At 73.0% G+C, this 53,818-nt stretch carries 48 protein-coding genes (1 of these 48 only partly in view); 16 read left to right on the top strand and 32 right to left on the bottom strand.

Features of this window, described 5'->3' with window-relative positions:
* The 3 genes in view from AC3EUV_RS22250 to AC3EUV_RS22260 are tightly spaced (at most 1 nt apart) and all read right to left on the bottom strand, a layout consistent with a single transcriptional unit that may run on beyond the window.
* Window positions 1-930, bottom strand: the start of a protein-coding gene (locus tag AC3EUV_RS22250) for a xanthine dehydrogenase family protein molybdopterin-binding subunit (RefSeq protein WP_435603694.1). Its footprint begins 1,320 nt before the window's first position; only the first 930 of its 2,250 coding nucleotides appear in the window; it begins with the start codon at window positions 928-930; the stop codon falls past the left edge of the window.
* Complete coding sequence (locus AC3EUV_RS22255) at window positions 927-1,925, bottom strand: FAD binding domain-containing protein (protein WP_435603695.1); 999 nt, start codon at window positions 1,923-1,925, stop codon at window positions 927-929. Before AC3EUV_RS22255 ends, AC3EUV_RS22250 begins: the two co-directional genes overlap by 4 nt.
* Window position 1,926: 1 nt before the next feature.
* Window positions 1,927-2,463 carry a (2Fe-2S)-binding protein gene (locus AC3EUV_RS22260; protein ID WP_432142405.1) on the bottom strand — a complete coding sequence of 179 codons (537 nt, stop codon included), beginning with the start codon at window positions 2,461-2,463 and terminating at the stop codon, window positions 1,927-1,929.
* A gap of 157 nt (window positions 2,464-2,620) precedes the next feature.
* Here AC3EUV_RS22260 and AC3EUV_RS22265 point away from each other — a divergent pair, with 157 nt between their 5' ends.
* The 3 genes from AC3EUV_RS22265 to AC3EUV_RS22275 all read left to right on the top strand — a co-directional run bounded on the left by AC3EUV_RS22265 (window position 2,621) and on the right by AC3EUV_RS22275 (window position 5,209).
* Complete coding sequence (locus AC3EUV_RS22265) at window positions 2,621-3,079, top strand: RrF2 family transcriptional regulator (RefSeq protein WP_432142406.1); 459 nt, start codon at window positions 2,621-2,623, stop codon at window positions 3,077-3,079.
* A gap of 223 nt (window positions 3,080-3,302) precedes the next feature.
* The gene (locus AC3EUV_RS22270; RefSeq protein WP_435603721.1) at window positions 3,303-4,523 is read left to right on the top strand and encodes an acyl-CoA dehydrogenase family protein; all 1,221 of its coding nucleotides are present in this window, start codon (window positions 3,303-3,305) and stop codon (window positions 4,521-4,523) included.
* 161 nt (window positions 4,524-4,684) lie between these two features.
* Window positions 4,685-5,209, top strand: coding sequence for a hypothetical protein (locus AC3EUV_RS22275; protein WP_435603696.1), 525 nt, complete (start codon window positions 4,685-4,687; stop codon window positions 5,207-5,209).
* A 34-nt stretch (window positions 5,210-5,243) separates the two neighbouring features.
* Here AC3EUV_RS22275 and tgmB read toward each other — a convergent pair whose 3' ends face one another.
* The 10 genes from tgmB to AC3EUV_RS22325 all read right to left on the bottom strand — a co-directional run bounded on the left by tgmB (window position 5,244) and on the right by AC3EUV_RS22325 (window position 14,371).
* Complete coding sequence (tgmB, locus tag AC3EUV_RS22280) at window positions 5,244-6,167, bottom strand: ATP-grasp ribosomal peptide maturase (RefSeq protein WP_432142408.1); 924 nt, start codon at window positions 6,165-6,167, stop codon at window positions 5,244-5,246.
* Between the two features lie 4 nt (window positions 6,168-6,171).
* Window positions 6,172-6,363: a putative ATP-grasp-modified RiPP gene (gene tgmA / locus AC3EUV_RS22285; protein WP_387241061.1), complete on the bottom strand. Its 192-nt coding sequence runs from the start codon at window positions 6,361-6,363 to the stop codon at window positions 6,172-6,174.
* A gap of 274 nt (window positions 6,364-6,637) precedes the next feature.
* Window positions 6,638-7,348 (bottom strand): alpha/beta fold hydrolase, encoded by a 711-nt coding sequence (locus AC3EUV_RS22290; RefSeq protein ID WP_435603697.1) that lies wholly within the window; start codon window positions 7,346-7,348, stop codon window positions 6,638-6,640.
* Window positions 7,345-8,172: a DUF1295 domain-containing protein gene (locus AC3EUV_RS22295; RefSeq protein ID WP_435603698.1), complete on the bottom strand. Its 828-nt coding sequence runs from the start codon at window positions 8,170-8,172 to the stop codon at window positions 7,345-7,347. Before AC3EUV_RS22295 ends, AC3EUV_RS22290 begins: the two co-directional genes overlap by 4 nt.
* A complete protein-coding gene (locus AC3EUV_RS22300) occupies window positions 8,169-9,464 on the bottom strand; it encodes a class I SAM-dependent methyltransferase (RefSeq protein ID WP_432142411.1) in 1,296 nt (431 codons plus the stop codon). The genes AC3EUV_RS22295 and AC3EUV_RS22300 overlap by 4 nt, the downstream gene beginning before the upstream one ends.
* Window positions 9,461-10,780: a class I SAM-dependent methyltransferase gene (locus AC3EUV_RS22305; protein WP_435603699.1), complete on the bottom strand. Its 1,320-nt coding sequence runs from the start codon at window positions 10,778-10,780 to the stop codon at window positions 9,461-9,463. The genes AC3EUV_RS22300 and AC3EUV_RS22305 overlap by 4 nt, the downstream gene beginning before the upstream one ends.
* Window positions 10,777-11,550 carry a DUF1365 domain-containing protein gene (locus tag AC3EUV_RS22310; RefSeq protein ID WP_432142413.1) on the bottom strand — a complete coding sequence of 258 codons (774 nt, stop codon included), beginning with the start codon at window positions 11,548-11,550 and terminating at the stop codon, window positions 10,777-10,779. Before AC3EUV_RS22310 ends, AC3EUV_RS22305 begins: the two co-directional genes overlap by 4 nt.
* Window positions 11,547-12,818 carry an NAD(P)/FAD-dependent oxidoreductase gene (locus AC3EUV_RS22315; protein WP_435603700.1) on the bottom strand — a complete coding sequence of 424 codons (1,272 nt, stop codon included), beginning with the start codon at window positions 12,816-12,818 and terminating at the stop codon, window positions 11,547-11,549. Before AC3EUV_RS22315 ends, AC3EUV_RS22310 begins: the two co-directional genes overlap by 4 nt.
* Window positions 12,819-13,034: 216 nt before the next feature.
* Entirely contained in the window at window positions 13,035-13,787 is a 753-nt protein-coding gene (locus AC3EUV_RS22320; protein WP_432142415.1) for an anti-sigma factor, read from the bottom strand.
* The gene (locus AC3EUV_RS22325) at window positions 13,784-14,371 is read right to left on the bottom strand and encodes a sigma-70 family RNA polymerase sigma factor (RefSeq protein WP_432142416.1); all 588 of its coding nucleotides are present in this window, start codon (window positions 14,369-14,371) and stop codon (window positions 13,784-13,786) included. Before AC3EUV_RS22325 ends, AC3EUV_RS22320 begins: the two co-directional genes overlap by 4 nt.
* A gap of 214 nt (window positions 14,372-14,585) precedes the next feature.
* On the opposite strand from AC3EUV_RS22325, the gene AC3EUV_RS22330 reads away from it, so the two are divergent.
* The 3 genes from AC3EUV_RS22330 to AC3EUV_RS22340 are packed head-to-tail and all read left to right on the top strand — an operon-like array spanning window position 14,586 to window position 18,102.
* Window positions 14,586-15,776 carry a lycopene cyclase family protein gene (locus AC3EUV_RS22330; protein WP_435603701.1) on the top strand — a complete coding sequence of 397 codons (1,191 nt, stop codon included), beginning with the start codon at window positions 14,586-14,588 and terminating at the stop codon, window positions 15,774-15,776.
* A gap of 38 nt (window positions 15,777-15,814) precedes the next feature.
* Window positions 15,815-16,543 carry a class I SAM-dependent methyltransferase gene (locus AC3EUV_RS22335; protein WP_435603702.1) on the top strand — a complete coding sequence of 243 codons (729 nt, stop codon included), beginning with the start codon at window positions 15,815-15,817 and terminating at the stop codon, window positions 16,541-16,543.
* The gene (locus tag AC3EUV_RS22340) at window positions 16,540-18,102 is read left to right on the top strand and encodes an FAD-dependent oxidoreductase (RefSeq protein ID WP_435603703.1); all 1,563 of its coding nucleotides are present in this window, start codon (window positions 16,540-16,542) and stop codon (window positions 18,100-18,102) included. Before AC3EUV_RS22335 ends, AC3EUV_RS22340 begins: the two co-directional genes overlap by 4 nt.
* Before the next feature lie 99 nt (window positions 18,103-18,201).
* On the opposite strand, the gene AC3EUV_RS22345 is transcribed toward AC3EUV_RS22340, so the two are convergent.
* From AC3EUV_RS22345 to AC3EUV_RS22415, 15 genes are all read right to left on the bottom strand, one after another.
* Window positions 18,202-19,215, bottom strand: coding sequence for a DUF5914 domain-containing protein (locus AC3EUV_RS22345; RefSeq protein WP_432142420.1), 1,014 nt, complete (start codon window positions 19,213-19,215; stop codon window positions 18,202-18,204).
* Window positions 19,212-20,201 (bottom strand): phytoene/squalene synthase family protein, encoded by a 990-nt coding sequence (locus AC3EUV_RS22350; RefSeq protein WP_432142421.1) that lies wholly within the window; start codon window positions 20,199-20,201, stop codon window positions 19,212-19,214. Before AC3EUV_RS22350 ends, AC3EUV_RS22345 begins: the two co-directional genes overlap by 4 nt.
* Complete coding sequence (gene crtI, locus AC3EUV_RS22355) at window positions 20,198-21,733, bottom strand: phytoene desaturase family protein (RefSeq protein ID WP_432142422.1); 1,536 nt, start codon at window positions 21,731-21,733, stop codon at window positions 20,198-20,200. Before crtI ends, AC3EUV_RS22350 begins: the two co-directional genes overlap by 4 nt.
* A complete protein-coding gene (locus AC3EUV_RS22360) occupies window positions 21,730-23,025 on the bottom strand; it encodes a polyprenyl synthetase family protein (RefSeq protein ID WP_432142423.1) in 1,296 nt (431 codons plus the stop codon). Before AC3EUV_RS22360 ends, crtI begins: the two co-directional genes overlap by 4 nt.
* A 124-nt stretch (window positions 23,026-23,149) precedes the next feature.
* On the bottom strand, window positions 23,150-24,379 hold the full coding sequence (locus AC3EUV_RS22365; protein WP_435603704.1) for a beta-ketoacyl-[acyl-carrier-protein] synthase family protein: 1,230 nt from the start codon (window positions 24,377-24,379) through the stop codon (window positions 23,150-23,152).
* A complete protein-coding gene (locus tag AC3EUV_RS22370; RefSeq protein ID WP_432142425.1) occupies window positions 24,379-24,642 on the bottom strand; it encodes an acyl carrier protein in 264 nt (87 codons plus the stop codon). The genes AC3EUV_RS22365 and AC3EUV_RS22370 overlap by 1 nt, the downstream gene beginning before the upstream one ends.
* Window positions 24,643-24,923: 281 nt before the next feature.
* The gene (locus AC3EUV_RS22375; RefSeq protein WP_432142426.1) at window positions 24,924-26,534 is read right to left on the bottom strand and encodes an MFS transporter; all 1,611 of its coding nucleotides are present in this window, start codon (window positions 26,532-26,534) and stop codon (window positions 24,924-24,926) included.
* Window positions 26,531-27,313, bottom strand: coding sequence for a thioesterase II family protein (locus tag AC3EUV_RS22380; protein WP_432142427.1), 783 nt, complete (start codon window positions 27,311-27,313; stop codon window positions 26,531-26,533). The genes AC3EUV_RS22375 and AC3EUV_RS22380 overlap by 4 nt, the downstream gene beginning before the upstream one ends.
* Before the next feature lie 301 nt (window positions 27,314-27,614).
* Complete coding sequence (locus tag AC3EUV_RS22385; RefSeq protein ID WP_432142428.1) at window positions 27,615-28,244, bottom strand: dihydrofolate reductase family protein; 630 nt, start codon at window positions 28,242-28,244, stop codon at window positions 27,615-27,617.
* Window positions 28,245-28,388: 144 nt separating this feature from the next.
* Entirely contained in the window at window positions 28,389-29,792 is a 1,404-nt protein-coding gene (locus AC3EUV_RS22390; RefSeq protein WP_435603705.1) for an MFS transporter, read from the bottom strand.
* Between the two features lie 210 nt (window positions 29,793-30,002).
* Window positions 30,003-32,597 carry a non-ribosomal peptide synthetase gene (locus tag AC3EUV_RS22395; protein ID WP_435603706.1) on the bottom strand — a complete coding sequence of 865 codons (2,595 nt, stop codon included), beginning with the start codon at window positions 32,595-32,597 and terminating at the stop codon, window positions 30,003-30,005.
* Complete coding sequence (locus AC3EUV_RS22400; protein ID WP_435603707.1) at window positions 32,597-34,072, bottom strand: MFS transporter; 1,476 nt, start codon at window positions 34,070-34,072, stop codon at window positions 32,597-32,599. Before AC3EUV_RS22400 ends, AC3EUV_RS22395 begins: the two co-directional genes overlap by 1 nt.
* A 282-nt stretch (window positions 34,073-34,354) precedes the next feature.
* A complete protein-coding gene (locus AC3EUV_RS22405) occupies window positions 34,355-35,110 on the bottom strand; it encodes a 4'-phosphopantetheinyl transferase family protein (RefSeq protein ID WP_435603708.1) in 756 nt (251 codons plus the stop codon).
* 33 nt (window positions 35,111-35,143) lie between these two features.
* Window positions 35,144-36,175: a hypothetical protein gene (locus tag AC3EUV_RS22410; protein WP_432142433.1), complete on the bottom strand. Its 1,032-nt coding sequence runs from the start codon at window positions 36,173-36,175 to the stop codon at window positions 35,144-35,146.
* 190 nt (window positions 36,176-36,365) lie between these two features.
* Complete coding sequence (locus AC3EUV_RS22415) at window positions 36,366-37,016, bottom strand: hypothetical protein (RefSeq protein WP_432142434.1); 651 nt, start codon at window positions 37,014-37,016, stop codon at window positions 36,366-36,368.
* A 350-nt stretch (window positions 37,017-37,366) separates the two neighbouring features.
* Between AC3EUV_RS22415 and AC3EUV_RS22420 the strand changes: the two genes are divergently transcribed.
* The 6 genes from AC3EUV_RS22420 (at window position 37,367) to AC3EUV_RS22445 (ending at window position 43,529) form a co-directional block, all read left to right on the top strand.
* A complete protein-coding gene (locus AC3EUV_RS22420; protein ID WP_435603709.1) occupies window positions 37,367-38,335 on the top strand; it encodes an alpha/beta hydrolase in 969 nt (322 codons plus the stop codon).
* Window positions 38,328-39,488, top strand: coding sequence for an acyltransferase family protein (locus tag AC3EUV_RS22425; protein WP_435603710.1), 1,161 nt, complete (start codon window positions 38,328-38,330; stop codon window positions 39,486-39,488). The genes AC3EUV_RS22420 and AC3EUV_RS22425 overlap by 8 nt, the downstream gene beginning before the upstream one ends.
* Before the next feature lie 124 nt (window positions 39,489-39,612).
* Entirely contained in the window at window positions 39,613-40,860 is a 1,248-nt protein-coding gene (locus AC3EUV_RS22430) for a sensor histidine kinase (protein ID WP_432142454.1), read from the top strand.
* Window positions 40,857-41,528: a response regulator gene (locus tag AC3EUV_RS22435; RefSeq protein WP_432142437.1), complete on the top strand. Its 672-nt coding sequence runs from the start codon at window positions 40,857-40,859 to the stop codon at window positions 41,526-41,528. Before AC3EUV_RS22430 ends, AC3EUV_RS22435 begins: the two co-directional genes overlap by 4 nt.
* A 237-nt stretch (window positions 41,529-41,765) precedes the next feature.
* Window positions 41,766-42,353: a hypothetical protein gene (locus tag AC3EUV_RS22440; RefSeq protein WP_435603711.1), complete on the top strand. Its 588-nt coding sequence runs from the start codon at window positions 41,766-41,768 to the stop codon at window positions 42,351-42,353.
* A gap of 219 nt (window positions 42,354-42,572) precedes the next feature.
* On the top strand, window positions 42,573-43,529 hold the full coding sequence (locus tag AC3EUV_RS22445) for an NAD-dependent epimerase/dehydratase family protein (RefSeq protein ID WP_435603712.1): 957 nt from the start codon (window positions 42,573-42,575) through the stop codon (window positions 43,527-43,529).
* Window positions 43,530-43,608: 79 nt separating this feature from the next.
* Here the strand turns inward: AC3EUV_RS22445 and AC3EUV_RS22450 are convergent, their stop codons facing one another.
* On the bottom strand, window positions 43,609-44,145 hold the full coding sequence (locus AC3EUV_RS22450) for a DUF4232 domain-containing protein (protein WP_432142440.1): 537 nt from the start codon (window positions 44,143-44,145) through the stop codon (window positions 43,609-43,611).
* A 470-nt stretch (window positions 44,146-44,615) separates the two neighbouring features.
* Here AC3EUV_RS22450 and AC3EUV_RS22455 point away from each other — a divergent pair, with 470 nt between their 5' ends.
* Entirely contained in the window at window positions 44,616-46,802 is a 2,187-nt protein-coding gene (locus AC3EUV_RS22455) for an FUSC family protein (RefSeq protein WP_435603713.1), read from the top strand.
* Window positions 46,803-46,848: 46 nt separating this feature from the next.
* On the opposite strand, the gene AC3EUV_RS22460 is transcribed toward AC3EUV_RS22455, so the two are convergent.
* Window positions 46,849-47,820 (bottom strand): NAD-dependent epimerase/dehydratase family protein, encoded by a 972-nt coding sequence (locus AC3EUV_RS22460; RefSeq protein WP_435603714.1) that lies wholly within the window; start codon window positions 47,818-47,820, stop codon window positions 46,849-46,851.
* A gap of 91 nt (window positions 47,821-47,911) precedes the next feature.
* On the opposite strand from AC3EUV_RS22460, the gene AC3EUV_RS22465 reads away from it, so the two are divergent.
* Together AC3EUV_RS22465 and AC3EUV_RS22470 are read left to right on the top strand one after the other, a co-directional pair.
* Complete coding sequence (locus AC3EUV_RS22465; protein ID WP_432142442.1) at window positions 47,912-49,135, top strand: GDSL-type esterase/lipase family protein; 1,224 nt, start codon at window positions 47,912-47,914, stop codon at window positions 49,133-49,135.
* 194 nt (window positions 49,136-49,329) lie between these two features.
* Complete coding sequence (locus tag AC3EUV_RS22470) at window positions 49,330-50,418, top strand: RICIN domain-containing protein (RefSeq protein ID WP_435603715.1); 1,089 nt, start codon at window positions 49,330-49,332, stop codon at window positions 50,416-50,418.
* A 118-nt stretch (window positions 50,419-50,536) separates the two neighbouring features.
* Here the strand turns inward: AC3EUV_RS22470 and AC3EUV_RS22475 are convergent, their stop codons facing one another.
* Both AC3EUV_RS22475 and AC3EUV_RS22480 read right to left on the bottom strand, forming a co-directional pair.
* Window positions 50,537-51,262, bottom strand: coding sequence for a ribonuclease H family protein (locus AC3EUV_RS22475; protein WP_435603716.1), 726 nt, complete (start codon window positions 51,260-51,262; stop codon window positions 50,537-50,539).
* Window positions 51,263-51,315: 53 nt separating this feature from the next.
* Window positions 51,316-51,993 (bottom strand): AIM24 family protein, encoded by a 678-nt coding sequence (locus tag AC3EUV_RS22480; RefSeq protein ID WP_435603717.1) that lies wholly within the window; start codon window positions 51,991-51,993, stop codon window positions 51,316-51,318.
* Between the two features lie 448 nt (window positions 51,994-52,441).
* Between AC3EUV_RS22480 and AC3EUV_RS22485 the strand changes: the two genes are divergently transcribed.
* Entirely contained in the window at window positions 52,442-53,779 is a 1,338-nt protein-coding gene (locus AC3EUV_RS22485; RefSeq protein ID WP_435603722.1) for a sugar transferase, read from the top strand.
* The last annotated feature ends 39 nt before the right edge of the window (window positions 53,780-53,818 follow it).

Genomic DNA, 53,818 nt, shown 5'->3' on the forward strand with positions numbered 1-53,818 from the left:
GCGCAGGGCGGTGATCCGGCCGTCGTCGGTCGCCCCGAGTTCGATGCGCTGTTCCTGCTCCTCGCGGTGGCCGCAGGAGGTGAACATCTGCTCGCGGGTGAGCGCCAGTTTGACGGGCCGGCCCACCTCCCGCGCGGCCAGGGCCGCCAGGGTGACATGCGGCCAGATCATGGCCTTGCAGCCGAATCCCCCGCCGACGAACGACGCCCGGACCCGCACCTTCGACGGCGGGATGCCCAGCAGTGCGGCCACGGTGCTCTGGGTCGCCACGATGCCCTGGGTGGCGTCGTAGAGGGTGAGCCGGTCGCCGTCCCAGACGGCTGTGGTGGCCGACGGCTCGATGGGGTTGTGGTGGTTGGCCGCGAAGTGGAAGGTGGCATCGAGGCGTTGGGCCGCGGCCTTGAAGCCGGCCTCGACATCGCCGCGCACGCTGCGCGCGGGAACGAATCCGGCGAAGATCGCCTCGGGTTCATAGGCCTGGTCCCGGCCCTCGTCCAGGGTGGTGACGGAGGGACGCCGGTCGTAGTCGACATGGAGCTGCCGGGCCGCGAAGTGGGCGCGTTCGAGCGAGTCCGCGATCACCACGGCGACGGGCTGGCCGAAGTAGTGGACGACCTCGTCCTGGAGCGGGAAGAAGCTCTCCCCCGGGGCGGCATGGCCGGCCAGGGACGGCAGCAGATGGGGCCGGCCGGCGATGTTCGGCAGGTTCTGGTGGGTCAGCACGGCGAGCACACCGTCGGCGCGCTCCGCGGCGTCCGTACGGATTCCGGTGATCCGCCCGCTGGCCGTACGGGCGCCGACCAGCGCGGCGTACGCGGTGTTGGGCAGGGTGATCTCCGCCGAGTAGCGGCCGCGTCCGGTGACTTTGGCAGGACCGTCGACGCGGTCGACGGGCCGGCCGATGGCTTCGAGGGTGGCGCCGGTCGTCATGCCGTCCCGCCTCCGGTCGTGGCAACGGTGCGCAGGGCGCGGACGAGGGTCCGCCGGGCGAGTTCCGCCTTGAACGCGTTCATCGGCCGGGTGGTGGCGGGGGCCAGTTCGGCGGTCGCGGCCCGGGTGAACGCGGCGTCGTCGGCGCGCTCTCCCAGGAGGACGTCCTCGGCCCGGCGGGCGCGCCACGGCTTGGTGGCCACCCCGCCGAGGGCGAGCCGGACCTCGCGGACCACTCCGTCCTCCAGGGTGAGCGCCACCGCTGCCGAGGCGAGGGCGAACTCGTAGGACTCGCGGTCCCGCACCTTCAGATACAGCGATCCGCGGGCCATGGGGAGCGCGGGCACCTCGATCGCGGTGATGAGTTCGCCGGGCGTGAGCGGATGTTCGCGCTCGGGCGTATCGCCGGGCAGCAGGAAGAAGTCGTCGACGGGGAGGGTGCGGGCGCCGTCCATGCCTTCCAGGTGCACCACGGCGTCCAGGGCGACGAGGGCGACCGCCAGGTCGGAGGGGTGGGTGGCGATGCAGTGCTCGCTCGTGCCGAGGATCGCATGACCGCGGTGGACGCCCTCCAGCGCGGAACAGCCGCTGCCCGGAACGCGCTTGTTGCAGGCCGATTCGGGGTCGCGGTAGTAGGCGCACCGCACCCGCTGCATCAGATTCCCGCCCATGGAGGCCATGTGCCGCAACTGGGCGGAGGCCCCGAGAAGCAGTGCCTGGGACAGCATCGGGAAGCGCTCCACGACCGCGCGGTCCTCGGCGACCTCGCTCATCCGGGCCAGCGCGCCGATGAGCAGTCCGCCGTCGGCCCGCTCCTCGACGCCGGTCAGCGGCAGCCGGTTGATGTCGACCAGACGATGCGGCCGCAGCACATCCAGCCGCAGCAGATCGAGTTCCGTGGTGCCGCCCGCGAGGAAGGAACTGCCGGGGTCACTCGTCACCGCCTCGACGGCACTGTGCACATCCGTCGCACGGGTGTAGCTGATGGCACGCACATCACTGTCCTGTCTTCCGGTCCCGCACCTCGCGGATGGCTGCGCGGATAGGGGGATACGCCGCGCAGCGGCAGATGTTGCCGCTCATCCACTCGGCGATCTCCGCGTCGGTCCCGGCATGTCCTTCGTTCAGCAGCGCGACGGCCGACATGATCTGTCCCGGCGTGCAGTAGCCGCACTGGAAGGCGTCGTGTTCCAGGAAGGCGCGTTGCATCGGGTGCAGCTCATCGCCCTCGGCGAGACCCTCGATGGTGGTCACTTCCCGGCCTTCGCAGCTGATGGCCAGGGTCAGACAGGACAGCACCCGGCGCCCGTCGAGCCAGACCGTGCACGCACCGCAGGTTCCCTGGTCACAGCCCTTCTTGGAGCCGGTGAGGGCCATCTGCTCGCGCAGCGCGTCCAGCAGGCTCACCCGTGGTTCCAGATGCAGGATCCGGGAGACGCCGTTGACGTCGAGGGCCACCTTCACGCCGCCCGGCCCTCGCGTCTCCAGGATGGCGGGCTGGGTGACGGGTGTCGGCGCGCCTTTGTCTGCCACGACACTCACCTCGGAGTCGATGCCGTGAGTCCATGCCGTATGTCGAGCCTCCGTCCGGTCGTCCGGGCTCGCAACCGGACGGCGCAGGTGTTACGGGCGCCGAACGGGCGCGCACCCGGCGGATCCGCACCGGGCCCCCTGCGGGATAATGCGGAGCATGCGGATCTCAGCCAGAGCGGACTATGCCGTGCGGGCCGCGCTGCAACTCGCTGACGCCGGGGACGCGGGGCCGCTCAAGGCGGAGGCCATCGCCCAGGCCCAGGACATTCCGCACAAGTTCCTCGAAGGCATCCTGAACGATATGCGCCGGGGCGGGCTGGTGCAGAGCCGGCGCGGCGGCAACGGCGGCTACCGGCTGGCCAAGCCCGCCGAGGAGATCAGCATCGCGGATGTCATCCGGGTCGTGGACGGACCGCTGGTGTCGGTACGCGGAGTCCGCCCGCCAGAGCTGTCCTACACCGGGCCCGCCCGCTCCCTGCTGCCCCTGTGGATCGCGCTGCGGGCGAACGTCCGCGAGATCCTCGACGGGGTGACACTGGCCGATGTCGCCGCCGCGGCGCTGCCGCCGCAGGTGGCGGAGCTGACCGAGAATCCCGAGTCCTGGACGAATCCTTAGGGCCGGTCGTCGCAAGGTGTGCCCGGAGCGAGGCGCGTCCGGGGCGAGGCGCCTGCGGAGCGAGGCGCGTCCGGGGCGCCCTCCCGGCCCATGTCCCGCATACCAAGACGCGCTTGTCCATCCCTTGAACGCCCCTTGATCCGTCCGCGGCCCGGAAGCAATCTTTTCCCTACCAATCCAGTGGGAAAACTAGGGAAGCCAGGAGGTGGGCGTGCGCGCACCGATGCGTACCGACGACGGGATCTGGCTGCGCGTCACCCGGGAGGTCGCCGATGACCTCGCGTTCGACGCCCTGGTCCGCGACCGGGCCGGCAAGCCCCCGTTCGATGAACTCGCCCGGCTGCGCGAGGCGGGCCTGCCGGCGCTGCTGACGCCCCCCGGCCCCGCCGGGCGGGGCACCGACTGGCGCACCGCCTGCGCCGTCATCCGGGAGATCGCGGCAGCGGACGGTTCGATCGGCGAACTTCTGGGCCGCCACTGTGTGTTGTCGTGGAGCGCCCGGTTCTTCGGCACTCCGGAACGGGCCGAGGAGCTCGAACTCCGGGCGAGCGCGGAGCAGTGGCTCTGGGGCGGTGGCATCGACCTCCCGGACACGGAGCCGGTGACCGAGCCCGAGCTCGCCCTCACCCCGGCCGAGGGCGGATACCTCCTCCATGGATGCCGGTCGTTCGCCGCGGGCGTGGCCGTCGCCGACCGGCTGGTGCTCGGCGCGGTGCGCACCGATACGGGCGAGTCCCTCGTGGTGTGCGTCGACCCTGCCCACCCCGGTGTGACGGCCGCCCCCGAGCACGACCGCCTCGGCCAGCGGCTCACCGCGGCCGGCCGGATCAGCTTCGACGGCGTCCCGGTCCCCGCGGACCAGGTGCTCGGCGCCGTCCCGCGCGATGAGCACGCCCTCGCGCCGTTCGCCACGCTCGCGCCGCTGGCGCTCCGGCTCGCCCTCGTCCACGTCGGTCTGGGCATCGCCGAAGGAGCGCTGGCGGAGGCACGGGACATCACCCGGGCCGGACCGCGCGGCCGGCCGGCCGACGGGCGGGACGGGGGCGGGTACGCGGAGCGGCCGGACGCGGACCCCTATCTCCTCCTCGCGTACGGGGAATTGGTGACCGACACCCACACCGCCGCGGCCGTGGTCGAGTCGGCGTCGGAGGCCCTGGCGCGGGGCCTCCTCGCGGGCCCGGAGCTCGGGGTCGACCAGCGCGCCGATATCGCGGTGCTGGTCGCCGCCGCCGAGGCCGTCACCAGCCGCTCCGCGATGCGTCTCACCACCCGCGTCCTGGAGCTCACCCAGGGCGCCGACTCCGCCGCCGACCCGCTGGGTTTCGACAGGTTCTGGCGCAACGCCCGCGTACTGACGGCGCAGGCTTCCCCCACCCGGCGGCTCCGCGACATCGGTGACCACTACCTGAACGGGACGCATCCGCCGCTGACGCTGCACTCCTGACCGTGGCTCATGGGGCACGGCGGTGCGGTGACACGGCGCGCCGCGCGGAGGTAATCGCCGGTGCCGTCGGCGCAGCTTCGGACGGATCGGCGCCGGGGGCTGCTACATCTCGGGTGTTGATCCCGGAGTGGGGAAGCCCGTCGGTCCTGTGAGGTGGCGCCTTGTCAGAAAGCCGCAGCGTACCCGTGCAGCCGCCGCCGCTCAGACGAGAGGAGCCGCTCCAGCGGCTGCTGTTCGGCGGGGTGTACGGCTCGGTGCTCGCCAGCGCTCTGGTGGCCGCGCTGGGCCATGAGGGCAAGCCGCCGGACCCGGGCTACGACACGCTGTGGGTGGCGCTGACGGCCGTGGCGTCGGCCGCGGCACACGGCTACGCGCACTCGATCGCGCACCGGACGAGCGACGACAAGCACGTCACCCCGAGCGCGGTGCGTTCGGTGCTGATGGAGTGGCCGCTGGTGGCCGCGATGGCGCCCACCATGTTCGCGCTGTTCGGTGCCTACGCGGAATGGTGGGGCGAGGAGGGCGCGGTCGATGTCGCGCTGACCATCAATACGGTGGCGCTGTTCGGCTGGGGGGTATGGGCGGCCCGGGTGGCGGGCCGGCGCTGGGCGGCGTCCTTTCGGGCGGGTGGGGTGGACATGCTGATCGGTCTGCTCATCGTGATGGCGAACACGCTGATCCACTAGGGCGGCGGCGTACGGGCGGGCCGCCGCTGCGGCCTCAGGGTTCCACGGCGAGCCAGGCGGCGATGGCCTGGGCGATGGGCTGGTCGGTCTCCAACTGGATGAAGCCGAACTGGCCGCCCTGGTTGCATTCCAGGAACCACCAGACGCCGTCCGGGTCCTCGGCGAAATCAAAAGCACCGTAGGCGAGTTGGGCGGCACTCATATACGCATTCACGGCCCGGTGGACGGCGTCGGGCACCTCGACGGGCTCCCAGGTGCCCTGGTGGGCGAAGCGGCTGTCGACTTCCTCCGGATCGGCTTTCTTACGGGCGGCGAAGAGATGCTCACCGACACATGTCAGCCGGATATCCGCCTCCTTGGGGATGTGCTGCTGGAGCAGGGTCGGCCCGGCCGCCACCCCGGAGAAGTCGGTGTCCGGGCTGATACGGGTGGTGGGCAGCACCATCGGCGGGTCACCAGGGTGCTTTCCGCTCACCGATTTCACCACCAGGTCAGGGTGGGCGGCGGCGAACTGCCGGGCCATCGCCGGGAACGTGGTGAGCAGCGTGGCGGGCACGAGGAAGCCGCTCCGGTGGGCGAGCCGGAGCTGCCAGGGCTTGTAGCGCGCCTGCGCGGCCGCGACCGGGTGGTTCATCCAGCGTGCCTCGGTGCTGGTCAGCATGCCGTAGAGCGCCTGCTCGGCCTCGGCCGTGATCCAGGCGGACTGTTCCGCGGTGCGGGCACCGGGGACACCGGGCCGGCGCACCCATACCGAACGCAGGCTGCCCAGGCTCACCATGCGTTCGCCGGATTTGAGATATCCGTGGAAGTCGCCCTCCGCGTACTCCGCCGACAGGGCGACCCTGCCGGGCAGGTCGGCGGGGTCGAGGCGGACGAGCGGGACACCGAGGTCCTGCAACGTCGCCACCACGATGTCCGCCGTCAGATCTTCCTCGCAGGTCAGGACCAGGACGGTCATGGGCTCAGTCGTCGAAGTGGGTCTTGGAACCGGCGGTGGAGGCGGTGGTGCCGGTCGCCAGCAGCACCGCCCGGCTGGACGTGGCCGGGCGCCCGTCCGGGAGGACGTTGAGTTGCCGTGTGGCGTCGTAGCTGTACGGCGTACTGGTCGATGACTTCGCCGCCGGACGGGCGTAGCTCAACGCAAACGGTCGCATTCCATCTCCTCAAAGACCGGTTTCCGAGCCCCTGGCGCGGGGCAGGGGTGGAAAGCCCCTTCTTATGACTCTGCACGGAAGACGCGACAATCTGGTCAGTTAGTTGCCTCTTTTGCTCGTTTCCAGCGTTCCACTTGACTGAAAAGCGGTGAGCACGTACGCACTGTCTCCGTCATGTGTCACCGAGTAGGCAAGAGAGCGCAAAAAAGCGTCAGGCCCCGCCCGAGCGGGCGAGGCTGACCAGCCGTCAAAGACGGGGTACCCGTTCGGGGCGCTACTCCGGGTGCACCCCGCCGAACGCGTGGTGCACAGGAGTGCCGTCCAGAAGGGCGGCGACGAGGTCCACGGTCAGCCGGTGCCAGTGAGACGCGTCACGCAGCATGGTGTGTCCGCCGCGTGGCATGGCGACCGTGTGGGCACGGGCCCCCGCCTGCCGGGCGCGGTCGGCGAGGAGCCAGGAGCCCTCGGCGTCGGTGACCCGGTCGGCCGCGTCGTGCAGCAGCACCACGGTCCGGTCCCGCAGATGGGAGACGGGTTCGCCGGGCGGGCACCACGGGGCGAGGGCGACGACCCCGCGGACCGCCGGATGGCCGCCGGTGAGCAGGGCGGCCCGGCCGCCCATGGAGTGGCCGACGAGCACGACCGGGAGGTCCGCGCCGCGCGGGGCCAGCTCGTCGAGGGCCTGCCGGGCGTCCCGGGCGGCGTCCGCCCGCGGTCCGTTCCACCCCCGGCAGCGGTACCGCACGGATGCGAGAAGCACCTCGCGCCCGCGCAGCGCCCGGGACACCGCCGAGCCGAAGGGCCGCATCCGCAGCGCCGGGAGGTTGAACCGCGGCGGCGGGCCGAGACCGTCGGCCCGCCCTCCGTGCAGGAGGAGCACCGCCGCCCGCGGGGTGTCCGGGCCGCGGTGGATCACCAGCGGCCGGTGCGGGACTCCCCGTGCGCCGCTGCCGGGGGCGGTGGGCCGGGCCGGTCCTGTCGTCATGGGCGGGGGTCCTCCGGGTGGGGGTGCCGACGGGGTGGCAGCGGTACAAATCCGCTGGTGCGGGCACGGTACTCGGCGTAGCCGGGGCGATCGGACAGCTGGTTCTCCAGCAGCCGTTTACCACTGCCGTACGTCAGCAGCAAGGACATCACCAGTGGGGAGACCACGGCCAGCGCGGCGGTCTGCCCGTTGCCGCACGCGAGCAGGAAGAGTCCCCACCACACCAGGAAGTCACCGAAGTAGTTGGGGTGCCGGGTCCAGCTCCACAGTCCGCGGTCCATGACCCGGCCGCGGTTCGCCGGATCGGCCTTGAAGCGGGCGAGCTGGAAGTCCCCGATGCTCTCGCAGACGAAGCCGGCCGCCCACAGCAGTCCGCCGGCGACGGCGCTCGCGCCCAGCGGCACCGGTACGTACTGCGCCACCTGCACCGGCAGCGAGATCAGCCACACCAGGGCGGCCTGGAGCAGGTAGACCACGCGCAGGGCGTAGGCGTCGCGGCTGCCGGGGGCCCGGGCGAGCAGGCGGTCATAGCGGGGGTCCTCGCCGTGCCCACGGCCGCGCCGGGCGATATGGGCGGACAGCCGCAGCCCCCACAGGACCGTGGCCCCGGTGACCAGGAGCCGCCGGCCGTCGTCACCGTGGCCGGCGGACATCCCGTAGCCGGCCAGGGCCACCGCGGCGAACGACGCTCCCCAGGCGATGTCCACCAGCCGGTGCACGCCCTTGATTCTGGCGACGGCGAACGTGAGGAGCATGACGGCGCCCGCCGTCCCGGCCGCCACCGCGAGGTTGGCGGCGAACGCCGCCCAGGGGAAGCCGGTCACCGCCGGACTCCCCCCACGGACCAGCCCTCCGGTGTCGGCGGCATCGCTGCCTCTCCTCCCGGTGTGGGACGTACGGCGAGGATCTGGTCGACGCCCATCCGGCGCTCGGTGAACGCGAGTCCGCTGCCGGCCAGATACAGCCGCCACACCCGGGCGGTCGGTTCGCCCGCGAGCGCCACGAACTCCGCCCAGCGGGTCTCCAGGGTGCGGTACCAGGCGGCGATGGTCCATGCGTAGTGTTCCCGCAGCGCTTCGACGGACCGCACCTCCAGGCCGCCGGCCTCCAGCAGACCGACGGTCTCGCCCAGCGGGCGCATATGCATGTCGGGGGCGATATAGGACTCGATGAAGGCACCGCCTCCGGGCGCGGTGGAGCCCCGTGACATCTGCTGGATCAGCGCCCGCCCCTGGGGCCGCAGCAGCGCGTGCAGCCGGGCGGCGAACGCCGGGTACTGGGCGTCGCCGACATGCTCGCCCATCTCGACGGCGCACACCGCGTCATAGCCGCCGCCCCTGATCTGCCGGTAGTGCCGCAGTTCGACCTCGACCAGATCGCCCAGGCCCTGCTCCGCGATCCGGTCGGCGACAAAGGCATGCTGCTCGCCGGAGAGGGTCACCGCGGTGACCCGGGTCCGGAACTCCCGTGCCGCGTACAGCGACAGACTCCCCCAGCCGCAGCCGATGTCCAGGAGGCGGGCGCCCGGCCCCAGGCCCAGCTTGCGGCAGATCAGTGCCAGCTTGTCCCGCTGGGCGTCGGCGAGCCCGTAGGACGGGTCGTCGGGGCGGGTCCAGTAGCCGCAGGAGTAGGCCATGGACGCGTCCAGCAGCAGCGCATACCAGTCGTTGGACAGGTCGTAGTGGTGGCTGATGGCGGCCCGGTCGCGGGCGCTGCTGTGCAGGGTTCCCCGCAACCGGGCCCGCGGGGCACCGGGCGCGGGCGGGCGCGGGCCCAATGCGCCGAGCCGCAGTGCGCCGAGGGCGATGCCGGTCAGCCGGCGCGGGCCGGGTAGGGCGGTGGCCGGGCCGGCCGCGCGCAGCGACCGCCAGGCTCTGCTCAGCCCGTCGGCGAGATCGCCGTCGATGTCGAGATCGCCCGCGATGTAGCCCTGGGCCAGGCCGAGTTCACCGGGCTGCCACAGCAGGCGGCGCAGTGCGCGGCGCGAGCGCAGGATCACCACCGGTGCGTCCGGCGGGCCGGCCTCGCTGCCGTCCCAGGCCCGCAGCCGCACCGGAAGGCCCCCCGCGAACCGGTCGGCGAGCAGTGCGGCGAGACGGTCCGCCACCCGCGTCACCGAGGGCCCCCGTCCCCTGCCGTCGTGGCGGCCCGGGTGAGGAGCAGCTGGCGGACGTCCAGGTAGCCGGCCCGGAACCCGGCCTCGGAGTAGGCCAGATAGAACTCCCACATCCGGCGGAACACCAGGTCGAAGCCCAACGCGTCGACGTCGGCAGCCCGTTGGGTGAAGCGCTCGCGCCACAGCCGCAGCGTCTCGGCGTAGTGGCCGCCGTAGCCGTCGTTCTCCCGCACCCGCAGGCCGGCGGCTGCCGTGTGCTGCGCGATGGCCTCGACGGAGGGGATGAGGCCGCCGGGGAAGATGTATTTGTGGATCCAGGTGTAGGTCGTGCGGGTGGCGCGCATCCGTGCGTGCGGCATGGTGATCGCCTGGAGGGCGATCCGGCCGCCCGGAAGCAGCAGGCGTGCGAGGGTCTCGAAGTAGACGGGCCAGAAGTCCTCGCCGACCGCCTCGATCATCTCCACGCTCACCACGGCGTCGTAACGGCCGCTCACCCGCCGGTAGTCACACAGCTCGACCGCGACCCGGTCCGCGTGGCCGGCCTGCGCGATACGCGCGCGGGCGAGGTCGCGCTGCTCCTGCGACAGGGTCACCGAGACGACGCGGGCGCCCCGGGCGGCGGCGCGCAGGGCCAGTTCTCCCCAGCCGGTGCCGATTTCCAGCAGCCGGGTGCCGTAGCCGACGCCCGCCAGGTCCAGCAGCCGGTCGATCTTGCGGTGCTGGGCGGCGGCCAGGTCGCCCCATCCGGCGGGACGCTTCCGGAAGACGGCCGAGGAGTACGTCATGGTCGGGTCCAGGAAGAGCGCGAACAGGTCGTTCGACAGGTCGTAGTGCCGGTGGATGTTCTGCCGGGCGCCCGCCAGGGTGTTGCGCTGTGCACGCGGCCGGCGGCGCGCCCAGGCGCCGCGGAGCTGCTGAAGCGGCCTGGGTACCAGCGAGGTGAGGTGGGCGGCGAGGACGGTCAGCGCGCCGACCAGGTCGTCCGCCTCCCACTCCCCCGCCATATAGGACTCGCCGAAGCCGATCAGCCCGTCGGTACCGATCCGCCGGAAGAACGCCTCCGGGTCGTGCACCCGTACCAGGGGCCCCGCGGCGCCCGTTACGGGGGCGTCACCGAGCGCGAGCCGCAACGGCAGGGCGGCCAGCGCCCGTTGGACGAGCAGCCGGGTCACGGCGGTGCGCGCCGCCGAGCCGCGCGGTCCGTGCGCCACATCGGGCCAGGTGGCCGCGTCGACCCGCGGGTGGGCCGGTGCGCGCACGGCGGCGGCCGGGGCGAGGTCGGCGGGTTCGGTGCGGTCCGAGACGGAGGTCTTCACTTCATGCCTTCCTGGATGCGGTGGTGGGGACGGGGCCGGACGGGCAGCCGGCGCAGGAACAGGGCGATGCCGTGCCGGCGGATACCGAGGGAGACGGCGGCCGTGGACCAGGGATGGCGGAGCGCGGCGGTCAGCAGCCGCCCGGCGGTCGCGGGCTGCCGGGTGCCGCGCACGGTCGCGGTGAACGGCCGGGCGGCGCCGCGGCGCAGCTGGACGGTCAGATCGAGGCGGCCGGCCGGTGCGGGCAGCCGCATCCGGTAGGCGCCGTCCACCGGGAAGAACGGCGAGACATAGAAATCCTTGGCGACCTCGGCGCGGCCCCGGTCGTCGGTGTGCAGCAGATAGCAGTGGCGCTCGCCGTAGGTGTTGTGCACCTCGGCGACGACGCAGACGGGCGCGCCGTGCCGGTCGTGGCACCAGTACAGCGTCAGCGGGTTGAAGACATGGCCCAGCACCCGGGCGTGCGCGAGCATCAGCACCCGCCCGCCGTCGAGCCGTACGCCCCGGCCGGCCAGGAACCGTTCCAGTCCGGCCCGGATCGACGGCGCGGTCCCGGCGAAGTGGTCGCGGGGGTCGAACCGGGCCAGCGGGCGCAGCACGGCGGGAAGCCGCGGCGGATGGTCGAGGTCGATCAGCCACAGGTAGGTCCGGTGGCGGAGGGAGTACCGCAGCGGCGCGGTCCGGGTGTGGGAGACCAGGCACGCGTAGAGGGCGGCGGTGTGGGTGCCGGTGACGGGGCCGGCGGCCGGTGCGGTCGGGCCGGGGGTCACCAGCGCACTCCCAGGGCCGCGGCGGCGTGGACGCCGGAGCGGCAGCCGTCCTCGTGGAAGCCCCAGCCGTGGTAGGCCCCGGCGAAGGCGGTGACCGCCGTGTTCAGCTGCGGCAGCCGCTGCTGGGCGGCGACCGACTCCGGGGTGTAGAGGGGGTGTTCGTACACCATCCGCGCCAGGACCCGTTCGCTGTCGATGCGGTCGGTGGCATTGAGGGTGACGATGAAGTCCTCCGGGGTGTCCAGCCGTTGCAGACGGTTCATGTGGTAGCTGACCCGCACCTCGTCCGCCGGGGTGGTGCAGGAGGTCATCAGGTAGTTCCACGAGGCCCGCGCGCCGCGGGCCCGGGGCAGCAGTGCGGTGTCGCTGTGGAGCACGGTGGTGTTGCGGGAGTAGCGGAACGCGCCCAGGATCCGCCGTTCGTCGGCGGTGGGGTCGGCGAGTATCCGCAGCGCCTGATCGGGGTGGACGGCCACCACCACCGCGTCGAAGCCGCGCTCGGTCCCGTCCCCGGCGACGATCCGGGCGCCGTCGGGCGTGCGGTGCACCGCACGGACCGGAGTACCGGTGTGGACGGCCGTCAGCTGTTTGCCGATCCGGCTGACGTACTCCACCGAGCCGCCGGTGACGGTCTTCCACCGGGGTGAGCCGCCGACCGACAGCAGACCGTGGTGCGCGAGGAAGCGGAAGAGATAGACGGCCGGGTACTGCATGGCGGTCGTGGGGGCGCAGGACCACACCGCGGAGACCAGCGGCGTGACGAAGTGGGTGACGAAGTACCGGGAGAAGCCGCAGCGGGTGAGGAACCGGCCGAGGGTCAGGGTGTCACCGCGGTCGGTGGCGAGCGTGGTGCGCGCGGCGCGGTGGAAGGCCCGGATCTCGGTCAGCATCCGCAGATAGCGGCCCCGCAGGGCGCTGCGCGGCCGGGCGAACAGTCCGGCCGGTCCGCGGGCACCGGCGTACTCCAGGCCGCAGCCCTCGCACCGTACGGACATGCTCATCTCGGAGTCCTGGGTGGCCACCCCGAGTTCGCGGAACAGCCGCAGCAGCAGGGGGTAGGTGCGCTCGTTGTGGACGATGAACCCGGTGTCGACCCGTAGCACCCGGCCGTCCGCCGAGGCCCTGTCGTGGGTGTGGGCGTGGCCGCCGAGCCGGTCCTCCGCCTCGTACAACGACACCGCACAGCCGCCCTGTTGAAGTACGTGGGCGGCGGTGAGTCCCGCCACCCCGCCGCCCACCACAGCGATCCGTCGACGCTCCACGGTCATCCGCCTCCTCGCCTCGGCGCGGGCCGCGTCCGGGGTGCGGCGGCCCGCTCACCGAGGGATTCGGCGCCCGGGGCGGCGCGGATTGGTCGGGATGTGTTCCGGACCGCAAGGCCCGGCGCGCGGCGGTGCGGTGGGCTCCGCGCCGGGGCAGCACGAGCCGGCCGCCGGCCCGTGGTGGGACCGGCGGCCGGGGTCAGATCCGGTGGGGGCCGGAGGTCACAGCCGAAGGACGGCCAGCGGCGCGGTGGTCGGCCGGCTGGAGCCGCCCCGGGGTTCGGCCGTGACGCCGACGCCGTCCGCGCCCTGGGGTCCGCCGGTCAGCAGCATCGCGCCGGAGGAGCTGCCGGTCTCCACGAGTCCGGCGGGCTCCATCGCACCGTTGCGGCTGTACCAGAGTTCGTACACCCGCTGGCCGGACAGCGCCGGCAGGCCGTGGTAGAGGAAGGCGGTCTGGCCCCGCCGCTTGGAAGCGACGACGGTCCCGCTGCCGCCGCCCTTGAGCGCGGTGGTGTGGAAGGTGGCGTCCGGGGCGGCCATCAGGGCGCTGACCGCGGCGGCCCGCTGCTCGGCGCGGGCGCTGCGGTCCCGCTGCTCGTCGGCCTCGTTCTGCGCCTGGACGGCCAGCCCGCCGGCGAGCGCGGCGACGACCAGACAGGCGGCGGCCGCGAGATAGGGCAGCCGGTAGCGCGTGCCCCGGCGCAGCGGGACCACGGTCGCCGTCGCATGGCGTCCCCTCGGCGGCAGCTGCCTGACCTCGGGCAGGGCGGCCATCACCCGGGTGCGCAGCCCGGCCGGGGGCACCTCGGCCACAGCCAGCGCGAGCCGGGCCGCGGTCTCCTGGAGTTCGCGCACTTCCTGGGTGCAGGCCGGGCACTGCGCCAGATGGCGGGTGAACTCGGCGGACTCCTGCTCGGACAGCGCGCCCAGTGCGTAGGCGCCGGTCAGTGTGTGCAGATCGACGGTGCTCATGCCGACACCCCCAGGCAGTCGCGGAGCCGGATGAGTCCGTCCCGCAGTCGTGTCTTGACCGTGCCCAGTGCCGCGCCCAGCAGATCGGCGGTCTCCCGGTAGGTGTAGCCGCGGTAATAGGCGAGCGTCACCGACTCCCTTTGCAGGTCGGTGAGTTGTTGGAGGCAGCGGCGCACCTGCTCCCGCTCCAGCCGCCGCTCGACCTGCTCGCTGACCTCGTCGAAGGGCGCGGTGTAGGCGCCCATGCCGGCCCGGTGGTCGCGGTCGGCCGCCGCCTGGACGGAGCGCACCCGGTCCACCGCGCGACGGTGCGCCAGTGTCATGATCCAGGCCATGGCGCTGCCCTGCCGTGCGTCGAAGCGGGCCGCGGAGCGCCACACCTCGATCAGCACCTCCTGCGCGACCTCCTCGGACTGCGCCGGGTCCCGTACCACCCGGCGCACCAGGCCCAGTACGGAGCCGGCCACCGCCGTGTAGAGATGCTCGAACGCGTACTGGTCGCCGCGGGAGACGCGGGCGAGCAGGGATTCCAGGGCACCGGTATGCGGTGCGGGGGATCGGTCGCCGCGGGCTGCGACGGGCATGGACACCTCCGGACGTGACGTGGTCACGGGTGATTCGGCGCCGTGCGCCACCTGGATTGGTCGGGAGAGGATTCTTGCGGACGCCCGCACAGGAACGGCAACCGGGGCGGCGGCCCGCACGCGCCCGCCGGATTTCCGCGCGTCGGATGCCGCCTCCCGGCCCGGGACTGCGGAAAGATCGCCGCGGGGGCATCGGGCGGCGAGAGGACCGGGCGTGCAGGACGCGGATGCCGTCATCGTGGGCGCGGGAGCGGCCGGGCTGTCGCTCGCCCACCGGCTGTGCGCACCGGCGGCCGGCGGCCGGCCGCTGCGGGTGGTGCTGGTCGACGCACCGCGGGGGCCGCTCACCCCGCCGGAGCGGACCTGGTGTTACTGGGAGGCGCCGGGTGGCGCGTTCGACCGGGCCCTGACCGCGTCATGGGATCGGCTGCGGGTGCACGGGCCCGGCGGTGAGGCGACGGCGGGGCGGCCCGAGCCCTTCCGGTACAAGATGCTGCGGTCGCGCGACTTCGAGGCGCTGGTGGCCGCCCGGCTCGCCGGACAGGACGCCGTGGTCCGGTCCGAGGCGACGGTGGAGTCCGTACGGGACGTCAGCGGCGGGGCCGAGGTGCGGGGGCGCGACGCCGCCGGGCGGCCGGTGGCCCTTAGGGCCCGCTGGGCCTTCGACTCCCGGCCGGCCGGGCGGCTCCCTCCGGCCCGGACCACCCTCCAGCAGCACTTCCGGGGCTGGTTCGTCCGCACCCGGCGCCCGGCGTTCGACCCCACGACCGCGGATCTGATGGACTTCCGTACCCCGCAGCCCGGCCACGGACTGTCCTTCGGCTATGTGCTGCCGCTCAACGACTGTGCGGCGCTGGTGGAGTACACGGAGTTCTCCCGCCGGACGATGGCCACCGCCGACTACGAGCGGGCCCTGCGCCACTACACCGGGCAGGTGCTGCGGCTGGGTGCCTTCCGGGTCACGGCCGTTGAGCAGGGCGCGATCCCGATGACCGACGGCCGCTTTCCGCGCCGGGTGGGCCGGGCGGTGTTCCGCATCGGGACCGCGGGCGGCGCCACCCGCCCGTCGACCGGATACACCTTCGCTTCCGTGCAGCGGCAGACGGCGCTGATCGCGGCCGCGCTGCGGGCCGGCCGCCCCCCGGCGCCCCCTCCCCCGCACACCGCCTGGCACCGGGCGATGGACGCCGTGCTGCTGCGTGCGCTGGACAGCGGCCGGGTGGACGGCGCCGAGTTCTTCACCGGGCTGTTCCGCACGGTGCCGACGGAGCGGCTGCTGCGGTTCCTCGACGGCCGCTCCCGTCTGTGGGAGGACGTCAGCATCGGCCTGCGCACCCCGGTGCTGCCCATGCTCCGCACCGTCGCCGAACTCCCGCTGCTGCCCCGCCGCACCACCGTGCGGTGACCCCGCCCGCTCTCGCCCCGTCACCGGAGGAGACATCCATGGCCCTGCTGCACGACGGCGAACTGACCGCCGCCTTCGACCATGCGTCCCGCAGCTACGACCGGCTGGTCGCGGTGAATCCCGGCTACCACGGCCAACTGCGGCGTTCCGCCCGGCGGTTGGGGCTGCCCGAGGCGGGCCGTGGACTGCGGGTGCTGGATCTGGGGTGCGGCACCGGCGCCTCGACGGCGGCGCTGCTCGCGGTCGCCCCGCACGCCCGGATCACCGCCGTCGACGCCTCGGCCGGCATGCTGGCGCGCGCCGCCGGCAAGCCCTGGCCGCCCGGGGTCTCCTTCGTGCACGCACCGGTGGAACGCCTGGCCGAGGCCGGGGTGGCCGGTGGCTTCGACGCCGTCTTCGCCGCGTACCTCTTCCGCAATGTCACGGACCCGGACGCGGTCCTCGGGGCGGTACGGGAGGCGCTGGTGCCGGGCGGGCGGCTGGCCGTGCACGAATACACGCTGTCCGGCGGGGCGGTGCCCCGCGCCGTGTGGACGGCGGTGTGCGCCGGCATCCTGCGGCCGGTCGGGCGGCTCGCGGGGGACGCCGGTCTGTACCGCCATCTGTGGCGCAGCGTCCTCGCGTTCGACACCGCCGCGGAGTTCTCCGGGCGGCTGCGCCGAGCGGGCTTCCGGCAGGTGCGGGCCCTGCCGCTGACCGGCTGGCAGACCGGCATCACCCACACCTTCGTCGCCGCCACGGCCGGCGTCCGCGAGGAGGGGGCGTGACGCCTCGACGCGACGACGGCGGGGCCGCGCGGCGCGGACGTGACCGGCGGGCCCGGACGGTGCCGGGGCCGCCGGGCCGGGACCGGGCGGCGGCGGGCGGTCCGGAGGTGGCGGTGATCGGCGGCGGGATCGCGGGCCTTTCCGCCGCGACCGCACTGGCCGAGCGCGGGGTGCGGGTGACGCTGTACGAGCGGGCCGGGGTCCTCGGCGGCCGGCTGGCGGGCTGGCCGGTGCGGCTCGCCGACGGCTCGGCGGCGACCATGAGCCGCGGGTTCCATGCGTTCTTTCCCCAGTACTACAACCTCAGGGGGCTGTTGCGGCGGGTCGATCCGGGGCTGGGGATGCTCAGACGGCTGCCCGACTACCCGCTGCACCACCGGTCGGGCCTGCGGGACAGCTTCGCTCGGGTGCCCCGGACTCCGCCGTGGAGCGCACTGGGCTTTGTGGCGCTCAGTCCCAGCTTCACCTGGCGGGATCTGGGACGGATGCGCCCCGGCGCCGCGCTGCCGCTGCTGGACGTCCGGGTGCCGCAGGTCTATCAGCGGCTGGACCGCGTCAGCGCCGCCGACTTCCTCGCCGGTATCCGGTTTCCCGAGGCCGCGCGGCACCTGGCGTTCGAGGTGTTCTCCCGGAGCTTCTTCGCCGACCCGCGGGAACTGTCCGCCGCGGAGCTGGTGTTGATGTTCCACATCTACTTCCTCGGCTCCAGTGAGGGGCTGCTGTTCGATGTGCCCGATGAGCCGTTTCCACAGGCGCTGTGGGAGCCCCTCGGCCGGTATCTGGAAGGGCACGGCGTCCGGTTGTGCACGGGCACGGAGGTGGCGCGGGTCGCGCCGGTGACGGGCGGGGGGCTGCGGGTCGCCGCCGGGGAGAGTGCGGACCGCCGGTTCGACGCGGTGGTGCTGGCGCTGGACCCGGGCGGGCTGCGCCGGCTCGTCGCCGCCTCGCCCGGGGTGGCGGATGCCGCCTGGCGGGCGCGGATCGGGCGGCTGCGGACCGCGCCGCCGTTCCTGGTGTCGCGGCTGTGGCTGGCGCGGCGGGTGGCCGCCGACCGGCCCGGTTTCCTGGGCACCAGCGGTTTCGGGTCGCTGGACAATGTCAGCGTGCTGGAGCGCTGGGAGGGTGAGGCGGCGCGATGGTCCGCCCGCACCGGCGGCTCGGTGCTCGAACTGCACGCCTACGCCGTCGCCCCGGGAGCCGACCGGGAACGGGAACAGCGCCGTCTGGTGGAGCAGTTGCACGCCGTCTACCCGGAGACCCAGGGCGTCCGGATCATCGATCGCCGCCATGAGTGGCGCGCGGACTGCCCGCTGTTCCCGGTGGGCTGCTTCCCCGACCGGCCCACCGTGCACACCCCCGACCCCCGGGTGGTGGTCGCGGGCGACACGGTACGGACCGGGTTCCCGGTGGCGCTGATGGAGCGGGCCGCGACGACCGGATTCCTCGCGGCGAACGCGCTGTTGGCGCGCTGGGGCCTGCGCGGCCAGACCCTGTGGACCGTGCCGGACCGGGGGCGGTCGGCGGCCCTGCGGTGGGCGGCCCGGCGGGGCGAACGGTGACCGGGACGCGTCCCGGTCAGGCGAACGGGCCCGCGGGCGGGGCCCGACGGGGCCGGGCGACACCCCGCCGTCCGGGGTCAGCCCGGATGCCGTCTTGGGTCAGCCCGGATGCCGTCCGTTGGTGCGCAGTTGCCAGCGGCGTTCGGCGTAGGCGAGATCGTCCCGCCACAGCCGGCCGGCGGCGGCCCGCATCAGCGGACGCAGGGCGGGGGCGGCCGCGCGGGCCAGGGCGAAGCCGGGGCGCCGGGAGGTGGCGACGATCGCCTCGATGACCGCGGTGCGCGGGCGTCCCAGGTCGTCCGGGCCCAGGGGCGTGGCATGGGTCTCCACCACGGATCCCTGCCCTTCGCCCTCCAGGATGCGCATCACCACCGTACGGGGCCCGGGGGCGGTGAACCGCGCGGTGACCGGCACCACCGCGCGGCCGGCGACCTTGAAGGAGACCTGGACGGTGCGGCCGTCGGGCCGTTCCGCGCCGTGCTCCGCGGGGGTGTCGAGCACGGTGAGGTCGACGAAGGAGTAGGGGTGGAACCAGGCACCGTGCCAGGGGTCGAGGCGGTTGGCGACCACGTCCTCGGGATCGCAGCGGCCGGTGCCGGTGTAGACGGCGGCGACGGCGCCCTCCGGGCGCGGCCGGTCGGGCACCACGGGCTGCGCCAGCGGGCGTTGGCCGCCCGCCTCGTCGAGCCGTACCCAGGCCAGCAGCCCGTCGTCATGGGCGGGGAACGGCTCCCAGCCGGCGAACGGGGCGCCGTCCAGCGCGAGTCCGTGCCACCGGCAGCGGAGGATGCCGCAGCGTACGGGAGCCTGCGCGAGGGGTGCGCCGAGGTGTGGGCAGGCCCCGGGGCCGGCGATCAGGCGGCCGCCGGCGTCCCGCCAGGCGACCACCTCGACCCCGGCGACGGTGCGGCCGAAGGCACGGTGCGCGCCGATGTCGCGGGCCGCGCCGAGGACGAACCAGTTGCCGGACGGGCGGGCGAGGGCGGCCTTGACGGCGTCGGCGAGGCGCGCGGGTTTCGCGTCGCGCCAGGTGGGGTGCTGCTGCTCCCACAGCTCGGGCCGGCGGCGCAGCCGGAGCGGGAGGCGCGGGGCCCGGCGGGCCTCCTGGGTCATGGGGTTTCCTCCTGCGCGTAGTGCGGCACCCGGCCGGGCCGCACCATGGGCGGCCGGGCGGTGACGCGGGTGGCGGCGAGACGGGCCAGACCGCCGAGGGCGGTGGCCGCGCGGCGTCGGCGGGAGACCACGGCGCGGCGGTGCAGCACGGCGTATCCGTCGTCGTGCACGGCATCGAGGATGCCGCCGTAGAGGACGAACGCGGTGCGGATACAAGGGCGGGAGACCGGGTCGAGCATGGCGAGGCCGGGTTGCGCCTCGCGGTAGACGCCGCGGGTGAGCTCGGCGGCCGCCTTCAGGGCCGCGGTGATCCGCGGGTCCGGGAGGCCGGTGTCCCGGCTCCACCGGAGCAGTGCGCGGTCGACGCCGTGCGCCGCGAGCAGATCGGCGGGAAGGTAGACGCGGCCCCGGTCGAGGTCCTCGCCGACATCGCGCAGGAAGTTGGTGAGCTGGAAGGCGATGCCGAGGGCCGCGGCGTGCGGCACGGCCTCCTCCTGCGGTACGACGGTGCCGAGCACCGGCAGCATCTGTAGCCCCATCACCGCGGCGGAGCCGTGCATATAGCGCCGCAGATCGGCGTAGGCCGGATAGTCCGTCACCGTCAGATCGCTGCGCATCGAGGCCATGAAGTCCGCGAAATGGCGGTGGTCGATGCCGTACACCGCTGCCGTGTGCGCCACCGCGCGCACCACCGGTTCGCTGCTCCCGCCGCCCCGCAGGCCGTCGTCGAGGCGGTGCTGGAGGGCGTCGAGCGCCTGGGCGCGGTCCGTGGTGGTGTGGCCGGTGGCGGGGTCGTCGACGATGTCGTCGGCCCAGCGGGCGAAGCCGTACAGGGCGTGTACGGCCGGCCGGCGGGCCGCGGGCAGCAGCCGGGTGGCGAGGAAGTAGGTCTTGCCGTGCCGGGCGTTGAGCCGGCGGCAGTGCGCGTAGGCCTCACGGAGGCCGGGGTCGGTGACGCCGGCGGCGTCGAGTTCGCGTGCGGTCATGCCGGGATGCCTCTCGTGGCGGGGCGGGACGAACCGGCGGTGGGACGTGGGGGCCGCAGGCCGGTGATCCGGGCCGCGGCGAGCTTGCCGGAGATCAGGACGGTGGGGACGCCGACCCCCGGGGTGGTGCCGCAGCCCGCCAGGACGGCGTTCGCCGTGCCGCGTACCAGGTTGCGGGGGCGGAAGGGGCCGGTCTGCGCGAAGGTGTGGGCGGCGGAGAACGGCGTTCCGGCGGCGAGCCCCTGTGCCGTCCAGTCGGCCGGGGTGACCATGCGGTACTCCTCGATGGCGGCGCCGATGCCGGTGAGCCCCCGGCGTTCGAGGACGGCGAGCAGGCTGTCGCGGTACCGGGGGGCGAGGTCTCGCCACTCCCCGGCGCCGGGGCCGGTGTCCGTGTTGGGGCAGGGCGCCAGGATGTAGTGCAAGTGCCGCCCCGGCGGGGCGAGTTGCGGGTCGGTGGCGGTGGGGCGGGTGAGCAGCAGCGAGGGGTCGCTCATCAGCCGGCCGGTGCGGGTGAGTTCCTCGAAGGTCCGCTCCCAGGCGGCGCCGAAGGAGAGTGTGTGGTGCGCCAGCCGCGGCCAGGTCCGGTCGGTGCCGGCGTGCAGGACGACCGCGGACGGCGCATGGCGGAGCCGGACCGGGCGGCGGGGCCGCCGGCCGAGCAGCCGGTGGACGACCGGCAGATCGGGGGTGAGGACCACCGCGTCGCAGGGGATGCACTCCTGCGCGGTGACCACCGCCGTGATCCGGTCACCGGTGCGTTCCAGCCGGGTGACGGGGTGTCCGTAGCGGAAGGCGGCACCGGCGTCGGCGGCCGCGTCCGCCATGGCCCGGGGCAGCGCGTACATCCCGCCGCGGGGGAAGTACACCCCGGCGACGGTGTCCATGTAGGCGATGACGGCATAGGCGGCCAGGGCGCGCGCGGGCGGGACCCCGGCATACAGCGCCTGGAAGGAGAAGACCCGGCGCAGCCGGGCGTCGGGCAGGAAGCGGCCGATCCGGTCGTCGAGCCGGCCGAAGCCGCCGAGTGCGGCGAGGCGGGCCAGGTCCGGGTGCATCAGCTGGAGCGGTGAGTCGAAGTTGGTGTCGATGAAGCGGTGGCGCTGGACGTCGTACAGCTGCTGGAGCCAGCGGCGCAGCCGGCGGTAGCCGTCGGCGGCCCGGGGCCCGGCGAACCGTGCGACCTCGGCCGCCATGGCCTCCGCGTCCGTGTGGACGTCCAGCTCGCTGCCGTCGGCGAACCGGGCGCGGTAGGCGGGGTGCAGGGGCCGCAGTTCCACCCGGTCGGTGAGACGCTCGCCGACCGCGGCGAACGCCTCGTCGATGAGGTCCGGCATGGTCAGCACGGTCGGTCCGGTGTCGAGGTGGTAGCCACGGCTTTCGATGCGGCCGGCCCGGCCGCCGGGCAGCGCCGCCCGCTCGACGACCGTCACCTGCCGTCCGGCGCCGAGCAGATGCAGCGCGGCGGCCAGTCCGGAGAGACCGGCGCCGACCACCACCACATGGTCGGTGGGGCCCTTGACGGTTCTCATACGGTGCCCCTTTCGGCGACCGGGGCGGGAACGGGCCCGGATGCGCTGCCGGTTCGTGCCGCCGGGCCCGGGTGGCCGGTGGCGGTGCGGAGACCGGCGACGGAGGCGAAGAGGCCGCGCAGCCGGGCGGCCGCGGCGGGTTCCGGGGCGGCCGCGGCCAGATGGCGGATGCTGCGGGCGACCAGCCGGTGGATGCGCCGTTCGACGAGGCCGGGGGCGCCGGTGGCGACGAGGACGGCGCGCACCCGCGCCAGGTCCGCGGCGTCCAGCCCGCTGTCGCCGACACAGCGGTCGAGGAGCGCGAGGGCCGCCCGGTCGCGGCGCTGCACGGCGCGGGCCCGGCCGACCGCGAGCAGATAGGTGTGCTTGCCTTCCCGGATGTCGCCGCCGGACGGTTTGCCGGTCCGCTCCTGGTCCCCGAACACCCCCATCAGGTCGTCCTGGAACTGGAAGGCCACCCCGGCACAGCGGCCGGCGGCACTCAGGGCGCGGGTGGTGGGCTCATCGGCCCCGGCCAGCGCCGCGCCGAGGGCCAGCGGCCGCTCCACCGAGTACCGCGCGCTCTTGAGGTACGCGGTGCGGACGGCCAGCGCCACGGAACGGGCGCCGGCGATCTGGCCGTACAGGTCGAGGTACTGGCCGGCCACCATCTCCATCCGCATCGCCCGCCAGAGGTGCCGCACCCGCGGACCGGCCTGCGCGCCCAGTTCGAGACCGGCGACCGTGTCATCCGCCCAGGCGAGGGCGAGATCGCCGGTGAGGACGGCGGCGGCGGTGCCGAACCGGCCGGCCGCTTCCGCGGTGTCCGGCGTCGCGTACTGGCCGGCGAACGCGGCATGGACCGCGGGGCGGCCGCGGCGCAGCGGTGACCGGTCCATGGTGTCGTCGTGGATGAGCGCACACGTCTGGAGGAGTTCGACGGCGGCGGCCACCCGGAGCGCCGTCTCCACGTCACCGGCGCCCGGCCGGTCCTGGCAGGACCGCAGCCCCCACCACAGAAACTGGGAGCGGGTGCGCTTGCCGCCGTCCAGGGTGAAGCCGGCGACCCGGGCGGCGACATCGCGTGCGAAGGTGCGCTCGATCCCGGCCGCCCGCGCGACCTGTTCTCCGAGGACGCCGACGAGCATCCGTCCCACGGCGGCCGGCACATCCGCGTCGACGGTGTCCGCTCCGAGACCGGCTGAGCAGGTGTCAGCACGGTGCGGTACGGCCGTCCCGGGCCGCGCACCGGCCGGCGGCGGGCCGGTATCGCGCGGCGTGCGGGGCGCGGTGGCCCCGGTACGACGGCGCATGGTGGTTCCTCTCGTCGCGTCGGTCGGCGGAGGTCGGCGGTGGGCCGCGTACCGGTTCCGGAAGCGCCGCCCGCCCGGTGCGACGGGGTGCGGCACGGTGGCCGTGCGCGGCCCGGTCCGCGGGTCAGGCGGACCGGAAGACGAGGGCGGCGTTCTGGCCGCCGAAGCCGAAGGACGTGCTGGCGGCGGCGGACAGGGGCGTGCGGCGAGGCGCCTTGGCCACGATGTCCAGGTCGATATCGAGGTCGGGGTCCTCGTGGTTGGCGGTGGGCGGGATGGTGCCGTTCTGGAGGCTCAGGACCGTGACGGCCGCCTCGATGGCACCCGCCGCTCCGATGGCATGGCCGAGCGCGCCCTTGAGGGAGGTGACGGCGGGCGGCTCGGGGAAGACGGCGCGCAGGGCCCGGGCTTCGGCCAGGTCGTTCAGGCGGGTGCCGGTGCCGTGCGCATTGATGTGGTCGATGTCCCGGGGCGCCAGACCGGCGTCGGCCAGGGCCGCGGTGAGGGCGGCCGCGGCGCCCCGGCCCTCGGGGTCGGGGGCGGCGTAGTGGTAGGCGTCGCAGCTCGCCCCGTAGCCCACCAGCTGCGCGCGCGAGCGTGCACCGCGGGCGCGGGCGTGCTCCGGGCGTTCCAGGACCAGCACGGCGGCGCCTTCGGAGAGGACGAAACCGTCGCGTGCGGCGTCGAAGGGACGGCCGGCGCCCGCGGGGTCGTCCGTACGCCGGGACAGGGCACCCATGCGGTGGAAGCAGGCGGCGGGGATGGGGTGGCGGGCGGATTCCGCGCCGCCGGCCAGCACGAGGTCGCAGGTCCCGGCGCGCAGCAGGTCACGGGCGACGCCGAGGGCGCTGCTGCCGGAGGCGCAGGCGGTGGAGACGGCGAAGTTGGGCCCGGTGGCCGTCAGGTCGAGGGCGATTTCGGCGGCGGCCATGTTGGGCACGCTGCGGGTGATGGCGAGGGGCGAGATGTCCAGCGGGCGGCCGGCCGCGAGCTTGGCGAACTCGGGGACGTAGCGCTCCATGCTCCCGGTGCCGGTGCCGATGACCACGCCGACCCGTGAGGCGTCCCACTCGGTGGGGTCGAGACCGGCGTCGGCGACGGCGTGCCGGGCGGCGAGCAGCGCCATGGCGACGAAGCGGTCCAGCCGCCAGGCGGCTTTCCGGCCGACCAGGCGCGCGGTGTCGAAGTCGGGCACCTGGCAGGAGATGTCCACCGGCAGCCCCGCCAGCCCCGGGTCCCGGGCGGCGGTGGACCGGCCGGTGAGCAGGGTGTCCCAGGTGGCCCGGGCGCCGATCCCGGCCGGGCTGATGACGCCCAGACCGGTGACGGCGGCGTCCGGGCACTGACCGGGCATCAGCTGCCGCTGTTCGGCGCGGTGGTCAGGGCCTGCGCGGCCGTACCGCTGTCGATCAGCGCGGCGAGTTCGCCGAGGGTCGTCCGCAGCGGAACGTCGTCCAGCGAGATCCCGGTGCGCTCCTGAAGCATCAGGCCCATCTCGACCAGCGCGAGGGAGTCCAGGCCGAGTTCCTCGAAGGTGCGCTCGGGGGTGACCTCGGCCGGGTCGAGGTCGAAGGTCTCGGTGAGGGTGCTGGTGATCAGCTCTGCACTGGTGGGCACGGGTGACTCCTTCGGTTGGGGTGGTGGTGCCGGCCGCCGCGGGCGGGGCGCTGTGCGGAGGCGGAAGGTCGCTTCCGACAGGCGCTGCGAGGCCACGCGGAAGGAGCCCGGGGCACCGTGGGAGGTGCGGGTGCGGACGGGGTGTGCATCGTGGCTCCAGGCGGGCGGGGGCGGCCGGCACCGGGGGCCGGTGCGCAGGGGTCGGGCTCGCGCTCTACTGTCGCCGACCGTTTCCTCCGGCCAGGGTCATGAAGGCACCTCTGAACGAGTGACTTATCGCTCTATAGCGCCGGACGCTGCTCTTCCCTGGGCGCCGGCTGCGGTCCGTGGAGCCGGGCGCCGCCGGCCCGGGGCGCGCCGTCCGGGCGGTCCGGCCGGCCGAGCCAGCGGGCGGCGGCCGCGGCGGTGAGCAGGGTGACGGCTCCGGCGACGACGGCGGTGAGCGTCATGGCGTCCGTGAAGGCGCGTCGCGCGGCGGCCAGCACACTGCTGCGCAGCGGGCCGGGCAGCCGCATCGCCTGCGCGGGGACCGACAGCATGCTGTGCCGGGCCGCGGCGGCCACCGGCGCGGGGGCGTGCAGATCGGTGAGGGAGGCGGTGAGCCGGGAGGTGAAGACGGCCGCGAGCAGGGAGCCCTGGACCGCCACCCCGAGGGCGGAACCGACCTGGCGGGTCGCGTCGTTGATGGCCGAGCCGAGTCCGGCTCTTTCGGTGGCGACCGAGCCCATCACCGATTCGGTCGCCGCGGCGGCCACCAGTCCGGCGCCGAAGCCCGCCACCAGCTGGAAGGCCGCGCAGTGCGGGTAGTCGGAGTCCGGGGTGGTGGTCGCCAGGATCGCGAAGCCGACCGTCACCAGGGCCAGTCCGCCCACGACGGGGACCCGGCCGCCCAGCCGCGCCCGTACCGGCACCGCGCACCCCGCGCCGAGCGCCAGCCCGGCCGGCAGCGGCAGCGTCCGCAACCCGGCCTGCCAGGGGCTGAAGCCCAGCACCCCCTGGAGGTAGAGGGTCAGCACGAACAGCGCGCCGAACATGGCGAAGGACATCAGCGCCAGCGCCACCGCGGCCACCCCGATGGCCGGCACCCGCAGCAGGGACAGCGGGAGCATCGGCGCGGGCGTGTGCAGCTGCCGGCGGACGAACGCGGCCAGCAGCAGCGCGGCGGCGGCGAACCCGGTCAGCGCGGCCGGACTGGTCCAGCCGCGGTGCGGGCTCTCGGTGATGGACCACACCAGGACCAGCAGGCCCGCGGCGGACAGCGCGGCACCGGGCACATCGAAGCCGGCGCGCCGCCGGGCATGGGACTCGGGCACCAGGAGCAGGGCCAGGACGATGATGACGGCGGCGAGCGGCAGGTTGATCCAGAAGGCGGCGCGCCAGGAGAAGTGCTCCACCAGCCAGCCGCCGATGACCGGACCGCACAGGCCGCCCATGCCGCCGACCGCGGCCCAGGCGGCGATCGCCCGGCTGCGCAACCGGGCCTCGGGGAACAGATGGTGGAGGACCGCCAGCGTCGCCGGCATCAGCAGCGCGGCCCCGGCGCCCATGGTGCAGCGCGCGGTGATCACCTGCCACGGCTCCGCGGACACCGCACCGCCCAGCGAGGCGCCCGCGCAGACCGCCACCCCGCAGACGAAGGAACGCCGCCGGCCCCAGGCGTCGGTGAAGGCACCCACGGCCAGCACCGTGCCGCCCAGGACCAGGGCGTAGCCGTCGACGATCCACTGGACCTGCGCGGTGGAGGTGTCGAGGCCGCCCTGAAGGTCGGGCACCGCGACATTGAGGACCGTCAGATCCAGGCCCAGCATGAAGAGTCCGAGGCACACCACGGCGGCCGCTGCCCCCCGGCGTACGGGTGCGGCCGGTGTGCGGGCCGTCGCGGCGGCCGTCACGCCGTCGCCACGGGGCGGTGCCGGGCCGGGTCGAGGGTGTCGGCGAGCAGGTCGACCAGGGCTTTCGTCTCCGTCTGGAGGTAGGTGTGCCCGCCGGGGAAGAGCTGGACCGGGGCCGGTGTGGTGACCAGGTCGTTCCAGGCCTGGAGGTCCGGCACGCTGGTGACGGGGTCGTGTTCACCGCCGTAGAGGGCCAGCGGCACGTCGAGCGGCGGCTCGGGGCGGTGCCGGTAGTGCAGCAGCAGCAGACAGTCGGCCAGCAGGGGGGTGCAGGCCGCGGCCATCAGGCGGGCGTCGGCGAGCAGTTGGTCGGGGATCGGGCCGACGAGTTCGCGGATGCCTTCCAGCCCGGCGGTCAGCCGGGGCGGCAGGCCGGCGCTGTAGGCGTCGATATGCGGCGCGGACAGCGAGGACACTGCCAGCAGTGACGGCAGCCGGCCGTGGGTGCGCCGCAGATGGCGGGTCGCCTCGTAGGCCAGCAGGGCGCCCGCGCTGTGTCCGAAGACCGCGAACGGCCGGGGGTCGGTCCAGTCGTCCAGCACCGCGGCGAGCCGGGCGCTCAGATACGCGGGGTCGGTCAGCGAGGGTTCCGCGGCGCGGCTGCCGCGGCCGGGCAGTGCCACGGAGCACGGCTCGATCCAGGGCGGCAGCAACGGCGCCCAGCGCAGATAGCAGTCCGGGCCGGCCCCGGCGGGCGGCACGCAATACAAGCGCAGCGCCGCCTGCGGCCGGGCGGCCAGCACCACACGCTCCGGCACCGCCGACGCCGCTACCGTCACCGACGCCGACTCTTCTGCGAAACCGACACCCACGACACACGCCCTTCGCCTCGCGCTCCACTGGTCAGGGCTCCGGCCGCGCACCGCCCGGCCGGGTGCGGACATCGGCCCGGGGTGTTCCGGCCGCGCGGCCCGCCGGCCGGCGGCGTCCGGAGACCTCCGGCCGGACACCGGACCGGTGCCCACGCCGACCCTGCCCTCCCCCGCCCCCGCACTCCACACACCACGCAAGGCACCGTCCCCCTCTGACACCAACGGCGGCAGCCGGGCCCGGCCGCCGGGCGGGCGCCCGGCCGGGTGCTCAGTCCTGCTCGTCGAGCTCGAAGGTGCCGTACTCGGGCTTCCCGGCCCGCTGGTAGACGCAGTACTGGACGCCCACGCCGCTGGTGCGGGATTCCGTGAGCCGCCAGGCGGTGGGGGCGGCGCCCTCGGCGAACAGCCGCTTGCCGGTGCCGAGGATGACCGGGTTGATCAGCAGCCGGTACTCGTCGACCAGGTCGTGCTGCTGGAGGGTGCGGATGAGGTCGCTGCTGCCCTGGGTCATGAGCACGCCGTCGAGCTGCTCCTTGAGCTGTGGGACCGCCTGCGCGGCGTCGCCCGCGAGCAGCTGGGAGTTGTTCCACTCCAGGCTGCTGCGGGTGCGCGAGGCGACGTACTTGGGCATGCTGTTGAGCTTCACGGCGATCGAGTTGTCCGGGTCGGTGACGCGGGGCCAGTAGGTGGCGAAGATGTCGTAGGTCTTCCGGCCGAGCAGGAGATGGTCGGCGGTGTCCTCGAAGACCCCGGTCATGAGGTCCATGAATTCCTCGTCGACATACGGGACCTGCCAGCCGCCGTGCGGGAAGCCCGCGTCGACGTCCTCGTTCGGGCCGCCGGGGGCCTGCATGACGCCGTCCAGGGTGACGAACGCGGTGACGATCAGTGTGCTCATGGTGCTGCCCTTCGGTGCGGAAGCTGCCGTTACAGGGGTGGACTCCCGGGCCGGCGAGAACTCATCGCTCGCCGCGCGACCGGCCGGTCCTGGGTGCATACCACGGCATATCACCGCAGGCCGTACACCGCGGCCCGCGGCCCGTCAGCCGGTGGCCGGGCGGTGCCCCTTCGGCGGGACGCAGAAGAACGCGAGCGCGGCCGCCGTCAGATACGCGGCCGCGCCGATGGCCATGCTCGTCCGCAGCCCGGTGGTGAAGCCGGCCGCGGCGGCCAGCAGGGAGCCGCCCAGCGCGACGCCTGCCGCGCTGCCGATCTGGCGGGTGGTGTTGAACAGCGCGGAGGCCGTGCCGGAGTACGCGTCCGGGGCCGCCGACATGACCGTGGCGGTCGCTCCGGTGAGGGCGAAGGACGTGCCGAAGCCCGCCGCCATCATCGGTCCCACCAGCAGCAGATAGTCCGGACGGGAGCCGGCCGCCGCCCAGCCGGCCAGACCGGCCGCGCCCAGGAGCATGCCGGTGACCACGAGCGGGCGGTGGCCGGTCCGGCGGGCCAGCCGCCCGGACAGGACGGAGGCGAACATGGTCATGGCCACCGCCGGGAAGAGCGCGAGCCCGGTGCGCAGCGCGGTCAGGCCGCGGTGGTGCTGGAAGTACAGGCTGGCGGTGAAGATCATGCCGTAGAAGGCGAAGTTGAAGAGGAGTCCGATGGCCGCCGCCCCGCTCATCGGGCGGGAGCGCAGCGGCAGCACGGGGGTACGGGCCAGGTGCTCGCGCAGGACGAACGCGGCGGCCGACAGCAGACACAGGCCGGCGCCGGTGAGGATCAGCGGGTCGGTCCAGCCCCGGCGTCCGGCCTCGTTGAGGACGGTGGTGAGCAGCGCGACCGTGGCGATGAGCGCGCACTGGGCCGGCCAGTCCACGGGGCGGTCCGTACGCCGGGCCGAAGCGGAGACATGACGCAGCGTCAGCAACAGACAGGCGCATCCGACGGGCAGGTTGATGAAGAACACCGAGCGCCAGCCCACGGTGGTGACCAGGAGGCCGCCCAGGAGGGGTCCGGCGGAGGCCGCGATGCCCGCCATGGAGCCCCACAGGCCGAAGGCCCGGGAGCGCTCGGCGGGTGCGGGATAGGCCTGTTGGAGGAGGGCGAGCGAGCCGGGGACGATCAGGGCGGCGCCGAGCCCCTCCACCAGACGGGCGGCGATCAGGGCCTCGCTGGTGGGGGCCAGGCCGCAGCCGGCCGAGGCGAGGGTGAACACCACCACGCCGGTGCAGAAGATCCGCCGGTTGCCCAGCCGGTCCCCCAGCGCGCCGCCGGTGAGCAGCAGACCGGCGAAGACCAGGGTGTAGCCGTCGGTGATCCACTGGATCCCGGTGAGCGAGGCGGACAGGTCCCGTCCCACCACCGGAACGGCGACGTTGATGACGGTCACGTCCAGGATGACCATGAAGTAGCCCGCACAGACCGCGAGAAGCGGAGCCAGCGGCCGGCCCGGCGCCGCGGGTCCGCCCGGTCGGTCGGCCCGGGGCCGGTCGGCACGCACCATGGCGCCACGGTATTGCCGGGACGAACGCCTCCCGCGCACCTACGGATTCCGGCGGCGAGTCCGGCGGCGAGTCCGGCGGTGAGTCCGGCGGTGAGTCCGGCGGCGTGCCGGGCTCGCACGCGACGCCGCGTGGTCAGCGCCGGACCCGCCGCCGGGACGCCGGCGCACCGCCGGCCGGCGCTCTTCCGCGAGGTCGGGCGCCGGCGCCCGTCAAGGGCCCGCGGTGCGGGTCAGTGCTGTGCCCGGGCGTCGAGCCAGTCCCGGACCAGTTCGTCGTTGGGGGATTCGAGCAGGGCGAAGTGATCGACCGGCAGTCGGTCCACGGCGTCGTCGGGCAGGATGTTCCGCCACTGGCCGAGGGCCTGTCCGCGGGTCCATGGTGTGCCCCCGTCGACCGTGACGGCGGTCGGTCCGCGGCGGGCGTAGTCGATCGCGCCGCCGGTGTCGCCCTGGAGGATGCGCACCGGGAGCCCGTCGGGCGGGCTCAGCACCAGGCCGTCGAGGATCCGCGCGTTGGATTCGTACACCGCCCAGGCGTCCTCGATCTCCTGCCGGCCCGCGTCCCGCGCCAGGGTCCCCGCGTCCTTGGCCGCCGCGGTGACCGCGGCCAGGTCGAAGCCGCCGTCCCCGGTGACGAACCGCTCGGCGGGAACGGGGATGGACCAGCCGACCCGGACGAAGATGTCGAAGGCGTCCTGTACCCGCACACGGTGGGCGCCGGGGTCCGGCGGGTCGATGAGCAGGGCGCGCACCGCGTCGCCGCAGCGCTCGCGCAGCCGGCGGGCGACCTCGTAGCCGAACACCCCGCCCAACGAGAATCCGGAGACACAGATGGTGCCGAACCGGTCGACGTCGTGGGCCAGCAGGACCTCGGCGAGACCGTCGGCGAGCGCCGCCATGCCCTTGCCGGACAGTTCGGGCGGGGTCTCCATGGCCCACACGGTGTCGTCGGCGGGCAGCAGCCGGGACAGCGAGGTAGCGGGTGACCGCGCCGGACAGCGGCGGCAGGAAGACCCACAGCCGGTCCGCTCCGGCCGGCCGCATCGGCACGAGGGTGGTGCCGGTGGTGTGGTGGGCGGTCGGGATCCCGTCACGGCGGTCGGTCAGCAGCCGTGCCAGCGCGTCGAACCCGGGCGTCCGGTACAGCTCGGCGGCGCGCAGCTGCACATCCAGCCGGCTGCGCACCTGGGTGATCAGCTCGATCGCCCGGACCGAGTTGCCGCCGGCCGCGAAGAAGCTCGTCGACCCGTCCGCGGGCGGGCTGCCCAGAACGTGTCGCCAGGCCAGCCGCAGCTGTGCGGTCACATCCGCCGGGTCGGCGTCCTCCTCGGCGTCCACGCCCGGCCGGGTCCGCGCTTGGTCGAGCAGCGCCGCCTGATCGACCTTGCCGCGGGACGTCAGCGGGAACTCGTCCAGCACGGTGACCCGCGAGGGCACCATGTAGTCGGGCAGGGACTCCGCGAGCTGCCGCACGAGCACCGCTTCGGGATCCTGGTGGGGCGCGCGGCCGCTGTCGAGCCGGACGAACGCGGCCAGCAGGCGGCTGCCGGCGCCGTCGAACGGCACGACCACCGCGTCGAGCACGAAGTCGACGGCCAGCAGCCGGGAGACGATCTCACCGGGTTCCACCCGGAAGCCGCCGTTCACCTTGACCTGGGCATCGAAGCGGCCGTGCAGCTCGTAGCCGCCGTCGGGCCGGGCGGTGGCCACGTCGCCGGTGCGATAGGACCACTCGCCGTCGAGCAGACCGAACGCGGAGGACGACGCGGCCCGCCCCAGGTAGCCACGGCCCACCGCGACGCCTTGGATGACCAGCTCGGACGCGTTCCCCTCGGCGCCGATCGGTGCCAGCCGGAACCGGACCCCGTCCATCGGCGCACCGACCGCGATGGCGTCGCCGGGCAGCAGGTCCCGGTAGCAGACGACGACGGCCGTCTCGGTCGGGCCGTAGCCGTTGACCACGCGGGTGCCGCCCGGCGCGGCGTTCGCCCAGGCGGCGACGGCGCCCTGGGTCGGCGCCTCGCCGCCGGCCATCACCAGCCGAAGATCCGGCGCGAACTGGCCGTCCGCACCGGCCAGTTCGGCGCCGAAGCGGTTGAACACGCCCGTCGGCAGGCTCAGCACGGTGATCCCGAGCCGGCGGCAGTGGTACAGGAAGTCCTCGGCGCCGCCGTACACGAACGCCTCGTCCCGGAAGGCGAGTTCACAGCCGGCCATCATGGAGGTGCAGATCTGTTCGAGCGCGAGGTCGAAGGCGATCGAGGAGAAGAGCAGTCGGGTATCGGCCGAGGTCAGTCCGTACCACTCGATGGTGCGCCGGACGTGGTTCTCCAGGGCGGCCTGCTCGATGACGGCGCCCTTGGGCACGCCGGTCGACCCCGAGGTGTAGCCGACGTACGCGGCGGGCGAGGTGCGCCGGACCAGCCGTTCGTCCAGCGTCGGACCCGGCTCGGGGCCGCGCGTCAGCCCGGACTCCGTGATCAGCGCGGCCGGGCGGCAGTCGTCAATGATCAGCTGCTTACGGGAGTCCGGCAGCTCCGGCTCCAGCAGGGTGAAGGCCGCGCCGGCCCGGCTGACCGCGGCCATCGCGACGACGGTGTCGAAGCCGACCGGCAGGTCGATGACGACCACGCTCTCCGCCGTCACACCGGCCTCGTGCAGCCGCGTGGCCAGGGTGTCCACGGCCGTGGCGAGTTCGCGGTAGCTCAGCCTGTGGTCGCCGCGGGACAGGGCGGTCTTCTCGGGACGGTCGCTCGCCTGCGCGGCGATCGCGGCGTACAGCATGCCGCCGGTTTCCGAAGTCATCAGGCGTTCACCTTTCGCGAACGGGGAGTCACGGAGGTACTCGTGGGGGTGGCGGGCAGGATCACCAGGACGGTCAGCGCGGCGACCGCCGCCACCGCCGCGCCGGTGATCCAGGCAGCGAGCAGACCCGAGCTCAGCCCGTCGGCGAACCACGCCGCGGCCTGCCGGGATCCGTGGGCGAGCAGGTCATAACCCTCATTGACCGATGTGGCCGCGGCCGGCAGACCGGGCACCGAGGCGATCTGCGCGCCGTAGCCCGCCGAGAACACCAGGCCCATCACCGCGACGCCGCCGGCGCCGCAGATCTGCTGGAACATGGCGTTCACGGAGGATCCGACGCCCGCGTCGTCCGGTCGCAGACTGGTGACGATCAGGGTCAGCGCGGGTCCGACGGACGACCCCATGCCGAGCCCGCAGCACAACAGCCCCGCGGCGAGCAGCGGATACCGCAGGTCCGCGGTGGCCATGGCGCAGAGCGCACAGCCGAGGGCGCCGAGGCCGAGTCCGGTGGCGACGACGGCCTTGGCCCCGGCCCGCGCGGTGAGCGCGGCGCAGGTCAGCGAGGCGGCGGTCAGCCCCACCGCGAGCGGCAGCAGTCCGGCACCGGCCAGCAAGGGGCTCCAGCCCCGGCCGTATTGGGTGAACTGGCCGGCCAGGAACACCGTGCCGAACAGGGCGAAGAACAGCCCGGACATGGCCACGACGGCACCGGTGAACTTCCGCACCCGGAAGTAGCCGAGGTCGAACAGCGGCCGCTCGGTGCGCCGTTCATGGACCGTGTACCCGGTCAGTGCCAGCAGACCGACGGCACCCAGGCCGATCCGCAGCCAGCCGGGGAGCCGGTCGTCGACGGCGAAGATGATGGCCGAGGCGAACACCCCGACGCCGATCAGCAGCAGCACCGCCCCGATGACGTCCGGACGCCCGGTGGTGGGCACCGGGTCCCTGCGCTGAATGAGGGTGGCGGCACCGATCAGGGCGATCACCCCGACCGGCACATTGATGAGGAAGATCGAGCCGTACCAGAACCGGGTCAGCAGCAGACCGCCCAGCACCGGGCCGATGGCCACGCCGAGACCGACGACCGCCGGCCACAGCGCCAGCACGCGCCGTCTGCCGCTCTCGGTCAACTCCGCGGCGAACAGCCCGAAGATGCTCGGCACGATGAACGCCGCGCCGATGCCCATGCCCGCGCGAGACAGCACCAGGGCGGGCACCGAGGGCGCGAAGGCTCCCAGCAGCGAGGCGGCCGTGAACACCAGGACGCCCACGGCGTAGGAACGGCGGGCCCCCATGCGGTTGACGGCACCGCCCGCGATGATCAGCGAGGAGGCGAAGACCAGCATGTAGGCGTCGATCGCGAATTGCACGGCGGGGGTGCCCGCCTCCAGGGACGCCGATATCCGGGGTACCGCGGTGTTGATGATGGAATTGTCCGCGGACACCATGAACAGGCTCAGGTATGCGGTGGCCACGACACCGCGGGAACGCGACATCATTTTCGGCCGACTTGCTGCCAGCGACATTCGGTTCTCGGTCTTCTCTTGGGCTGGGGCTAACCATTGATCAGGAATGCGATGCCGTCCACGAATTGATGCCGATGCCGGCGGCCGAATCGACACGTGTCGTCATTTCCCTGCCAGGGCAAGAGGAAGAAGTGCGGGGTGGCTTTCCGGGTGATGACCTTGTGTGCCCCCAGCGCGCAAGCTATTTTGCGCTCGCTATCCTCAAACGCTAGCAGTCGGCCGCGAGGAAGATCAATCGTAGGTGTTTTGGATCACAGGCCCCTCCCCGGCATCGGAAACCCGGGTGGCTACGGCCGCTCTATGGCCGTCCGCCACCACGACATCTGCGATCTCCCATCCGTGCGGCTGCACGGCCCCGTGGGCCGCCGTACCCAGGTAATCCAGGGACGGATCACGCCCGAGGCCGGTTCCCAGGCCCTTGAGATATGCCTCTTTCCGCACCCAGACCCGCGCGAACGCGGCCCCGCGCTCCCCCTCCTGGTATGCCGTCAACTCGGCGGCCTCCTCCGGGTGCAGTGCTGTGGCGACCCCGTCGACGGTCCCGGCAGCGGGCACCGCCTCGATGTCGACCCCGACCGGCACCGCCGCGAGCGCGATCAGGCCGAGGTGACCGGCGTGGGAGAGCGAGAAGTGCACCGGGTTGCCGCGCACGACCGGACGGCCGTGCGGGCCGCCGCACGTCGGGCAGGGGGCCCGGTCCAGAGGCACCCGCGCGGGCTCGGCACCGAGACGGCCACCGAGCAGCATCCGCAGCGCGACATGGGTGACCAGGTAGGTGTTCCGGTCCTCCGCGCGCCGGAACTCCCCAGCGCGGTCCAGCTCGTCCCGGCTCAGCACCGAAGGGACCAGCTCCGCGGCCGCGGACAGCAGGTCAGCGGTACGGGTCAGCCAAAGATCCGCCGGCTCCCCGGGTTCCGGAGGGCCCGGCCGAGGGCTCCAGGTCTCGGTGCTGAGCAGTGCGGCGGCGCGTGGCGCGGGAAGGGTCACCCGCGCAGGATACGAACTCCTGCCCCCGGGAAGTCAGCCGTTGATCAGGTGGTCGGTGCCGGGTACCAGGTGCTGCTGGTGCGGCGTCATGTCGTCCACGTTCACCGTCTTGATGATCCAGCGACTCCGGAGCGCCTCGGGGTCGCCGACCTTGACGACCTCCTTGGCGTGGATCGTGTGGTTGTTGTAGGTGATCACGAAATCGCCGGGCTCGATGAAGACCCGCTGCTTGAGGGCGTGCAGGGTTGCGGCGACCTTGGGGACGAGGGCCTTGGCGGCCTCGGTGACCCCCACCGTCCGGTTCTCGAAGAAGCGCAGGTCCTCCGGGCCCCCGCCACCGATGACCGGGTGCTGGTCGGCCTCGCCGAGCTCGACCCGGCCGCCGCCCATCGTGCTCAGATCGTCAAAGGGCGTGTAGAACTCGTGGGAGCGCAGCAGCGCCAGCTCTTCCTCGGTGAAGGCGGCGATGACATCGATGTTCCGGGCGAACGAGGTGTAGACCTCGTTCACGGGATTGCTGCGCATACCGACCATGTACACCTGGTCGGGCCGCACGAAGTGATTTGCCAGGTCCTTGTGAAAATGAATCTGCTTCAGTGCCTTTTGCGACTGGCTGCTCTGTAGGTGCCGCTGCGGGTAGATGTCCTGGAAGACATCGCCGTCGTTGACATTGACGTATCCGATGGCCGGGGTGTTGGCCAACTGGGCGAACAGCGCGAGGAATCCCTCGGCGATGAAGGTCTTCTTCAGCTCGTACTTGGAGCGTACGGGCTGGTCGAAGTCGAATATGGGGACCTCGTGGTCGTAGGGGACGTTCTTCAGGACCACTACGGGCTCGGCGCCGCGGTCGCGGGCGGCCAGCGAGTCGACGTAGGTCCGGAAGCGTTCCGGGATCAGGCCGTTGGCGATGAGCTGTCCCACCTGGTAGCGATGGGCGTCATAGAGGCGGTAGGGGTTCGCGGTGATGTTGTCGAGCGACGATTCCAGGGCTTCGCGCTCCGCATCCGTGAACACAAACTCTGGACTGATGGTCCAGCTGGTCCCGGTAGCAGCTTCGACAGTCATTTACGCTCCTTGTGGGAATACCCTCACCGCTGGCGGAGGAGGTTTCCATGCAACGCACAGCCGGATGACGAGTTCGGCGCTTCGGAGGCAGTCAACTCCGGCCATTTCACGCTGTCCATGTATTTGAGACAGAGTCAAAATCATCCGGCAAGCGCTGCTGACCGCACCCTGAACGCGGGCGCCGGGAACGTCAAAGCAGCTGTGGAGCCATGTTTGGTTCTGCGGTGAATTGAGCGGTGATCAGCGCCGAACCGACGGGGGTCAGGACATGTACCGAGGGCACCAGGATCAGCCCGCGCTCGACGCCCGCCGGACCGCTTCGGGCCTCGCGCACGGTGAGGCCGGGCAGGCTCTCCACGACCCGCCGGACGCCGCACGAGGCCAGGTTGTGGGCGCGTAGCGCGACATCGGACTCCAGCGCGGTCCTGATCCGGGGCCAGTCGCCGAGCAGGCATTCCTGGAAGAATTCCCGCGTCGACTCCGCCAGCGGCCCGAGGACCGTGAAGTCGGTCTCCGAACGGCTCACCGCTCCCACCTGCTGGCGGAGTAACTGCGCTGTCACCAGGCGGATCCCGCGCTGTACCACGGCCTGGGGGAAGTTGAGCGCGTGCCGCTGCCCGAACTGGGGGATGCGACGGCGCCAGCCACGCAGCGCCGGATACGGTCCGCACAGCGCCTCCGCCGCCGCCAGCACCTCCAGGAGCGGCGAAATCAGAAAGCGGCAGCCGGACAGGTCATTCGCCGAAATGCTCAGTAACTCCTGGCCGTTGCGCTCCGGACGGGTCGGCAGCTGCCGGCCGGCGCGCTCACCGGCCAGCGGGGGCGGCGTGGTCATGGACATCGGGTGTGGTGCTCCTCCACTCGACCTTTATGACCGCCGGCGGTCTCCGCAGTACGGGTGACGGTCACCGAGCCGTTTCCAACGGTGTCGGGTCAGCAGAATCCCCCGGCACGGGGGCGGATGTCCGCCCGTCTCCGCACACGGAACGCTCAGACGCTCAGCTCCTGGATGGAGATGACGTTCACCCACCGGACAGCATCGCGCCGCCCACCGCCGCCCCGCCCCCTACCCCTGCTACCTGAGAGCCAGTCCGGAAGTGCGCTCCCCGGCGGGACGTCGACCAAGTGCCCTGCTCCATAGCTTCGGTACCGGAAGCACGACCGGCTTCCGGTACGGAAGGACCATTCATCATGGCGTCCCGCCCGCGCGGCAGCCGTCCGCTGCGCACTCTCCTCGCCGCTTTCGTCGTCACCGCGGTAGTGGTGCCCGTCTCGGGTGCGGCCCGCCCCGCGGCCGTCCCGGCACCCGCCCCCAAGGCCCTCGCTCCGCTGCGGTCCGCCGCCCCCGGCGCGCTCGCCGAGCGCTACGCCGTCAACCGCGAGGGCATCCGCGCGGCGGAGCGGATGGCCGAGGGCCACGGCGACCGGGCGCGGGCCGAGGTTCTGCGCGGTATGGCCGGCCCGGAGCGGCAGTTCCTGTTCTTCGACGGCCGCGACGGAGGCCGTACCACCGAGGTCTTCGGCGACCTGGCACGGGCCGAGCGGATCGCCGTACTGGTGCCGGGTTCGGACACCCACCTCGACAGGTACGAGCGTCTGCGGTCCGGCGCGGTGGCGCTCCGGAAGGAGTTGGGCGGCCGGTCCGCCGTCCTCGCCTGGGCCGGGTACCGGACGCCGAGCACGGTGAGTCCCGATGTGCTCACCCCCGGCCGTGCGGCGGAGGCCGCTCCCGGGCTCCGCGCCTTCGTCGGTGCCGTGGCGAAGCTCCGTCCCACGGCGCGGCTCTCCGTGCTCTGCCATTCGTACGGAGCCGTGGTCTGCGGCCGGGCCGCGCCGGGGCTGGATGTCGCGGACCTGGTGCTGTTCGGCAGCCCCGGCGCGGGGGTCGGGAACGTCTCCGCGCTGCGCACCCCGGCGACCGTATGGGCCGGCCGGGGCGAGGACGACTGGATCGCCGATGTGCCGCACGGGCAGCTGCAACTCCCCTTCGGCACCCTCGGGTTGGGCGCCGACCCGGTCACGCCCGAGTTCGGCGCCCGGGTCTTCGCGGCGGGCCCCGGAGGCCACAGCGACTACCTCGAGCCCGGTTCCGTGTCCCTGCGGAACCTCGCCCGGATCGTGTCCGGCCGGGCCCCTTCCGAGGAGCGCAGCGATGCGTGAGCTCATCCGGCGGATCGCCGCCGCGACACCGGCCGACCGTGACCGCGGCGTCGACGCCCTGCGTGCGCTCGCCATTCTCGGGGTGATGCTCGGACACTGGCTGGTGACCGCCCTGGTCGCCGACAGCGGCACGGTGCGGGCCGCCAGCCCCCTCCAACAGCTGCCCCACCTCACCCCGGTCTCCTGGCTTCTCCAGACCCTGGCCGTCTTCTTTCTGGTGGGCGGTCAGATGGCGGCGAAGAGCCATGCCGCCGCCCGTGCCCGGGGCGGAACCTACCGCCGGTGGCTCGGCGCTCGGACGGCCCGGCTGTTCCGGCCGGTGGTGGCCATGCTGGTCGTCTGGAGCGTGGTGGCGGGCGCGCTGCTCATCGCCGGGGCCGGTCTGGACACGGTCTACGCGCTGGGCAAACTGGCGCTCTCCCCGCTCTGGTTCCTGCTGGTCTTCGCCGCGCTGGCGGCCGCGACTCCGCTGGTCGCGCGGTTGCATCCGCTGTGGCCGCTCGCCGTCGTCCTGCACATCGATCTGATCCGGTTCGGGCTCGGCGGCCCGGACTGGCTCGGCTGGATCAATGTGGCGGCCGGCTGGCTGGTGCCGTACTGCCTGGGCGCGGCCTGGGCCCGGGGCGGGCTGCGCAGCCGGGCGACGGCATGGGTGCTGCTGCTCGGCGGCGGCGCCACCACTGCCGCACTCGTCCTGTGGGCCGGCTACCCGGCCGCCATGGTCGGGGTGCCCGGTGCCGCCGTCTCCAACCTCAACCCGCCCACCCTCGCGGCGGCCACCTTCGGTCTCGCGCAGTGCGGGGCGGCCCTGCTGCTGCTCGGCCCGCTGCGGCGGCTGCTCCAACGCCCCGCGGTCTGGGCGGCGGTGGCGCTGATGAACCTCTCGGCGATGACGCTCTTCCTGTGGCACCAGACCGCGATGATGGCGGTCACCGCGGTCGGTCTGCTCACCGGTGGGTTCCTGCCCGGTCTGCACACCCTTCCCGACGGGGTCGGCTGGATCCTCGCCCGGCTGGCGTGGCTGCCGGTGTTCGCGCTCGCGCTGCTGGTGTGCTGGGCCGCGTTCCGCACGTACGAGCAGGGGCGGCGCGGTGGCAGCACGGTGGTCCGGGCCGGGCGTCCCGCTGAGGCCAGGGCGGTGCGGCGTGTTTAGGATGCACCGTGTGAGCCAGGGGGGCGGGAGAAGCGGGGGGCCGCGGCTGTGGGCGGCCGTGCGGCGGATTCCGCCTACCCTGCGCGAGGATCTGTGGACGGTGGCGCGGGACCCACTGCCCCGGTTGCGCTGGCTGGGCCGGCTGCCGCATGCCCATGTGGTGCTGGCCGCGGTGCTGATGGGCTGGCTCAACGCGGTGCAGAATGAAGGGGACTTCGGGCCGGCCGCGATGACGTCCGTCCTGGTGCTCGCGGTGCTCCAATCAGGCGCCGTGGTCCTCGCGTTGTCCCGCCCGGTGCCCGCCTGGTGGCTGTCGACGATCGCGCTCTTCCTGGCCAGGAACGCCGGTTCGCTCAAGGTCAGCCACGCCCCGCTGTGGTCCTGGAGCATCCCGGGCATCTCCCTGCACGCCCTGGTGCTGTTCCTGCTCGCGCTGCGGGTCCGCCCCCGCGTCGCGGCCGAGGCGCTGGGGTTCTCGCTCCTGGCGGCGCTGGCCGCCCTGGTCTTCGTTACGCCGGCACCGGAGGCGCCCCTGCCGGGTGCGGCCGCTCCGGTCCTCGCGACCTCGTCCCAGGACGTGACGGTCGTGCAGGACGCCGTGACCTTCACGCTCGCGGTGGTGGTGGGCACCTTGCTGCGCGGCCGCCGGGTGGCCCGTACCCAGCTCGTCGAGCAGGAGGTGCTCACCGCCGGGGAGCGGGCCCGGCGCACCCTGCTGGAGGAGCGCAACCGGATCGCTCGCGAACTGCACGACGTGGTCGCCCATCACATGTCGGTGATCTCGATCCAGGCGCAGGTCGCCCCGCATCTGGTCAAGGACCCCACCGACGAGCTCAAGGAGAATCTCGCGGGCATCCGCGGCAGCGCCGTCGAGGCGCTGACCGAACTCCGGCGGGTGCTGGGCGTGCTGCGCTCGGAGGAGGCCCTGGCGGACGGGGTCCGGCACACCCCGCAGCCCACTCTCGGCCGGCTGGACGAACTGGTCGGCACGGTGCGCGGAGCCGGGCTCAGGGTCACCACCGAGATCACCGGCGAGCCGCGCCCGCTGTCCCCGGGGGTCGAGCTGTCGGCGTTCCGTATCGTCCAGGAGGCGCTCAGCAACGCGCTCCGGCATGCGCCCGGCGCCGAAGTGCGGGTGACCCTCGGGTACCGGTCCGGCGGTCTCACCATCCGGGTCGCCAACACCGCGCCGGCCCGGCCCGCCCCGCCCTCGCCGGGCGCCGGCCACGGCCTGCTGGGGATGCATGAGCGCACCGCCATGCTCGGCGGCGAACTCGCCACCGGACCCACCCCCGACGGCGGTTACGAAGTGACCGCGATCCTGCCCGCCCAGGCCGCGACGCCTGCCGACCCCCGTGAGCCTGCCCCATGACGACCATCCGCGTGCTGATCGCCGACGACCAGATGATGGTCCGTCAGGGCTTCACGGTGCTGCTCAACGCCGAACCCGGCATCGAGGTCGTCGGCCAGGCCGTCGACGGCCTCGATGCCATCGCCCAGGTTGATCAACTCGCGCCGGACGTCGTGCTGATGGACGTCCGGATGCCCCGGCTCGGCGGTATCGAGGCGACCCGTCGTCTCACCGGACCGGCCGGGGCCACCGTCAAGGTTCTCGTCCTGACGACCTTCGACCTCGATGAGTATGTGTATGAGGCGCTGCGCGCGGGCGCCTCCGGCTTCCTGCTGAAGGATGCCTCGGCTGATGAACTCGCCCAGGCCGTACGGGTGGTGGCGGCCGGTGACGCGCTGCTCGCCCCGAACCTCACCAAGCGCCTGATCGCCGAGTTCTCCCGGGTCACCAGCGCACCGCGGGCCCCGCTCAAGGAGCGCGTCGGCGACCTCACGGAACGCGAGACCGAGGTCCTGTCCCTGATCGCCCAGGGCCTGACAAACGGCGAGATCGCGGAGCGGCTGGTGCTGGCGGAGCAGACCGTGAAGAGCCATGTGGGCCGGATCCTGGGCAAGTTGGGCCTGCGGGACCGGACGCAGGCCGCCGTCTTCGCGTACGAGACGGGGCTGGTCCGCCCGGCCGGGTATTGAGCGGCCCGGGGCGGCGCGGCGGACGGACGGGGAACCGGCCGATCCGGCAGGCGTCCCCGGCCCCGACCCCGCTCCGGCATCAGCCGTGGGTACTCCTTCCCGCTCCGCCATCGGGCGGAGCGGCACCCGTCCGTGGAGTGATGCCCGGCGGCGCGGCGGACGGGACCGTGGTGTTCAGCGGGGGATCGACGCCCTGCCGCACCGGATCCGGTGCCGACCTCATCCGCAGGAGGACCCATGCCCCGTATGCGCCGCCCGTTCCTCGTGGCCGGTGTCGCCCTCGCCGTCTGCACGGCGATCGTGCTGCCCCTGGGCACGACCGAACCGGCCGCGGCGGCCGGGACCGAGGCCCGGGCCGTCCGGCCCACCGCCGACGCACCGTCACTGACGGGCTCCGTCAAGCTCGCCCGCCAGCCCGGCGACAATGTCCGCTTCCGCATCGACGCCCATGGCTTCGCCGACAAGGCGCGTGGCACCTTCTACGTCAGCCACCACTTCGGCAAGACCTGGGGCGGCCACTTCAAGGGCCGGATCGACTGCCTGCTGACCGGCGGTCCGGCGGCCGTCGCCACCGGCATCGTGACCGAGTCGCACTTCACGGGCGCACCGGGCATGCCGGAGATCGGGGACCTCAGGGGCAAGCGGTTCGGCTTCACCGTCCTGGACAGCGGCAAGAAGGACCGGCTGGGCTACAGCTGGGCGATGGACGGCGTACCGAAGAACAGCGTCGGCAAGTGCCTGGGCTCGGCCCCGTTCGAGACCCTGGAGAAGGGGGACCTCAAGGTCCACCACTGGATGCCGCCGCGCGAGACCGCCGTGAAGTGATCCCCGCCGCCGACCCGCGGCCACGTCCCCGTCCGGTGATCGCAAGGGCTCGAAGCAACCATGAGTGGCCCTTACTGATCCTCGCCAGCACATCGGTTGCCATGGCACCTCGCAAGAGTTACAGTCTCTAACAGAAGCGAGAAGGTGGAACGAAGCACCACTCGATCCGCCGCCACTCCCCCGCCTTTCGGCCGCTCGGCCCGGAGAGAAGGAACTGCCATGTCTGCTGCCTCGGAACCGCTGCACGTCGTACTGGGCGCCGGCCCCGCCGGCACCACGCTCGCCGGTGAGCTCGTGCGCCGCGGTCACGCCGTACGACTGGTCAGCCGCTCGGCGCCGGAGAACACCGTCGAGGGCGTCCAGCCGTTCGCCGCCGATGTGAGCACACCCGAGGGGGCGCTGACCGCCGTCGAGGGCGCCGCCGTCATCTACCACTGCGTGAATGTCCCGTATCACCGCCAGGTCGAGGTGATGCCCCACATCCAGCGCGCGGTGCTGGCCGCGGCCGAAGCCACGGGGGCCCGGCTGGTCGTCCTGGACACGCTCTACCCGTACGGGCCGACCCGCGGTGAGGTGATGACCGAGGACACCCCGTGGCGGGCGACGAGCCGTAAGGGGCGGATGCGGGCGCAGCTGGACGGGCGCTACCTCGACGCCCACCGGGAGGAGCGCGTCCGCGTCTCCCTCGGCCGGTCGGCCGACTTCGTCGGTCCCGGGGTGCTCAACTCGACGCTCGGCGGATCGGTCTTCCCGGCCGCACTGGGCGGCGGCGAGGTCCTCGGCCTGGGCGACATCGACCTGCCGCACAGCTACACGGACATCCGGGATGTGGCGGCCGGACTCGCCACGCTCGGCACCCGCCCGGAAGGCGACGGCCGGGTCTGGCACCTGCCCACCGCACCCGCCGTCACCACCCGCGAGATCCACGCGATGATCGAGGAGCGGGTGGGCCACCCGGTCCAGCGGGTGGTCCTCACCGAACCCCGCCCGTTCGGGCCGTTCGACGCGGAGTTCATGGACGAGTACGCGGAGATGTTCTATCAGCACACCGAGCCGCAGATCGTGGACTCCACGGCCTTCGAGCGGGCCTTCGGGGTCCGTCCGACACCGCTGGGCGCGACCCTCGACGCCACAGTCGAGTGGTACCGCGCACTGCTGGCCGGCTCCCGGAGCTGACCTGGCCCCGCGAAGGGCGCGGCACACAGAAACCGAGGGCCGACGCACCGTGCGTCGGCCCTCGGTCTGTGGGTACGGGTCAGGAAGCGCTCGGGGGCGTCGCCGACCAGGCGGTCACCGACAGCGCGCCACCGTCGACCGCCTTGTCGAAGCCGACCACGCTGTGCGCGTTGCCCCCCGTCGGCGAGACCTGAAGGTACTTGGCCTGTGCGGACGACGGGCCGGCGTGCGTCCAAACCAGGTCCGCGTAGGCGCTCTTGCCCGGCTTCAGGGTGACCTGGTGCATACCCGGGTCCTTGGCGAAGTAGGTGTCACCGTGGTGCGCGGTGGTCTTGATGGCCGTGTGTCCGGCGCCCTCCAGCGCCAGCCCCGGGTAGCCGCCTATCGCGCAGGTGCCGCCGCCGGTGTTGGTCACCTTCAGGTAGGTGCCCTCGTGGTTCATTCCGGCCTGGCTCGAACCCGCGTCGGTGGTCGTGACCTTCAGCGTCCCCGGCCGGCACGCACCGGCCGCCGACGCGCCCGATCCTGCCGCGGAGGCCATCCCGGCACCGGCGCCCGCGCACAGCGCGACGGCGGCGGCGACGGTGGCGGCGGTGCGCAGACCACGCATCGTCATCAGTCATCAACTCCCTCTTCTCCGGCGACCGGAGAACCTCGGTGGAACGCTGTCCGACCGCCCTCCCGGCTCCGCCCCGCACCCCGGCGAAGGGGGCCGGGAGCGAACGAGCCTTGGCCGCGAGGACAGTCGGTGCGTTCTCGTTCACTTACGCACCACCCACCCTGGGAGCCCCCACTGATGACTGACTAACGCCTCACTAACACCCGATAAGGCTGGAATAAGCGGAGAATTACTTATGCGCGCTACACGAAGAAGGCGCGTAATGCCGGGAGTTGGGGGAACAGCGGGCCGTGGCGCCGCCGGGGGCAGTGCGGCGGAAGCCGGTTCGAGCAGGCGTGCGATGCTGGTGCACTGCGGATCAGGGCAAAAAATGGGGAGTGTACGGCAGCGTGCGGGCAGCGATACGGCGGACTGGGACGCACAGCTGGGACCGCTTCGCGGCATCCGACCCAGGGCTACTGCGGCTGATGGCAGGGCTGCGCACGGTCGGGGCGATCGTGCTCACCCTCGTCGTCCTGGCACTGCTGGACACCGGCGTCACACTGATGGTCGCGGGTGCCATGACCGCCATGGTGTCCACCTTCGCGATCAAGGAGAAGGAGGTACGCGGCCAGGCGGTCACCCTCGCACTGGGCCTGCCCGTCGCGCTCGCCGCGATGTCGCTGGGGGCACTGCTGCACACCCTGGTCATCGCCGGCGACCTGTTCTTCGTCCTGCTGATCTTCGGCGCCGTCTACTGCCGGCGCTTCGGTGACCGTGGCACCGCGCTCGGACTGATCGGCTTTCAGGTCTACTTCGTCTCGCTGTTCGTGCACGCCACCGGCCCGGCCCTGCCCGAGCTGTATCTGACACTGGGCATCGCCTTCGGGTGCAGTGCGGTCGTACGCTTCGCCGTCGTCCCCGAAACCCCCACCCGCACCCTGCGGCGGCTGCGCGAGGCATTCCGGGCCCGGCTCGCCCAGCTGATGGCGACCCAGATGGAGCTCCTGGACGCCGGGCCCGATGACCTCGACGGGGTCCTCGACGCCCTGCGGCGGCACACCGCCCGGCTGCACGAAGCGGCCCTGATGATCCAGGGGCATCTGGAGGAGGGCACCCGGGACGCGGCCACCGCGGGGCTGGTGGAACGCCGTGTCGCGGACGCCGAGATCGCCGCCGAACGGCTGGGGATGCTGATCCTCAACGCCCGCAGCGCCGAGCGCGCGGACACCATCACCATGCATCTGCCGCACGCCCCCGTGCCGGCCACCGCGACCCGGCTGGGGACCGAGGACGAGGCGCTCGCCACCCTGCGCCGGGATCTGCGCGCCTTGCTGCTGCTGGTCGCCCGGCGCGCGCCCGACGACCGCGGCACCGCGCTGGCCCTCGTCCGCAACCGGCTGCTCGGCTACCGGGAAGAGGACGATCTGCCGCGCGCCTCGGCCGCCGTCCAGGACGTCTTCCGCGGGCTCGGCGAGGCCGCGCGTGCCGTCCTGGGTCTGCGGCTGGCGCTGGACGGGCCGCAGGACGAGTCGGACGACTCCCCGGCCACCACGCGCTCGCGTGAGGAGTTCGACGCCGAGGACCTCTCGATCACCGGGGCCGACGAGACCGAGGAGCCGGCCGACGACCGCACCGGGCTCGAACGGCCCACCACCCGGGCCGCGTTCCAGGTCGCGGTGGGCTCGACGCTGGCCATCATCGGCGGTGAGTTCCTGTCCAGCCAGCGCTGGTACTGGGCGGTGCTGACCTGCTGGGTGGTCTTCCTCAACACCGCGTCCACGGGCGAGATCCTGGTGAAGGGCTATCGCCGGCTGGTCGGCACGGTCCTCGGCGTGGTCGCCGGTGTCGCGCTGGCCGGGCTGGTCGGCAACCACACCTGGACCGCGTTCGCCCTGGTGCTGCTCTGCATCTTCGGGATGTGGTTCACCGCGCCGCTGTCGTACGCGCTGATGTCCTTCTTCACCACCGCGATGCTCGGGCTGCTCTACACCCTGCTCAACACCTACAGCTTCGATGTGCTGGTGCTGCGCATCGAGGAGACCGCGCTGGGCGCCGCGTGCGGGATCATCGCCGCCGTCCTGGTGCTGCCGGTGCACACCGACCGCCGTACGGACGAGCTGCTGGGCACGGTGCTGGAACGGCTGCGGGACGTGGTGTCCGCGGCGGTGGAGCAGCTCAGCGGCGGGCCCGCCGTCGACCTGCTGGGCATGGCCCGCGATCTGGACACCGCACTGGACGAACTGCGCGCCTCCACTCAGCCGTTGACGCACCCGATCACCCCGCTCCGCGGCCGCCGGCGGACCGTCCGCTATCTGGTGGCGCTGCTGGAGACCTGCGCGTATCACGCCCGTTCCCTGGCGGCGACGGCGGAACTCGTGCCGTACAGCAAGACCATCGCAGCCGACCCGCGGCTCGGCCGGGCCGGCCGACGGATCGGGCAGAACATCGATCTCCTCGTCGCCCGGGTGCTGGAGGAGAGCACCGAGGGCGAGGTCGACTCCGGTTTCAGCATCGCCGCGATGCTGGAAGCGGCCGGGGCGGGGGCGCTTCAGTCGGGCACGGTCACCTTCCGCGTGCTGCGGCACCTCCAGCGTCTCGACGAGGGCGTGGTGGGTCTCGCCCGGCCGCTCGATGTGCCGGTCGCCGGGCCCAAGGGGAGCAAGGCCGGCTGAGCGGCGGCCGGTCGGTGCGCGGCCGGCTCCGCCGGGCCGGTGCCGGTCATCCGCCGACGGCCCCGGCGTCGTGCCGGGCGAGCACCGCCCGCTCCTCCTCGGGGGAGTAACCGGCCCGCAGCGGCGGCTCACCGCGCCCGCGGTCCCAGGCCAGGATGTCGGCCAGGGTCACCGCCAGCGGGGTCGCGGGCAGCCCCGCCGCCCGGGCGCGCGCCGGACTGCGCTGCTGGGTCGTCCACTGCGGCCGGACGAGCGGGAACATCGGCGGCCGTCCGGCGGGCGACACCGGAACGATCTCGGTCTCGGAGCCCGCCACCCGCGCACAGGTCTCGATCAGCCCGCCGAGGGTGGTCGGCTCGTCCGGCCCCACCGCGTGGAACGCGCCGGGACGCGCGTCGGCCAGCAACCGCACCACCAACCGGGCCAGATCGCGCGAGTCGATGAGCTGCACCGGCTGGCCGGGGTCGGCGGGCAGGGCCACCCGTCCGCCGCGGGCGGCCCGGCGTACCCAGTACGGGACGGCGTCCGCCGGGTCGTACGGGCCGGCCACCCTTCCCGGCCGCACGATCGTCGCCCGTGCGCCGTACCGGGCCAGCACATCGTCCTCGCAGGCCACCTTGAGCGGGCCGTAGGTGTCCTCGCTGAGCTCCTCGGTGTCCCGTACGGGCGGACGGCGCGGGGTGTCCTCGGTCGACCCCGGAGCCACGCCCTCGCGCTGGTACACCGCGTGGCTGGAGACGAACAGATACCGCCCGGCCCGGTCCCCCAGCGCGTCCATCGCCTGCCCGACATGGCGCGGCACATAGCCGCTGACATCCACGACCGCGTCCCAACTGCCGTCGCGCAGGGCCCCGTAGTCACCGGTCTCCCGCTCACCGAAGAGCCGCGGCACCCCGGGGAACAGCTCCGTCCCGGTCTTTCCCCGGCCGAACAGCGTCACCTCGGCGCCGGTGCGCAGCGCCTCGTCCACGATGGCGCGGCCCACGAATAACGTCCCGCCCAGTACCAGAATCCGCATGGTCCCCGACGCTACCGACCATGGCGTCCCGGCGCGGGCGGGGGCCGGAAAATCATGTGCGTATCCGGTACCCGGTTGACAGGCTGGGATCATGAGCCATGAGTCCGCCTCCGCGCCCCACACCGCCGCCCCGCCCCCGGCAACCGGCTGGATCAGCACGCCCGTTACCGCGGACCTTCTGCGCGGTGCGCTCGAACTGGAGCACACCGAGCACGGGGTGCTGCCGCACCGGCTGCCCGCCCGGGCCCGCGCCCAGTGCGCCGACGGACTGCTGGCCATGGCGGAGGCCCAGCCCTCGGGGGTACGCCTGGTGTTCCGCACCCGGGCCACCGCCGTCGAGCTGGACGCACTGCGCACCAAGAACGCCTACGAGGGCGCCCCGCCCCGCCCGGACGGCGTCTACGACCTGTTCGTCGAAGGAAAGCTCGCCGGGCAGGACAGTGTGACCGGCGGCAATGTGGCGCTGGTGGACATGACCACCGGGGCGGCGGAAATCCAGCCCGGCCCGGCCGGCACCGTCCGGTTCACCGGTCTCCCCGACGGCGTCAAGGACATCGAGATCTGGCTGCCGCACAACGAGATCACCGAGCTGATCGCGCTGCGCACCGATGCCCCCGTCGAGCCCCTCCCGGAGGCGGGCCGCAAGAGGTGGCTGCACCACGGCAGTTCGATCAGTCACGGCTCCGACGCCGCGAGCCCCAGCACCACCTGGCCGGCGCTGGCCGCCACCCTCGGCGGTGTGGAACTGACCAACCTGGGCCTGAGCGGCGGCGGCCTGCTCGACCCGTTCACCGCCCGCGCCCTGCGGGACACCCCCGCTGACCTGATCAGCATCAAGATCGGCATCAATCTGGTCAACGCCGACCTGATGCGGCTGCGTGCCTTCGGCCCGGCGGTCCACGGCTTCCTCGACACCGTCCGCGAGGGCCACCCCACCACTCCGCTGCTGCTGGTCTCCCCCCTCCTGTGCCCCATCCACGAGGACACCCCCGGCCCCACCGCCCCGGACTTCAGCAACCTCCGTGCGGGGAAACTCCAGTTCAAGGCCGCGGGCGACCCCGCGGAACGGGCCATGGGCAAGCTGACGCTCAACGTCATCCGGGACGAACTGGCCAAGGTGGTGAAGCAGCGAGCGGCCGGCGACCCGCACCTGCACCTTCTCGACGGCCGCGACCTCTACGGCACAGCGGACTTCGCCGAACTCCCGCTGCCCGACCAGCTCCACCCGGACGCCGCCACCCACCGCCGCATCGGCGAACGCTTCGCCGCACTGGCCTTCGGCGCCAACGGCCCATTCGCGGCAGGGGATGCCTAGTCCGGCGCCAGGGCTCGCCCTTGGGCGCCCCGACTGACCCCCTCGAGTGAACTGCTCCGACCGGAATTCACCGACACCCTGCACTGAGTCCCGCACACCCGCGGAATGCCCGAAAAGGCATACTTCCTTCTTCTTTGGTCGCCAACCTAGGCTGCTCCGTCACTGGGCCGCACCACGCTCTGGAGGAGATTTCCGTGACGCAGATGGCCGACGGTACGTACCTGCTCAAGAACGAAGCGAGCGCCCTGTACCTGGGCGTGCGCGACGGCGACAACGGCTCGACGGTCGAGCTCCAGGAGCCGGCGACGGACTTCCGGAAACGGGAACGCCAGCTCTGGACGGTCGAGGACCGGGGCGACGGCAAGTTCTACCTGGACCGGTGGAGGAGTGCCGATTCCCAGTACCACGCCGTACCCACCTTTTCGCTGCGGAACGTCTACAGCGGCAAATATCTCCGTGTCCCCGGCGACAAGGCGGGAGCGTCGGTGGAGCAGGTGACCCCGCACGGCGCCCTCTCCTTCGACGAAAACGCGACCTGGGCGGTGGAGGAGACGCCGAAGAAGTACTGGGACTTCAAGGGCCTGCTGCTGGGCAACATCGGGCAGTGCTACTACGGCTACGTGCCGGACGACCGGAAGGACGCCGGAGCCCCGCTGTCGACCGACACCATGTCCGTTGCCCTCAACACCGGAAGCTGGTTCTTCGAACCGGAACCCGCCACCGGGCGCCCGGAGCAGGGCGGCGAGGAGATCGGGAACCGCATGGACGCCTACTACGGGACGTACAAGGGCACGTTCCGCCGCGAGCTGTGCCGCGGCGTGCCGGGCGACGAGGCGACCGCCCGTCTCCTGTCGGGCGTCTTCGACCTCACCATGCGCTTCTTCATGGACGGGGGCGGGCAGCACAAGGCGGAGGCCACCTTCCTCCGGCGCGAGTCCGGCGCGCAGCCGTACACCAGCGTCACGGACTACGTGCTCGGTCTGACGCGGGTGCCCAAGGCCGTGGAGTTCAATGCGAAGGGCATGGACGGCATCATCCTCGGAGACCGGTCCGGCGGCAACCCGAACCAGGTCGACGTCTACTCCAACAAGTCGGTCAAGGACTGGATCGCGGACCAGCGCAGTGGTGTGTCGCTCAGCGGCGAGTTCGGCTTCCGCCTGGCGGCGCTGGGCAGCGTGGACGGCACCAGCAAGCCGCAGCGGCTGTACGAGAGCACGACGACCACGATGGGGGCGGGCATGTTCACCGTGCAGCAGACCACCGACCTGGACCGCCAGGACTGACCCGGGCCGGTCCCGGCCAAGGGCTGCGGTGCCACGGCAGGCCGCCCGCGGCCGCCGGCGGCTACCGGAGTCGGAACGGCATGGACGCCGCCCCGTCGCCAGACCCGCCGGACACGGCCTAGTCGTCGCCCGCCCCGGAGCGGCAGTCGGGGTGGCCCCAGCCGTCGGGGTTCTTGGTGATGGGCTCGCCCGCCGCGTAGGAGCGGCCGCAGCGGCAGCGGCCGGGGAATTTGGCGTTGAGGGTCCGCGTCTTTCCCGGGGTGCGCCGCTGCGGTGCGGAGGCGGTCTTCGCCGCCGGGCCGGAGGCCCGTCGCCGGGTGCCGGCGGGCCGCACGGTGTCGGGGGCGGCCGGCGGCTCCGGGGAGCCGAGGGCGCTGCCGGCGGCTTCCTGGACGATCGCCGCCTGGCTCGCCGCCCGGTCGGCGAAGTCGTTGAGCGGGTCGCCGTCCACCTGGTGCGCGGGGACATAGCGGAACTCCACGGAGCGGTCCGTGAGCAGCGCGTCGATGCCGGCGACCAGTTCCTGATTGGCGACCGGCTTGCCCGCGGCCGTCTTCCAACCCTTGCGCTTCCAGCCGGGCAGCCAGGTGGTGACGGCCTTCATCGCGTACTGGGAGTCCATCCGGATCTCGATCGGGACGGCCGGATCGGTGGCTGTCAGCAGACGTTCCAGGGCGGTGAGTTCCGCGACGTTGTTGGTCGCGGTGCCCAGCGGCCCGGCCTCCCACCGGACGACGGTTCCGGCACCGTCGGCGATGACCCAGGCCCAGCCCGCGGGCCCGGGGTTTCCTTTCGAAGCGCCGTCACAGGCGGCGATCACGCGTTCAGCCATGCGCGCGATCATGCCAGGCAGCGGCGCGCCGCGCGAAGCCGGCTCCGCGGGGCCCGCGCGCGGGCTCAGTTGCCGGATTCCTTCTCCGGGCGGAGTTCGCTGGGCCGTACGATCACGAATCCCTCGCCGTCGAGGCGGAGCTGGACGGCCTCCCCGGAGCCGCCCCGGAGCATCGAGCCGAGGCTCTGCGACCGGTGCAGCGTGGTCTGGAGCGCGCTGCTCCAGCCGACCACGGCATCGGTGTCGACGAAGACCGGGGCCTGCGGGGAGACGGGTATGACGATGGGGTTGCCCTCGCACATCACACCGAGCTTGCCGTGGCCGCTGAAGACGGAGTTGAAGAGTCCGCCACCGACCATGCCGGCGCCCTTGACGACCTTGATCTCGTAGGAGAGGGACGGGTCGAAGCACAGCACATTCCGGCCGTTGACGGTGATGCCGTCGCCCGGGGCGAGGTCGATGATGAAGCAGTTGGCGGCCTCGTGCGCGAACCACACCTCACCGCGGCCCCGCACGGCCATCAGCGCCAGCCCCTCACCGGTGACCGCGCGCTTGAGGAACTTGCCTATGCCCTGCCCCTGCTTCTCGAATTGCAGATCGCCGCGGTAGGCGATCATCGCGCCCTGCCGGGCGTAACACTCGCCGTCCAGCGCGTACTTGAGCGATTTGGCATTCTGCTGTGTCATCCCGGGCACGGTGGCCGGTGCGGCCATGTTCTCCGAGGCGAAAAGGTCACTGTTCATGGCCGGAATGCTAGCCGGGGGGTTGCCGCGCACACCCGGAAAGGTCGGGGGAGTCGGGTTCCGGAAGACCTCGGATCCGGCCCCGTTCCGCCCCGGCACAGTGGCCGAGACCGGATCACGCGCTCGTCCGCTTGTAAACAATCGGACACAAGAACACTCAAAATAGGTAAACCACAGCAGTCGGGCGCAGCGTGCTCTAGCGTCACGTCCGACACGGGGGCGGTTGTGGGGCCGGGGGGCTCCAGCCGCGCCGGAAGTGAAGGGGACGACCAAGTGGGGGGCCATGGGGTTGTTCGAAGCTGCCGGAGCAAGGGTGATCGATTCACCTGCCGGCACAGCCAAGTTGGACCGCGTACCGGAACACGACGACAAGAGCAGGCACCGGCCGACGGAACGCCGGCTGCGACAGCTGGCGCCGGCCGTCGACGCCGTGGGTGCCCTGCTGCCGGTGGGGCTGCTCTGTGCCGTGACACAGCAGCCCCAGCCACTGCTCACCGCGGTGCTGGCCGGCGCCTCATGGCTGGCCGTGGGCGCATCGAAGAATCGTTACAGCCGGCAGGGACCGGCCGATGACGATGCCGCACTGCCGGTCTTACGGGACTGGCTGACCATGCTGGGCGTACTGGCCGTCGTCTGCATCGTGGCGCGGGTCGAGGTCTCGCTCAAGATCTGTGTGCTGGCCCTGTTACCGTGCCTGGCGCTGGGCGTGGCCCGGCGCCGGCTCATGCACCGGTATCTGGTGGCCGCCCGGCGCCGTGCGCAGGCGCTGCGCCGGGTGCTGATCGTCGGGGAGGCGGGCACCGTCGATGTGGCGCTCGCGGAGCTGGCACACCGTACCGATCATGAATATGTCGTCGTCGGCAGCTGTCTCGTCGGCGAGGAGAACACCGGCTCGGCAGTGCCCGTCCCGGCCCGGCTCGCGTCGGACGGGAGCGCACCCGAAGCGGCACTGGACGGCGAGACCGTGCTCCGGTGCGCCGCCGACCTCGACGCCGATCTCGTCTTCGTGGCGCCGGGCCGTCAGCTGCCCGCGCCACGAATACGTCGGCTGGCCTGGGCCCTGCATGACGAGGGTCGGAATCTGGCCATACTTCCGGGCCTGATCGATGTCTCACAGCACCGGGTCCGGCTCGCGAAGGCGGCGGGTCTGACGGTGATGCATATAGACCCCGCGGCGCGGCGCGGGGTGCCGGTTCTGCTGAAGCAGGTCACGGACCGGCTGGGGGCGCTGCTGCTGCTGATGCTGCTCTCCCCCGTGTTCGCCCTGGTGGCGGCGGCGATAAGGCTCTCCTCCACCGGGCCGGTGTTCTACTGGCAGATCCGGACGGGCCAGGATCTGCGGCCGTTCCGGATGTGGAAGTTCCGCACGATGGTGGTCAGCGCCGACCGGATGCGGGCAGCGCTGGAGGCGTCGAACGAGAACGACGGGGCGATGTTCAAGATCCGGCGGGATCCACGGGTGACACCGGTGGGCCGGCTGCTGCGTCGCTTCTCCCTGGACGAGCTGCCCCAGTTGTTCAACGTCCTGGCCGGCCATATGTCGTTGGTCGGCCCGCGGCCCCCGCTGCCCGAAGAGGTGGAGCGGTACGACGGGACCGAGCTCCGCCGGTTGTCGGTCAAGCCGGGGCTGACCGGGCTGTGGCAGGTCAGCGGGCGGTCCGATCTCTCCTGGGACGAGACCGTCGCACTGGATCTGAGCTATGTGGACAACTGGTCCTACGCCCGCGATATCAGTGTGCTGGCCCGTACCGTGCGGGCCGTCGTGGACGGGCGCGGTGCGTACTAGCGGCCTTGGGTGTGTGTCCCGCGCCCCGCCGAAAAGAGG

This window comes from Streptomyces sp. bgisy130 (assembly GCF_057708345.1).

Excerpts from the sequence above, each read along its gene's own strand:
- AC3EUV_RS22265 (WP_432142406.1), top strand. The coding sequence starts at position 2,621 with ATGCGGATCTCAGCCAGAGCGGACTATGCCGTGCGGGCCGCGCTGCAA.
- AC3EUV_RS22270 (WP_435603721.1), top strand. The coding sequence starts at position 3,303 with ATGCGTACCGACGACGGGATCTGGCTGCGCGTCACCCGGGAGGTCGCC.
- tgmB (WP_432142408.1), bottom strand. The coding sequence starts at position 6,167 with ATGACCGTCCTGGTCCTGACCTGCGAGGAAGATCTGACGGCGGACATC.
- tgmA (WP_387241061.1), bottom strand. The coding sequence starts at position 6,363 with ATGCGACCGTTTGCGTTGAGCTACGCCCGTCCGGCGGCGAAGTCATCG.
- AC3EUV_RS22290 (WP_435603697.1), bottom strand. The coding sequence starts at position 7,348 with ATGACGACAGGACCGGCCCGGCCCACCGCCCCCGGCAGCGGCGCACGG.
- AC3EUV_RS22315 (WP_435603700.1), bottom strand. The coding sequence starts at position 12,818 with ATGACCGTGGAGCGTCGACGGATCGCTGTGGTGGGCGGCGGGGTGGCG.
- AC3EUV_RS22320 (WP_432142415.1), bottom strand. The coding sequence starts at position 13,787 with ATGAGCACCGTCGATCTGCACACACTGACCGGCGCCTACGCACTGGGC.
- AC3EUV_RS22325 (WP_432142416.1), bottom strand. The coding sequence starts at position 14,371 with ATGCCCGTCGCAGCCCGCGGCGACCGATCCCCCGCACCGCATACCGGT.
- AC3EUV_RS22335 (WP_435603702.1), top strand. The coding sequence starts at position 15,815 with ATGGCCCTGCTGCACGACGGCGAACTGACCGCCGCCTTCGACCATGCG.
- AC3EUV_RS22345 (WP_432142420.1), bottom strand. The coding sequence starts at position 19,215 with ATGACCCAGGAGGCCCGCCGGGCCCCGCGCCTCCCGCTCCGGCTGCGC.
- AC3EUV_RS22350 (WP_432142421.1), bottom strand. The coding sequence starts at position 20,201 with ATGACCGCACGCGAACTCGACGCCGCCGGCGTCACCGACCCCGGCCTC.
- crtI (WP_432142422.1), bottom strand. The coding sequence starts at position 21,733 with ATGAGAACCGTCAAGGGCCCCACCGACCATGTGGTGGTGGTCGGCGCC.
- AC3EUV_RS22360 (WP_432142423.1), bottom strand. The coding sequence starts at position 23,025 with ATGCGCCGTCGTACCGGGGCCACCGCGCCCCGCACGCCGCGCGATACC.
- AC3EUV_RS22365 (WP_435603704.1), bottom strand. The coding sequence starts at position 24,379 with ATGCCCGGTCAGTGCCCGGACGCCGCCGTCACCGGTCTGGGCGTCATC.
- AC3EUV_RS22385 (WP_432142428.1), bottom strand. The coding sequence starts at position 28,244 with ATGAGCACACTGATCGTCACCGCGTTCGTCACCCTGGACGGCGTCATG.
- AC3EUV_RS22390 (WP_435603705.1), bottom strand. The coding sequence starts at position 29,792 with ATGGTGCGTGCCGACCGGCCCCGGGCCGACCGACCGGGCGGACCCGCG.
- AC3EUV_RS22395 (WP_435603706.1), bottom strand. The coding sequence starts at position 32,597 with ATGACTTCGGAAACCGGCGGCATGCTGTACGCCGCGATCGCCGCGCAG.
- AC3EUV_RS22410 (WP_432142433.1), bottom strand. The coding sequence starts at position 36,175 with ATGACTGTCGAAGCTGCTACCGGGACCAGCTGGACCATCAGTCCAGAG.
- AC3EUV_RS22415 (WP_432142434.1), bottom strand. The coding sequence starts at position 37,016 with ATGTCCATGACCACGCCGCCCCCGCTGGCCGGTGAGCGCGCCGGCCGG.
- AC3EUV_RS22420 (WP_435603709.1), top strand. The coding sequence starts at position 37,367 with ATGGCGTCCCGCCCGCGCGGCAGCCGTCCGCTGCGCACTCTCCTCGCC.
- AC3EUV_RS22425 (WP_435603710.1), top strand. The coding sequence starts at position 38,328 with ATGCGTGAGCTCATCCGGCGGATCGCCGCCGCGACACCGGCCGACCGT.
- AC3EUV_RS22435 (WP_432142437.1), top strand. The coding sequence starts at position 40,857 with ATGACGACCATCCGCGTGCTGATCGCCGACGACCAGATGATGGTCCGT.
- AC3EUV_RS22440 (WP_435603711.1), top strand. The coding sequence starts at position 41,766 with ATGCCCCGTATGCGCCGCCCGTTCCTCGTGGCCGGTGTCGCCCTCGCC.
- AC3EUV_RS22445 (WP_435603712.1), top strand. The coding sequence starts at position 42,573 with ATGTCTGCTGCCTCGGAACCGCTGCACGTCGTACTGGGCGCCGGCCCC.
- AC3EUV_RS22450 (WP_432142440.1), bottom strand. The coding sequence starts at position 44,145 with ATGACGATGCGTGGTCTGCGCACCGCCGCCACCGTCGCCGCCGCCGTC.
- AC3EUV_RS22455 (WP_435603713.1), top strand. The coding sequence starts at position 44,616 with ATGGCAGGGCTGCGCACGGTCGGGGCGATCGTGCTCACCCTCGTCGTC.
- AC3EUV_RS22460 (WP_435603714.1), bottom strand. The coding sequence starts at position 47,820 with ATGCGGATTCTGGTACTGGGCGGGACGTTATTCGTGGGCCGCGCCATC.
- AC3EUV_RS22465 (WP_432142442.1), top strand. The coding sequence starts at position 47,912 with ATGAGCCATGAGTCCGCCTCCGCGCCCCACACCGCCGCCCCGCCCCCG.
- AC3EUV_RS22475 (WP_435603716.1), bottom strand. The coding sequence starts at position 51,262 with ATGATCGCGCGCATGGCTGAACGCGTGATCGCCGCCTGTGACGGCGCT.
- AC3EUV_RS22480 (WP_435603717.1), bottom strand. The coding sequence starts at position 51,993 with ATGAACAGTGACCTTTTCGCCTCGGAGAACATGGCCGCACCGGCCACC.